53 protein-coding genes, 1 tRNA gene, 1 pseudogene and 1 riboswitch are annotated in these 55,920 nt (G+C 65.0%); of the genes and pseudogenes, 34 read left to right on the top strand and 21 right to left on the bottom strand.

All coding sequences use genetic code 11. The annotated features are described in order from the left end of the window. Window positions 1–27 precede the first annotated feature (27 nt). Entirely contained in the window at window positions 28–1,035 is a 1,008-nt protein-coding gene (locus CT676_RS20155; RefSeq protein ID WP_085399618.1) for an Hsp33 family molecular chaperone, read from the top strand. Between the two features lie 152 nt (window positions 1,036–1,187). On the opposite strand, the gene apaG is transcribed toward CT676_RS20155, so the two are convergent. Beyond that, on the bottom strand, window positions 1,188–1,580 hold the full coding sequence (gene apaG / locus CT676_RS20150) for a Co2+/Mg2+ efflux protein ApaG (RefSeq protein ID WP_014491305.1): 393 nt from the start codon (window positions 1,578–1,580) through the stop codon (window positions 1,188–1,190). Between the two features lie 180 nt (window positions 1,581–1,760). On the opposite strand from apaG, the gene CT676_RS20145 reads away from it, so the two are divergent. The 3 genes from CT676_RS20145 to CT676_RS20135 are packed head-to-tail and all read left to right on the top strand — an operon-like array spanning window position 1,761 to window position 4,807. Next, the gene (locus CT676_RS20145) at window positions 1,761–3,026 is read left to right on the top strand and encodes an OpgC domain-containing protein (RefSeq protein ID WP_028155148.1); all 1,266 of its coding nucleotides are present in this window, start codon (window positions 1,761–1,763) and stop codon (window positions 3,024–3,026) included. Then, entirely contained in the window at window positions 3,026–3,805 is a 780-nt protein-coding gene (locus tag CT676_RS20140) for a lipolytic enzyme (protein ID WP_063979875.1), read from the top strand. The genes CT676_RS20145 and CT676_RS20140 overlap by 1 nt, the downstream gene beginning before the upstream one ends. A 12-nt stretch (window positions 3,806–3,817) precedes the next feature. Beyond that, window positions 3,818–4,807, top strand: coding sequence for an SGNH/GDSL hydrolase family protein (locus CT676_RS20135; RefSeq protein WP_071909137.1), 990 nt, complete (start codon window positions 3,818–3,820; stop codon window positions 4,805–4,807). Window positions 4,808–4,966: 159 nt separating this feature from the next. Here the strand turns inward: CT676_RS20135 and CT676_RS20130 are convergent, their stop codons facing one another. After that, window positions 4,967–6,163: an O-succinylhomoserine sulfhydrylase gene (locus CT676_RS20130; RefSeq protein ID WP_085399619.1), complete on the bottom strand. Its 1,197-nt coding sequence runs from the start codon at window positions 6,161–6,163 to the stop codon at window positions 4,967–4,969. Between the two features lie 71 nt (window positions 6,164–6,234). Next, window positions 6,235–6,314: riboswitch (SAM riboswitch) on the bottom strand. Window positions 6,315–6,424: 110 nt separating this feature from the next. Between CT676_RS20130 and CT676_RS20125 the strand changes: the two genes are divergently transcribed. From CT676_RS20125 to CT676_RS20110, 4 genes are all read left to right on the top strand, one after another. Beyond that, window positions 6,425–7,531: a 2'-deoxycytidine 5'-triphosphate deaminase gene (locus CT676_RS20125; protein ID WP_071909138.1), complete on the top strand. Its 1,107-nt coding sequence runs from the start codon at window positions 6,425–6,427 to the stop codon at window positions 7,529–7,531. Window positions 7,532–7,648: 117 nt separating this feature from the next. Further along, complete coding sequence (locus tag CT676_RS20120; RefSeq protein ID WP_085399638.1) at window positions 7,649–8,062, top strand: PAS domain S-box protein; 414 nt, start codon at window positions 7,649–7,651, stop codon at window positions 8,060–8,062. Window positions 8,063–8,166: 104 nt separating this feature from the next. Then, complete coding sequence (locus tag CT676_RS20115) at window positions 8,167–9,219, top strand: hypothetical protein (RefSeq protein ID WP_085399620.1); 1,053 nt, start codon at window positions 8,167–8,169, stop codon at window positions 9,217–9,219. A 162-nt stretch (window positions 9,220–9,381) separates the two neighbouring features. Continuing rightward, window positions 9,382–10,827: an MATE family efflux transporter gene (locus CT676_RS20110; protein WP_085399621.1), complete on the top strand. Its 1,446-nt coding sequence runs from the start codon at window positions 9,382–9,384 to the stop codon at window positions 10,825–10,827. Here the strand turns inward: CT676_RS20110 and CT676_RS45290 are convergent. The 5 genes from CT676_RS45290 to CT676_RS20085 all read right to left on the bottom strand — a co-directional run bounded on the left by CT676_RS45290 (window position 10,824) and on the right by CT676_RS20085 (window position 13,998). Further along, entirely contained in the window at window positions 10,824–11,327 is a 504-nt protein-coding gene (locus tag CT676_RS45290) for a hypothetical protein (protein ID WP_085399622.1), read from the bottom strand. The two genes, CT676_RS20110 and CT676_RS45290, sit on opposite strands and share 4 nt — an antisense overlap. A 100-nt stretch (window positions 11,328–11,427) precedes the next feature. Then, window positions 11,428–11,829 carry an SRPBCC family protein gene (locus tag CT676_RS20100; protein ID WP_085399623.1) on the bottom strand — a complete coding sequence of 134 codons (402 nt, stop codon included), beginning with the start codon at window positions 11,827–11,829 and terminating at the stop codon, window positions 11,428–11,430. 243 nt (window positions 11,830–12,072) lie between these two features. Beyond that, window positions 12,073–12,432, bottom strand: a complete 360-nt coding sequence (locus CT676_RS20095) for a VOC family protein (protein WP_038933391.1) — start codon at window positions 12,430–12,432, stop codon at window positions 12,073–12,075. A 55-nt stretch (window positions 12,433–12,487) separates the two neighbouring features. Beyond that, the gene (locus CT676_RS20090; protein WP_135215224.1) at window positions 12,488–13,327 is read right to left on the bottom strand and encodes an AraC family transcriptional regulator; all 840 of its coding nucleotides are present in this window, start codon (window positions 13,325–13,327) and stop codon (window positions 12,488–12,490) included. Window positions 13,328–13,422: 95 nt separating this feature from the next. Further along, window positions 13,423–13,998 (bottom strand): methylated-DNA--[protein]-cysteine S-methyltransferase, encoded by a 576-nt coding sequence (locus CT676_RS20085; protein ID WP_063985926.1) that lies wholly within the window; start codon window positions 13,996–13,998, stop codon window positions 13,423–13,425. 173 nt (window positions 13,999–14,171) lie between these two features. On the opposite strand from CT676_RS20085, the gene CT676_RS20080 reads away from it, so the two are divergent. The 13 genes from CT676_RS20080 to CT676_RS20020 all read left to right on the top strand — a co-directional run bounded on the left by CT676_RS20080 (window position 14,172) and on the right by CT676_RS20020 (window position 28,363). Next, a tRNA-Gly gene (locus tag CT676_RS20080) sits at window positions 14,172–14,245 on the top strand. 509 nt (window positions 14,246–14,754) lie between these two features. Beyond that, window positions 14,755–17,808: a DPP IV N-terminal domain-containing protein gene (locus CT676_RS20075; RefSeq protein WP_135215211.1), complete on the top strand. Its 3,054-nt coding sequence runs from the start codon at window positions 14,755–14,757 to the stop codon at window positions 17,806–17,808. 191 nt (window positions 17,809–17,999) lie between these two features. Continuing rightward, a complete protein-coding gene (locus CT676_RS20070) occupies window positions 18,000–18,581 on the top strand; it encodes an XRE family transcriptional regulator (RefSeq protein ID WP_028160282.1) in 582 nt (193 codons plus the stop codon). Continuing rightward, window positions 18,581–19,093, top strand: coding sequence for a GNAT family N-acetyltransferase (locus CT676_RS20065; RefSeq protein WP_085399626.1), 513 nt, complete (start codon window positions 18,581–18,583; stop codon window positions 19,091–19,093). The genes CT676_RS20070 and CT676_RS20065 overlap by 1 nt, the downstream gene beginning before the upstream one ends. A 2-nt stretch (window positions 19,094–19,095) precedes the next feature. After that, window positions 19,096–19,560, top strand: a complete 465-nt coding sequence (locus CT676_RS20060) for a GNAT family N-acetyltransferase (protein WP_085399627.1) — start codon at window positions 19,096–19,098, stop codon at window positions 19,558–19,560. Between the two features lie 88 nt (window positions 19,561–19,648). Next, the gene (locus tag CT676_RS20055) at window positions 19,649–20,692 is read left to right on the top strand and encodes a LacI family DNA-binding transcriptional regulator (RefSeq protein WP_085399628.1); all 1,044 of its coding nucleotides are present in this window, start codon (window positions 19,649–19,651) and stop codon (window positions 20,690–20,692) included. An 83-nt stretch (window positions 20,693–20,775) separates the two neighbouring features. Further along, window positions 20,776–22,233, top strand: coding sequence for a xylulokinase (gene xylB, locus CT676_RS20050; RefSeq protein WP_085399629.1), 1,458 nt, complete (start codon window positions 20,776–20,778; stop codon window positions 22,231–22,233). Then, window positions 22,230–23,552, top strand: a complete 1,323-nt coding sequence (xylA, locus tag CT676_RS20045) for a xylose isomerase (RefSeq protein WP_135215210.1) — start codon at window positions 22,230–22,232, stop codon at window positions 23,550–23,552. Before xylB ends, xylA begins: the two co-directional genes overlap by 4 nt. 12 nt (window positions 23,553–23,564) lie before the next feature. Beyond that, window positions 23,565–24,323 (top strand): ATP-binding cassette domain-containing protein, encoded by a 759-nt coding sequence (locus tag CT676_RS20040; RefSeq protein ID WP_085399631.1) that lies wholly within the window; start codon window positions 23,565–23,567, stop codon window positions 24,321–24,323. Beyond that, a complete protein-coding gene (locus CT676_RS20035; RefSeq protein ID WP_085399632.1) occupies window positions 24,323–25,405 on the top strand; it encodes an ABC transporter permease in 1,083 nt (360 codons plus the stop codon). Before CT676_RS20040 ends, CT676_RS20035 begins: the two co-directional genes overlap by 1 nt. 94 nt (window positions 25,406–25,499) lie before the next feature. Continuing rightward, on the top strand, window positions 25,500–26,432 hold the full coding sequence (locus tag CT676_RS20030) for a sugar-binding protein (RefSeq protein WP_167768101.1): 933 nt from the start codon (window positions 25,500–25,502) through the stop codon (window positions 26,430–26,432). A 106-nt stretch (window positions 26,433–26,538) separates the two neighbouring features. Further along, the gene (locus CT676_RS20025; protein WP_085399639.1) at window positions 26,539–27,516 is read left to right on the top strand and encodes an aldo/keto reductase; all 978 of its coding nucleotides are present in this window, start codon (window positions 26,539–26,541) and stop codon (window positions 27,514–27,516) included. A 4-nt stretch (window positions 27,517–27,520) separates the two neighbouring features. Continuing rightward, complete coding sequence (locus CT676_RS20020) at window positions 27,521–28,363, top strand: amidohydrolase family protein (protein ID WP_085399633.1); 843 nt, start codon at window positions 27,521–27,523, stop codon at window positions 28,361–28,363. A 201-nt stretch (window positions 28,364–28,564) separates the two neighbouring features. On the opposite strand, the gene CT676_RS20015 is transcribed toward CT676_RS20020, so the two are convergent. The 4 genes and pseudogenes from CT676_RS20015 to CT676_RS20000 form a co-directional block, all read right to left on the bottom strand. Continuing rightward, window positions 28,565–28,930, bottom strand: coding sequence for a nuclear transport factor 2 family protein (locus CT676_RS20015; RefSeq protein ID WP_063979860.1), 366 nt, complete (start codon window positions 28,928–28,930; stop codon window positions 28,565–28,567). A gap of 154 nt (window positions 28,931–29,084) precedes the next feature. Continuing rightward, the gene (locus tag CT676_RS20010) at window positions 29,085–29,435 is read right to left on the bottom strand and encodes a RidA family protein (protein ID WP_014491332.1); all 351 of its coding nucleotides are present in this window, start codon (window positions 29,433–29,435) and stop codon (window positions 29,085–29,087) included. Window positions 29,436–29,552: 117 nt separating this feature from the next. Beyond that, window positions 29,553–30,470 (bottom strand): PHB depolymerase family esterase, encoded by a 918-nt coding sequence (locus CT676_RS20005; protein ID WP_094183948.1) that lies wholly within the window; start codon window positions 30,468–30,470, stop codon window positions 29,553–29,555. 3 nt (window positions 30,471–30,473) lie between these two features. After that, window positions 30,474–32,131 (bottom strand): annotated as a pseudogene (locus tag CT676_RS20000) (FAD-binding dehydrogenase). 250 nt (window positions 32,132–32,381) lie between these two features. Here CT676_RS20000 and CT676_RS19995 point away from each other — a divergent pair. The 5 genes from CT676_RS19995 (at window position 32,382) to CT676_RS19970 (ending at window position 36,833) form a co-directional block, all read left to right on the top strand. After that, on the top strand, window positions 32,382–32,903 hold the full coding sequence (locus CT676_RS19995) for a hypothetical protein (protein WP_085399635.1): 522 nt from the start codon (window positions 32,382–32,384) through the stop codon (window positions 32,901–32,903). Between the two features lie 120 nt (window positions 32,904–33,023). Then, window positions 33,024–33,218, top strand: a complete 195-nt coding sequence (locus CT676_RS19990) for a hypothetical protein (RefSeq protein WP_028160269.1) — start codon at window positions 33,024–33,026, stop codon at window positions 33,216–33,218. Between the two features lie 24 nt (window positions 33,219–33,242). Next, the gene (locus tag CT676_RS19985; RefSeq protein WP_014491337.1) at window positions 33,243–33,833 is read left to right on the top strand and encodes an SCO family protein; all 591 of its coding nucleotides are present in this window, start codon (window positions 33,243–33,245) and stop codon (window positions 33,831–33,833) included. Window positions 33,834–34,088: 255 nt separating this feature from the next. Continuing rightward, entirely contained in the window at window positions 34,089–35,030 is a 942-nt protein-coding gene (locus CT676_RS19980; protein ID WP_085398353.1) for a transporter substrate-binding domain-containing protein, read from the top strand. A gap of 159 nt (window positions 35,031–35,189) precedes the next feature. Next, window positions 35,190–36,833: a lysine--tRNA ligase gene (locus tag CT676_RS19970; RefSeq protein WP_085398354.1), complete on the top strand. Its 1,644-nt coding sequence runs from the start codon at window positions 35,190–35,192 to the stop codon at window positions 36,831–36,833. A 58-nt stretch (window positions 36,834–36,891) separates the two neighbouring features. Here the strand turns inward: CT676_RS19970 and CT676_RS19965 are convergent, their stop codons facing one another. Both CT676_RS19965 and CT676_RS19960 read right to left on the bottom strand, forming a co-directional pair. After that, window positions 36,892–37,644 carry a carbonic anhydrase family protein gene (locus CT676_RS19965; protein WP_085398359.1) on the bottom strand — a complete coding sequence of 251 codons (753 nt, stop codon included), beginning with the start codon at window positions 37,642–37,644 and terminating at the stop codon, window positions 36,892–36,894. A gap of 125 nt (window positions 37,645–37,769) precedes the next feature. Then, window positions 37,770–38,423 carry a helix-turn-helix transcriptional regulator gene (locus CT676_RS19960; RefSeq protein ID WP_085398355.1) on the bottom strand — a complete coding sequence of 218 codons (654 nt, stop codon included), beginning with the start codon at window positions 38,421–38,423 and terminating at the stop codon, window positions 37,770–37,772. Window positions 38,424–38,716: 293 nt separating this feature from the next. Here CT676_RS19960 and CT676_RS19950 point away from each other — a divergent pair, with 293 nt between their 5' ends. Both CT676_RS19950 and CT676_RS19945 read left to right on the top strand, forming a co-directional pair. Next, on the top strand, window positions 38,717–39,061 hold the full coding sequence (locus CT676_RS19950) for a DUF952 domain-containing protein (protein ID WP_071909157.1): 345 nt from the start codon (window positions 38,717–38,719) through the stop codon (window positions 39,059–39,061). Further along, window positions 39,058–40,155, top strand: coding sequence for a quinone-dependent dihydroorotate dehydrogenase (locus CT676_RS19945; RefSeq protein ID WP_063979852.1), 1,098 nt, complete (start codon window positions 39,058–39,060; stop codon window positions 40,153–40,155). Before CT676_RS19950 ends, CT676_RS19945 begins: the two co-directional genes overlap by 4 nt. A gap of 99 nt (window positions 40,156–40,254) precedes the next feature. Here the strand turns inward: CT676_RS19945 and CT676_RS19940 are convergent, their stop codons facing one another. The 5 genes from CT676_RS19940 to CT676_RS19920 all read right to left on the bottom strand — a co-directional run bounded on the left by CT676_RS19940 (window position 40,255) and on the right by CT676_RS19920 (window position 45,708). Further along, on the bottom strand, window positions 40,255–41,580 hold the full coding sequence (locus tag CT676_RS19940; protein ID WP_085398356.1) for an MATE family efflux transporter: 1,326 nt from the start codon (window positions 41,578–41,580) through the stop codon (window positions 40,255–40,257). A gap of 1 nt (window position 41,581) precedes the next feature. Then, window positions 41,582–42,316 (bottom strand): MBL fold metallo-hydrolase, encoded by a 735-nt coding sequence (locus CT676_RS19935; RefSeq protein ID WP_085398357.1) that lies wholly within the window; start codon window positions 42,314–42,316, stop codon window positions 41,582–41,584. A 21-nt stretch (window positions 42,317–42,337) separates the two neighbouring features. Beyond that, window positions 42,338–42,643 carry a DUF6460 domain-containing protein gene (locus CT676_RS19930; protein WP_063979849.1) on the bottom strand — a complete coding sequence of 102 codons (306 nt, stop codon included), beginning with the start codon at window positions 42,641–42,643 and terminating at the stop codon, window positions 42,338–42,340. Between the two features lie 72 nt (window positions 42,644–42,715). Continuing rightward, window positions 42,716–44,674, bottom strand: a complete 1,959-nt coding sequence (locus tag CT676_RS19925) for an ATP-dependent DNA ligase (protein WP_135215208.1) — start codon at window positions 44,672–44,674, stop codon at window positions 42,716–42,718. After that, entirely contained in the window at window positions 44,671–45,708 is a 1,038-nt protein-coding gene (locus CT676_RS19920) for a ligase-associated DNA damage response exonuclease (RefSeq protein ID WP_085398189.1), read from the bottom strand. Before CT676_RS19920 ends, CT676_RS19925 begins: the two co-directional genes overlap by 4 nt. Window positions 45,709–45,907: 199 nt before the next feature. Here CT676_RS19920 and CT676_RS19915 point away from each other — a divergent pair, with 199 nt between their 5' ends. From CT676_RS19915 to CT676_RS19895, 5 genes are all read left to right on the top strand, one after another. Then, window positions 45,908–46,834: a methyltransferase domain-containing protein gene (locus CT676_RS19915; RefSeq protein WP_085398187.1), complete on the top strand. Its 927-nt coding sequence runs from the start codon at window positions 45,908–45,910 to the stop codon at window positions 46,832–46,834. A 115-nt stretch (window positions 46,835–46,949) separates the two neighbouring features. Further along, entirely contained in the window at window positions 46,950–48,179 is a 1,230-nt protein-coding gene (locus CT676_RS19910) for an ABC transporter substrate-binding protein (RefSeq protein WP_085398188.1), read from the top strand. 169 nt (window positions 48,180–48,348) lie between these two features. Next, the gene (locus CT676_RS19905) at window positions 48,349–50,925 is read left to right on the top strand and encodes a ligase-associated DNA damage response DEXH box helicase (protein WP_135215207.1); all 2,577 of its coding nucleotides are present in this window, start codon (window positions 48,349–48,351) and stop codon (window positions 50,923–50,925) included. A 116-nt stretch (window positions 50,926–51,041) separates the two neighbouring features. Continuing rightward, window positions 51,042–51,740: a ligase-associated DNA damage response endonuclease PdeM gene (pdeM, locus tag CT676_RS19900; protein WP_085398435.1), complete on the top strand. Its 699-nt coding sequence runs from the start codon at window positions 51,042–51,044 to the stop codon at window positions 51,738–51,740. 320 nt (window positions 51,741–52,060) lie between these two features. Continuing rightward, window positions 52,061–52,492: a hypothetical protein gene (locus CT676_RS19895; protein WP_014491352.1), complete on the top strand. Its 432-nt coding sequence runs from the start codon at window positions 52,061–52,063 to the stop codon at window positions 52,490–52,492. A 111-nt stretch (window positions 52,493–52,603) separates the two neighbouring features. Here CT676_RS19895 and CT676_RS19890 read toward each other — a convergent pair whose 3' ends face one another. Next, window positions 52,604–53,386, bottom strand: coding sequence for a DUF2865 domain-containing protein (locus CT676_RS19890; protein WP_071909165.1), 783 nt, complete (start codon window positions 53,384–53,386; stop codon window positions 52,604–52,606). Between the two features lie 232 nt (window positions 53,387–53,618). Next, complete coding sequence (gene pyrE / locus CT676_RS19885; RefSeq protein WP_014491354.1) at window positions 53,619–54,182, bottom strand: orotate phosphoribosyltransferase; 564 nt, start codon at window positions 54,180–54,182, stop codon at window positions 53,619–53,621. A gap of 171 nt (window positions 54,183–54,353) precedes the next feature. Here pyrE and CT676_RS19880 point away from each other — a divergent pair, with 171 nt between their 5' ends. Then, complete coding sequence (locus CT676_RS19880) at window positions 54,354–54,980, top strand: glutathione S-transferase family protein (protein ID WP_038959906.1); 627 nt, start codon at window positions 54,354–54,356, stop codon at window positions 54,978–54,980. 256 nt (window positions 54,981–55,236) lie between these two features. Here the strand turns inward: CT676_RS19880 and CT676_RS19875 are convergent. Further along, window positions 55,237–55,920: IS5 family transposase (locus CT676_RS19875; RefSeq protein ID WP_135215206.1), on the bottom strand; the 684-nt coding region annotated here is incomplete at its 5' end.

Raw genomic sequence — 55,920 nt, 5'->3', positions numbered from 1 at the left:
TCCTCCATCGACCCCAGATAAAGCGCCATGGTTTCCCAATCCCCTGACATGAATACCGGGCCTGAAGGCCCGGTTCGCGCACCATCAGCGGTTCCCATCGATGACGCCGTGCTGCCTTACGAGGTCGACGCACTCGACGTGCGCGGCCGCCTCGTGCGGCTCGGTCCCGCGCTCGACGAGATCCTGACCAAGCACGATTATCCCGCTGCCGTGGGCAAGCTGCTCGGCGAGGCCATCGTGCTGACGACGCTGCTCGGCTCGGCGCTGAAGTTCGAGGGCCGCTTCATCCTCCAGGCCCAGACCGACGGTCCGGTGTCGTTCCTGGTCGTCGACTACATGGCGCCGGATCGCCTGCGCGCCTATGCGCGCTACGATGCCGAGCGCCTCGGCGAGACAAAAGATTCCGGCACGCTTCTCGGTAACGGTCATCTCGCCATGACCATCGACCAGGGTCCCGACATGAGCCGCTACCAGGGTCTGGTCGCGCTCGACGGCGGCAGCCTGGAAGATGCCGCCCACGAATATTTCCTGCGCTCCGAGCAGATCCCGACGCGCGTGCGTCTCGCGGTCGGCGAGGAGTGGCGCTCGAACGACGGCGGCAAGCATCGCTGGCGCGCCGGCGGCATGCTGATGCAGTTCCTGCCGAAGGCGCCCGAGCGCGCGCGGCAGGCCGATTTGCATCCCGGCGATGCGCCCGAAGGCGCGGAGGTGCATGCTGTCGCCGAAGACGACGCCTGGGTCGAGGCGCGTTCGCTGGTCGAGACCGTCGAGGACGTCGAGCTGATCGACCCCGAACTCTCCGGCGAGCGGCTGCTGTTCCGCCTGTTCCACGAGCGTGGCGTGCGCGTGTTCAATCCGCTGGTGCTGAAGGCGCAATGCTCCTGCTCGCGCGACGCGGTTGGTGCGATGTTGAAGAGCTTCTCGCCCGACGACCGCGCCGCCATGGTCAAGGACGACAAGGTCGTCGTGACCTGCGAGTTCTGCTCGTCGGTGTACCAGTTCACGCCGCACGAGGCCGGCGTGGAAGACGCGTAGGCGTCGCATCCTCCGTCGTTGCGCGCGCAGCGAAGCAATCCAGTCGTAGGGTGGGCAAAGCGCAGCGTGCCCACTATCTTATGCGCCACGTTTGGAATGGTGGGCACGGCGCTTTGCGCCTTTGCCCACCCTACGGCGCCTACGGCACCGGGCTAATTCAACACCCGCTTGTTGTCCGGGCTGTCCAGCGAGAACGTCGGCACGTCGATCTCGAAGCGTTCGCCGCTTTCACTGACCATCTGGTAGCGGCCGGTCATGAAGCCCGAGGCGGTCGCGAGCGGCACGCCGGAGGTGTATTCGAAGCGCTCGCCGGGAGCCAGGGTCGGCTGCTCGCCGACGACGCCCTCGCCCCTGACCTCCTGCTGGCGGCCGGTGGCGTCGGTGATGATCCAGTGCCGCGTCTTCAGCTGCACGGTTTCGTCGCCGGAATTGGTGATGACGATGGTGTAGGACCAGAAATAGCGGGAGCGGTCAGCCGACGACTGCTCCGGAACAAAGTTCGGCTCGACGGTCACTTCGATCTGGCGGGTCACGGCGCGATACATGGCGGCCATCATAACGAAAACCCGGCCGGGAACCAACGCCCGCAGGCGGTTTTGGTGACATCGTGCCGCCAGAATTGCCGAGGAAGTAGACCCAATGTGATCCGGCCGCTTTGCGAGACGACGGCCGGACCTGTACACTCCATGACACGTCGCGATTTGCGGAAGGGTTTCGAACCCCCGATGACCATTGCCGACCAAGTGACGGGATCGACGATCGCGGGAACCGGCAAGCCTGCGGAGGCCAGACCTGCGGAGGCGAAGCCGCGCTCCGCCGCGCCGGCCATCACGCTGCCCGCCATCGGCGAGCGCGAGCTCCGGCTCGACCTGTTCCGCGGGCTCGCGCTGTGGCTGATCTTCGTCGACCATCTGCCGCCGAGCCTTTTGACCTGGTTCACGATCCGCAATTACGGCTTCAGCGACGCCACCGAGATCTTCATCTTCATCTCCGGCTACACCGCGGCGTTCGTCTACGGTCGTGCCATGCTCGAAAGCGGCTTCGTCGTCGCCACCGCGCGCATCCTGCGGCGCGTCTGGCAGATCTATGTCGCCCACGTCTTTCTGTTCACGATCTTCCTCGCCGAAATCTCCTACGTTGCGACCAGGTTCGAGAACCCGCTCTACACCGAAGAGATGGGCATCATGGATTTCCTCAAGCAGCCCGATGTCACGATCGTGCAGGCGCTGCTGCTGCGCTTTCGTCCGGTCAACATGGACGTGCTGCCGCTCTATATCGTGCTGATGCTGGCGCTGCCCTTGATCTTGTGGCTGATGAAATGGCGGCCCGACGTGACGCTCGGCCTCTCGGTCGTGCTCTACGCGGTGACCTGGGAATACGACCTCTATCTGTCGGCCTATCCGAACGGCTTCTGGGCGTTCAATCCCTTCGCCTGGCAATTGCTTTTCGTATTCGGTGCATGGTGTGCGCTCGGAGGTGCGCGACGCATGTCGCGCATCCTGGCGTCCCGCGTCACGATGTGGATATCGATCGCCTATCTCGTCGCGGCGTTCTACGTGACGCTGACCTGGTATGTGCCGCAGCTCTCCCACTTCATGCCGAGGCGGCTCGAGCAGTGGATGTATCCGATCGACAAGGCCGATCTCGACGTGCTGCGCTTCACGCATTTCCTGGCGTTCGCCGCGCTCACCGTTCGCTTCCTGCCCCGGGAATGGCCGGGCCTGAAATCGCCCTGGCTGCGGCCGCTGATCCTCTGCGGCCAGCATTCCCTCGAGATCTTTTGTCTCGGCGTCTTCCTCGCCTTCGCCGGCCATTTCATCCTGGCCGAAGTCTCCGGCGGCGCAGCCATGCATGCGCTGATTAGTCTCTCCGGAATCCTGATCATGTGGGGCGTTGCATGGGTGATTTCGTGGTACAAGCGCGTGGCTGACAAGAGCGGTGCGAAAACCAAAAACGCCGTCGGCAACGCCGATCTGGCGGGAGGGGGCTGATGAAGGCGAAGGTTCTCCTGAGCCTGGTCCTGCTGTGCGGTAACCTCGCCGCGCCCCTGGCGCGCGCGGGCGATGCCGTGCCGGCTGCTCCGGCCGCGCCCCCGGCCTGCGAATTGCCATCCTATCTGCTCACCACTGAAAGCCAGCTTCCGAGGGTCGCCGATGCCATCAAGGCCGGCAAACCGCTCGAAATCCTCGTCATCGGCAGCCGTTCGACCACGATTCCGGCCTCGGAGGACAGCTCCTATCCGGCGCGCATGCAGGCCATCCTGCAGGACAGGCTGCTGCCGTCGGAGACCGTGCACGTCTCCGTAGAAATACAGAGCAAGAAGACGGCCGAGGAGGCGGCCGCCACCTTCGTTAAGCTGATGGAAGCAAAAAGGCCTACTTTGGTCATCTGGCAGACCGGGACTGTGGATGCTATCCGAGCGATTGATCCCGATGATTTTCGCGGGGCGGTAACCGAAGGGGTTTCCGCGCTGCAAAAAGCAGGGGCTGACGTCGTGTTGATGAACTTGCAGTACAGCCCGCGTACCGAAACCATGATCTCGGTGCCGCCCTATCTCGACAATATGCGGGTGGTGGCGCAGGAGCATGACATCCCGCTGTTCGACCGTTTCGCGATCATGCGGCAGTGGAATGATCAGGGTCAGTTCGACCTGTTCAGCCCGTCCCGCGGGCCAGAGCTGGCGAAACAGGTCCATGACTGCCTTGGCCGGGCGTTGGCACAGTTTGTGATCGACGCAGCCCATCTGGGGCCGGCCCAGCAGCAAAATTGAGGTCTAGCGTTAATGAGTTCTCTCCGCCCTTTTTGGTTGACTGCATGGCTGGCTGCGCCCGCGGCGGCTCTGCTGCTCCTGACGCCGGTGTCGCTGGCACCAGTGCAGGCGCAGGCCACGCAGGCAACGCCCGCGCCGCAGCAGGCCGCTAGTCCGGCTTCCGCTTCGCCTTCCCAGACCACCGTCGCCGCGACGTCCCACGAGCAGCGCGGCGTGACCGCCCGCGCCATCGACAAGGTGAAGCAGGTCGCGAAATCCGCCGGGGACATTTTCAGCCGCGTGCCCTGCCTCACGCCGAAGGGTGGCTCGAAGGCGATGGGCTCGCTGCCGCATGTCGCGGGCAAGCTCGTCGCCGGCAAACCCGTCGTGATCGTCGCGTTCGGCTCGTCGTCGACGGCAGGCTATGGCGCGAGCTCGCCCGATTTCAACTATCCGAACCGTCTCGCCGCGCAGCTCCGCCGGCAATATCCGACCGCCGACATCACCGTCATCAACGCCGGCGTCGGCGGCGAGGACGCGCCCGAGATGATGAAGCGCCTCCAGAAGGAGGTGATCGACGTGCATCCGGATCTCGTGATCTGGCAGGTCGGCACCAATGCGGTGCTGCGCAATCTCGATCCCGGTGACACCGCCAAGATGGTCGAGGACGGCATCTCCCGCATCCAGGCCGCTGGCGGCGCCGACATCGTGCTGGTCGATCCGCAATATTCGCCGGCCGTCAACCAGCGCAAGGAGAGCGCCGGCAAGATGGTGCACCTGCTCGGCAAGGTCGCCGAGCTCCGTCACGTCGGCATCTTCCCCCGCTTCGAGGTGATGCGCGACTGGCACGAGAATCAATCGATCCCGGTCGAGAGTTTCGTGATCGCCGACGGCCTGCATATGAACGATTGGGGCTATGCCTGCTTCGCGCAGATCCTCGGCGACGACATCATCCGCTCCGTCGGCCAGATCAAGCTCGGCGTCAACGTGCCCGCCGACGTGCGGACGTATCGGCCGATGTAGCTCGGTGCCGTAGGGTGGGCAAAGGCGCGCTCTTCGCGCGCCGTGCCCACCATCTATCGGCGATATGATCGTGAATGGTGGGCACGCTTCCGCCTTCGCTCTTCGAGCTACGGCGGACAAGTCGCTTTGCCCACCCTACGTTCCGAGCTCGTGAAGCCCTCACGCCTTCTCCAGCGCCGCAGTCAGATCCTCGATCAGATCATCCGCATGCTCGAGCCCCGCCGAGAAGCGGATGAAGCCCTCGCTGATTCCGAGCGCGGCGCGGTCTTCCGGCTTGAGGCGCTGATGCGTCGTGGTCGCCGGATGCGTGACGAGGCTCTTGGCATCGCCGAGATTGTTCGAGATTTTTGCAAGCTTGAGCTCGTTGAGCACGCGGAACGCACCCTGCTTGCCGCCCTTGACCTCGAAGCCGACCAGCGTCGAGCCGCCGCGCATCTGCTTCTTCACGAGAGCTGCCTGCGGATGATCGGCGCGGCCGGGATAGACCAGGCGCGAAATCTTCGGATGGCTCGCCAGCACGTCGGCGATGCGTCCCGCCGTCTCGGTCTGCGCGCGCACGCGTACGCCGAGCGTTTCCAGGCCCTTGAGCAGGACCCACGCGTTGAACGGCGAGATCGACGGGCCGGTCTGGCGCATGAAATTGTGGATGTGCTCGGCGATGAACGCTTCCGACGACAGGATGATGCCGCCGAGACAACGGCCCTGGCCGTCGATGTGCTTGGTCGCGGAATAGACCACGACGTCGGCCCCTAACGCGAGCGGGCTCTGCCAGATCGGCGTCGCGAACACGTTGTCGACGACGAGCCGCGCGCCGCCGCTGTGCGCGATCTCGGCGATCCCTGGAATGTCGAGCACGTCGAGCGTCGGGTTGGTCGGGCTCTCCAGGAAGAACGTCTTGGTGTTCGGCCGCAAGGCGCGCTGCCACTGGTCGAGATCGGCTCCGTCGACCAGCGTCGTCTCGATGCCGTAGCGCGGCAAGAGATCCTGAATGACGTAGAGACAGGAGCCGAACAGGGCGCGCGAGGCCACCACATGATCGCCGGCCTTCAGCGGCGCCAGGATCGCGGTCGTCACCGCGGCCATGCCGGTCGCGGCCGAGCGGGCGGCTTCGGCGCCTTCGAGCTCGATCATGCGGCGCTCGAACATCGAGATGGTCGGGTTGGAATAGCGCGAATAGATGAAGCCGGGGTCCTCGCCCTTGAACCGCGCCTCGCACTCCTCGGCGCTGTTGTAGACGTAGCCCTGGGTCAGGAACAGCGCCTCCGACGTCTCGCCATATTGCGAGCGCAGGGTGCCGGAATGGACCAGGCGGGTTTCGGGACGGTATTGCGTGGTGGACGCCGGGGACTTCGACATAGGACCTCCTCTGCGTGACCATCGAAAATGGTCACAAAAAAACCGGCCTGGATAACTTCCACGGGCCGGGATCACAGAGGTCCCCGGCCTGTTTAGCGACTTATTTAACGTGGCTGCAAGCCGGCCGGCTCAAATCACCACGGGATAAGTGATGCTCATATTCCGCAATGGCCTTTCCGTCAAGGCGTCCATCGGATAGCCGTAAAAGGCTGCTATTTCCCGCATGTCCGGATGCATTTGACCCCTGACGAGGACCCCCGGTTGAGCTTCACGGTTGCCGCCGACGCCAATGGTATCCTGCCCGACCGCATGATCGCGGCGATGGCGAAGGCGGGCCTCATCCTGCCCGCTTATGACTTCGTCGAAAGCCAGATCCAGCCGGCGAGCCTCGACCTTCGCCTCGGCGACATCGCCTATCGCGTTCGCGCCAGCTTCCTGCCGGGTCCCGGCGCGACCGTCGCCGAGCGCATCGACGAGTTAAAGCTGCACGAGTTCAGCCTCGCCGATGGCGCAGTGCTGGAGACCAACTGCGTCTACATCGTGCCGCTCTTGGAAAGCCTGGCGCTGCCGCCGGAGATCGTCGCCGCCGCGAACCCGAAAAGCTCGACCGGCCGGCTCGATGTCTTCACCCGTGTCATCGCCGACGGCACCCGACGCTTCGACATGATCGGCGCCGGCTATCACGGCCCGCTCTACGCCGAGATCAGCCCGAAGACGTTTCCGGTACTGGTCAGCGAGGGCTCGCGCCTGAGCCAGGTACGCTTCCGCACCGGAGATGCCATCCTCAACATCGACGAGCTCGAGGCGCTGCATGCGACCGAGCGTCTCGTCGATCTCGACGATGCCGATCTCACCGGCGGCGTTGCCGTCTCCGTCGACCTCTCCGGCGAGAAGGCCAACGGCTTCGTCGGCTATCGCGCCAAGCGCCACACCGGTGTCGTCGACGTCGACCGCCGCTCCGGCTATGCGGTGGAGGATTTCTGGGAACCGATCTCGGCGCGTCCCGACGGCAGCCTGATCCTCGACCCCGGCGAGTTCTACATCCTCGCCTCCAAGGAAGCCGTGCAGGTGCCGCCCGACTACGCCGCGGAGATGGTGCCGTTCGATCCCCTGGTCGGCGAGTTCCGCGTGCACTATGCCGGCTTCTTCGATCCCGGCTTCGGCTATGCCGGAGCTGGCGGGCAGGGATCGCGCGCCGTGCTCGAAGTGCGCTCGCGCGAGGTGCCGTTCATTCTCGAGCACGGCCAGATCGTCGGCCGTCTCGTCTACGAGAAAATGCTGGCGCGCCCCGACGCGATGTACGGCCAGCGCATCGGCTCGAACTACCAGGCGCAGGGCCTCAAACTATCGAAGCATTTTCGGGTGTAGCTCCACACTCTACTACTGTCATGCCCCGGCTTGACCGGGGCATCCAGTACGCCGCAGCCCCTCGATTGACTACTGCCGGGATGCAAGCTGAAATCCGGCTGCATGCGAGGTGGCGAGATGAGTGTTCAATCCGAACTCGACGCAAGAATCCTCGACGACGTCGCGGACGCGCTGATCTATTCGGATCGCTCTGGCACCATCACGCGCTGGAATCGTGCATCGACCGCCTTGTTCGGCTTCTCCGCCGACGAAGCGCTCGGCCAGAACCTCGATCTGATCATTCCCGAACATCTGCGCGCCGCGCACTGGAAGGGCTTCGAAGCTGCGCTTGCCACCGGGGCGATGAAGCTTGCGGGCAGGCCGACGCTGACCCGCGCGCTGCACCAGAGCGGACGCAAGCTCTACATCGAGATGACCTTCGCGCTGGTGCGCGATGCCGGTGGTGCCGTGGTCGGATCGGTCGCGATGGCGCGCGACGTCACCGAACGCGTCGAGCGCGAGCGTGGGGCCAGGCTTGCGCAAAATTCGTGATGCGGAATTGACGGGCTGGCGTGCAGGGCGCTCTGCCTGAGCGTCAGGTTGCCTCGTACAGGTCGCAGTGACACACTCGATCAAAACAACGATCGGGAGCGAACATGACCGCCGCAACAGACGCAGCACAAGAAGCGCAATGGAAGCGCTGGCGCGCGGTCGCCGACCTCTATCACGCCTATTTCACCGGACTCATCCTCACCGTCGTCACACGGCGCGGCACGGCGGATGCTGCCGAATTCGTCTTCCGCGTGTTTCGCCGCCAGCAGCAGGAGCGCTTCCTGCCGGGGCTCGAAAAGCTCGGTCTCAATCATCTGCCGCCGGCGGTGGCCGCCGCGCAATATCATTATCTCTCCAACTGGATCGGCGGCGTGCATGTCGAGTACATGTATGAGAGCGACCGCAAAGCCTGGATCCGCTATCCGCCGCCGCGCTGGATCTGGAAGGGCACCGCGATCTGCGGCGTGCCGGGTGAGGTCAGCCGCGCGATGCTGCGCGGCTGGCACGCCAACAATGGCGTCGCGCTCGGCGATACCAGGCTCGGCTTCGTCTGCACCAAGCAGAGCGTCGACGGTCAGGATGGGCTCGAAGGCTATTATTATCAGTACGACCACCAGCTCGGGCTGGATCAACGCCTGGTGTTCGCGCGCCATCTGGAAGCGCCGTTGTTCGACGCTAAAGCCGCGCCTGCCTTGCCCGTCGCGAGTTGGCCGAAGCCGCGGCTGGAAAAGGCCTACCGCAACTACGCGATGGAATATGTGCGCACCGCCGCGCCCGTCATGGTGCAATTGTTCGGCCCCGAAGACGCCGGCTATCTCCTGCACCTCACTGGCAAGCTGATCGGGATGCAGTATTTTGACGAGGTCGCCGCGGCGCTGTCTATGAGCCGTGGTGGCGCCAGCGAGTTCGCAGCGTTCCTGAACGCTCTGTTTGCCGCGCAGGATGACGCTGCCGAGACGACGGCATCAGAAGGCACGTTTGAATTTCGTCAGCAGAGCTGGAAGCTGATGGATGACGTCGCCGACTATCATCGCGTCTGCACCAGGGTGCTGGAAGGGTTGTTCGAGGGGCTCGCTGCCGGATGCGGGCGGCACATCGGCGTGCACCTGCGCCCGACAGCGGGCGGTCAGCCGCCGCTGGTGTGGACCATTGAGTAATTCCATCTGTTGAAATGCGCTGCCGCAGGGCACGCCTGCATCCGGCGCAGGAGGAATCGGCAATTGTCGTGCTAAGCCTGTCGCCGCGCCTTCCGCGCGAAGAAATTTATTGGCACACCTACGCATTGCCGCGCCGCGAATGGCCTGCGCCCGGGAGAGGACATGTCCGACATCGCCGAAATCCCGGTCGATGAACAAGAGCGTCCGTTGCCGCCGCCTCCGCGGCCGGTACGAAGCGCGCTGATGGACGGGCCGATTCTGCGCACGCTGCTCGGACTCGCCTGGCCGAACGTGGTCGCGCTGTCGGCCGGCACCTGTGTGGTGATAGCGGAGACCTCCTATATCGGCAGGCTCGGCGTCGAGGCGCTGGCGGCAATGGCGCTGGTGTTTCCGACAGTGATCCTGACCATGACGATGTCCGGCGGGGCAATGGGCGGCGCCGTGGCGTCGGCCATCGCGCGGGCGCTCGGCGCAGGCGACCGCGAGCGCGCCGGCACGCTCGCCGCGCATGCGCTCTTGATCGGCATCACCTTCGGCCTCGTCTTCATGCTGGGCATGCTGATCTTCGGGCCCAAGGTGCTGGAAATGCTTGGTGGCCGCGGGGATGTGCTGACGCATGCGGTCGCCTACACACAGGTGTTTTTTGGCGGGGCCGTGCTGCCGTGGCTGCTCAACACCATGGCCGGCGTGTTGCGCGGCACTGGCAACATGAAGCTGCCCTCGCTGTTGATGCTGAATTCCGCGGTCATGCAGGTCGTGCTTGGCGGCACGCTGGGCCTCGGGCTCGGGCCCGTGCCGCAGTTCGGCATGCGCGGCGTCGCGGCCGGCTCGCTGATCGCCTATTCCATGAACATCTGTGTGATGGGCTGGTACCTGTTCTCCGGCCGCGCCCGAATCGTACCGAAACTGCGCGGGCTGCGCGTTCAATGGGCGATGTTCTTCGATATCCTGAAGGTCGGCGCCATCGCCTGCTTCTCGCCGCTGCAATCGGTGCTGACGATCTCGATCTTCACCCACATGCTGGCAAAGTTCGGCACTGCGATCCTCGCCGGCTACGGCATCGGCGCGCGGCTGGAATTTTTGCTGACCTCGATCGCGTTCTCGTTCGGCATCGCTTCGGTGCCGATGATCGGCATGGCGATCGGCGCGGTGCGCATCGCGCGCGCCCGGCGCATCGCCTGGATCGCCGGTGCGAGCGCGTTCGTCGCCGTCGGCGCGCCGGCGTGCCTCGTCGCGCTGTTCCCAGATCTCTGGGTCAACATCTTCACCGACAGCGCCACCGTGCGCGCGACCAGCCATGAATATCTGTCGACGGTGGCGCCGTTCTACGCCTTCATCGGGCTCGCCTCGACAATGTATTTCTCGTCGCAGGGCGCGGCCAAGGTGATCGGGCCGGTGCTGGCGCAGACCGCGCGCCTGATCTACATCGCGGCGATCGGCTGGTGGCTGTCGACGCATGATGCCACCGCGCAGAGCTTCTTCTGGCTGGCCGCGAGCTCGATGGTCGTGCTCGGCCTGCTCTCGTGCTCCAGCGTGGTGCTGACACGCTGGGGGCCGCGCGAGACGAAACCTGCGATCAGGCCTGCGCTTTCGGGCGTTGCAGACTAGCGGTGTCTGTGGCGGCGATGGCCGCCACCGCCGCCGACATTGGCGAGCCGCATCAGCTGCGGAATCATCGCCATCATGTCGCCGCCGCCGGAACCACCCAGCATACCCATGATGTCGCCGCCACCCATGCCGCCCATTCCGGTCGGCATGTAGCCGCCTGCGCCCATCGGCGTGTAGTCGCCGTAGTTCGGCGCGCCGAAGCCACCGCCGAAATTGCCGCCACTCAGGCTGCCGCCGCCCCCCATCATGCCGCCGAGCCCGCCGCCGCCGTTCTCCATCATGCGGCTCATCATCGGACCCATGGTCTGCATCAGCATGGCGAAGCGGCGCTTGCCCATCTTCGCCTTCATCATCTCCAGCATCGGCGCCATCTGGGTCATCATGTCCTCGCCGCCGGCGCCTCCGCCGCCGAGGAACTGCGCCTTTGCCGGCGCGCTCGAGATCGAAAATAGCAGCAGCACGGCGGCCGCCTGGCAGATCACCTTATCCGCACCTCTCATGGCCTGCTCCTCGCGTGCGTGGCTCCGCCGGGAGAGCGGAGCCAACCGGACGCACGCGGCCATGGTTAGGGTCGGCGAGGGCAGGGCTCTGTGAGAAAGATCACGCAGCCACAGCCGGGAACGCCCGGTGTATCGCGGCGACGGCGTCCTTGGTCTGCCCCTGGACGTAAGCCGCAAGCTCGTTCGGCAGCATGTCGATGATCCAGACAAGGCGGCAGCTCGCCTCGCCCTCGGCGATCACCTGCACCGAGGCGCTGTAATGCCTGAGCCGCTCGTTGTTGATGGCGTAGACCAGCCGCTGTCGCGCATCGTCGCAATCGACCAGCACCTCGCGCGCCACTGATCCATTGGCGAAGGTGACGATGCGTGCATCACCGTCGAGCGTGCAGGCGGTGACGAAGCCCGGCGCCAGCCGCTGAGGCAGCGCGCCGAAATCGCGTACGGCGTCCCAGACGTCGCGGGCCGGGACGGGGAGGGAAATGTCGTTGTGGATGGAGGCCATGGTAGATTCCTATAATTTGGAGAAACAAGCGAGCCATCATCTCAGGCGTCATCGTCCGACTTGCCGCCTTCGCTAAGGCTTCGGCGGCCAAGTGAGTTCTTGGCCCGGCGAAGCCTTGGCGGAGACGGGATCGGGCGATCCAGTATTCCAGAGGCCGCTGTGATTGAATCGAGAAGCCGCGGCGTACTGGATGCCCCGGTCAAGCCGGGGCATGACAGCGTGTGAGGCGATGGCGGCCGACGCTCACACGCAAACCGCCTCGATGTTGTTGCCATCGGGATCGATCAGGAACGCCGCGTAGTAGGTCGGGCTATAGTCCTTGCGCGGGCCGGCGCCGCCATTGTCACGGCCGCCGCTCTTCAAGCCTTCGCTGTGGAATGCCTTGACCGCATCATGGTCCTTGGCGCGAAACGCGATATGCGCGCCGTCGGCCTTGCGTCCCTTGTTCAGGTGCAGCCAGAGCGCCGGCTCGCCCTTCGGCCCGAAGCCCGCATAGCCGTCGCCGCTCGAGCACAGGGCGTAGCCGAGCGGCGCAAGCACCGCGGTGTAGAAGCGCGTGGCGGCGTCGAGGTCGGCAACACGCAGTCCGATGTGGTCGTACATGATCGTCTCCATTGCAAAGCGCGCCGCGACTGGCGCGCGCCGGAGACGACCCTATTCAGTTGAGGGTAGCGCGCTCTTGGAGAATCTTGCGCTCGCCCTTCGACGCCTGCCGAAACTTCGTCGGCGACACGCCGGCGGCGCGATGGAAGGTGCGGACGAAATTGGAGAGATCGCCGAAGCCGACGTCATAGGCGACGTCGGTGACCGCGATGTCATCATCTGTCAGCAGCCGCGCCGCGTGGCGTAGCCGCGAGCGCACCAGATATTGATGCGGGGTGACGCCGAGCACGGCCGAGAACAGCCGCAGGAAATGGAACGGGCTGAGGCCCGCCTGCCGCGCCGCCTGTTCGAGGTCGACCTCGGCATGCGAGTTGGCGTCGATCCACACCGCGGCTTCGACTGCGCGGCGGCGGTCGCGTGCGGTGGGCGTGGCCGGCTTGCGCGCCTTGCCCGAGACGACATCGATGAAGCGGCCGGCGAGAATTTGACCGACCTCGTCGAGACCGAGGTCGCTGTTGCCATCTGCCGCCGTCTGGGCGAGCTCGCCCAGCACCATCAGCTCCGGCAGCGGCGGTGTCGCGCCGACCTGCCAGATCTCGCGTCGTCCCCCGAGGGCATCGACCAGGTCTTCGCTGAAGAAGAAGCCCAGGCAGACGTCGCCGCTGACATGCTCATGCGTGCAGGTGTATTCCTCGCGGGGAGCGCCGACCAGCATCGAGCCCGCCACCAGCTCGAAGAAGCCGGCGCGGCACTGGCAGCCGAAGCTGCCGGAGCGAACATACGCAATGGAATGGCCGGTGCGGCACTCCGCGAACGGCTTGTCGTCCGGTCCCGCATCGCAGCGAAACTCCGAGACCGTCATCGATTGCGTGGTCAGCAGCGTGGTCGCATCCATGCCACCCATCTAGGCATGATCCGGACAAGTGTGTAGCGGTTGTCCGACAAGATCATGCCCAAAAAACAAAGCTAAGGTGCGATTGCGATCGCGCCTTAGCTGGGCCTCGGTGGGGCAACGGGCAGCAGCACCTCGAACAGCGTCTTGCTCGCGACCGGATGGGCGCCCTCGAGCGCAAGCAGCCGCCGCTTGGAGATCACCCCGCCGTAAGGCGAGAGCCGGTCGGCGTAATTGCCGGCCTCCAGCACCCGGTGGCAGGGCACGATCAGCATGTAGGGATTTTTGGCGATCGCCTGCGCCACCGAATGCGCGGCGCCGGAGGCGCCCAGCGCCTTGGCGATCTCGTGATAGGTGCGCGTCTCCCCGCGCGGAATGGCGCAGGCGGCTTCATAAACGCGCCGGTGGAAGCCGGGGACGCCGCCGGCGTCCAGGCTGACCTCGGAAAAATCAGGGTCGCCGCCCTGCAGCAAGCCTGCGATGCCCTCGATCGCAAGCTCGGCATTCAGCGGAGGCTGCTGCTCGCGCGCCTCGGGATGGACCGCGAAAATCCGGCGGCGGGTATCGATCTCCCGCGCCTCCGGCAATTGCACGGCGACCACGCCGGTGCTGCTCCAGACGATGCCGCAGCGCCCTATGGCCGTGTTGAATATCGTGTAGCCACGCCCCAGCATGCACACGCCCCACTCAGTGCACGTCTCTCCCCAGACGCGCGATCATAACACCGCCACAATCCGGCGCACCCAAAATCTTGCCAGGACGTTAACAACCGTCCGGCCGGCCGCGCCAAAGCGCTTGGCGAGCGGCGCCGTCTCGGCTAATCAGGGTTGGCGTGAGATGCGCATTCGCGGGCGTAGTTCAATGGTAGAACGGCAGCTTCCCAAGCTGCATACGAGGGTTCGATTCCCTTCGCCCGCTCCATTCAAAAATTGATGGCCGCTGATTTGGCGTGTTGGATGTTTCTCCGACCCCTGGCCACGTTCATCTTGGCGTATCCGGAAGCATGAAGGGGCCGAAGATCCGCCAAATGGCGTCGGTCTCCCCAGCGTCGGTTAAAGTGGCCAATTTTTGGCGATGGCAATTCTTGGTGATGTAACGGATCACCGCTCGCGCTGCATTTCAGAAGGAGCGGCTTATTCATCCCGACGACACGAGATCACCCTGAGGGATGCTATGCGCTCTCGCAGTTCGGCGCGGCTGCGTATCGTGAAAGACTGCTGGCGCAGTTTTGATTGCCTGTCGTGCAGCGGCGCAGCCAACGACGCTCAATCTGATCCTTCATCTGATCCTTCGCGGCTGCATCAAGCGTTCGTCATCTAGGGCACTAAACTTGCCTTGGACAGCAGGGACTCATTGGTGCCGCGTTTCTGTTTCTGATTGTCGTGCAAAACATTCGGACCCGGCCTGTTGCCGGGCAAACGGAGGCATTGATGACGAATTCAGCACCTGTTTTCACCGCTGGCGGTGGCAGCGACGATGCGTTCACGCGCGTGTCGACCAGCGCAACCGGGGCGCAGGCGGATGGCGCGAGTGTCCAGGCAGCGTTCTCGCCCGACGGCACGAAAGTGGCGTTCGCATCCTATGCCGACAATCTGGTGCCCGGCGATACCAACGGTGCACCCGACGTCTTCGTGAAGGACCTTTCGACCGGGGCGATCACGCTCGTGTCGACCGATGCCAGCGGGGTTCAGCTGGGTGGCTACCAGCCGATTTTTTCGCCCGATGGCACCATGTTGGCGTTCGCAACGGGCGCCGACATCTTCGTGAAGGACCTGGCCACCGGTGCCCTCACGCGCGTATCGACGAGTGCCAGTGGGGAACAGGCGGACGGCTTATCGACCACCAACCCGATATTCTCGCCTGATGGCACCAAGGTTGCGTTCTATTCCGATGCCGACAATCTCGTGCCTGATGATACCGACCACGTGCGCGACATCTTCGTGAAGGACCTGACCACTGGCGCGATAACGCTCGTGGCGCCCAGTCCATACAACGGAGGACCCGGCGGCGGCGGGCTTGAGAATGGCTTTACCTTCCCCCCCTCGTTCTCACCCGATGGCACCAAAATCGTGTTCGGGTCGGCCACAGTGCGCGGCGACACCACCGAGATCTACATCAAGGACCTTTCCACCGGGGCCACCACACTGGTGTCGGAGAGCGCCAGCGGCGCTCGTGGGGATCGCGGCAGCTTCGACCCGGTGTTCTCGCCAGATGGCACCAAGGTGGCGTTCTATACCTTTGCCGACAATCTTGTGCCGGGTAGTTCTAACAACCTAATCGGCAACATCGTCATTAAGGATCTGACCACAGGCGCGGTCACGCTGGTATCGACCGATGCCGACGGAGTCCCGCAGAACAACGGCGAAGCCCAGAAACCCGTGTTCTCGCCTGATGGCACCAAGATTGCGTTCTATTCCAGTGCCACCAATCTCGTGCCGGGTGTCAATGCCGATCAGGTCGTCTATGTGAAGGACTTGGCCACGGGTGCCATCACGGCCGTCTCGACCAATGGGGGCAGGCCGTGGGAATTCGGGGGCGGCAGCCGGCTTCCCGTGTTCTCGCCTGATGGCACCAAGGTGGCATTCGAGTCTTTATCCAGCATTCTGGTGCCGGGCGATACCAACCATACCTACGACATCTTTGTAAGAGATCTTACTACGCGTTCCTTCACCGCAGCGAAGCTGACGGACAATGGCGCTGCCCATGTTTCGACATCGCAGGCGGGTTTCTTTGCCGGTGCCCACACGGTCGCGGTGGCACCGCAAGACGGCAATCTCGGCACACTCACGGCCACCATCGACGTTGCCGATGGCAAGGTGACGTGGAGCTATGATGTCTCTCATGCCAACATCGCTCCGCTCGCGGCCGGACAGACCCATACCGACATCTTCATCTTGGTCCTCGACGGCTTCTACGGGACACAGGGCATCACCGTGACGCTGACGGGAATCGATGATGCGCCCGTGATCAGCTCGGGCACGACGGCAAGCTTCGCGGAGAATGGCTCTGGCGTCGCCTACCACGTCGCGGCGACCGATGTGGACAGTCCCGCGCTGACCTATTCGCTGTCCGGCACTGACGCGGCTCTGTTCGACGTGTCGGCGACGGGCGATGTGACGTTCAAGTCCGCGCCCGACTTCGAGGCGCCGAAAGACGCGAACCACGACAACGTCTACGACGTCACCGTCGCGGTCAGCGACGGGACAGAGATCGCGACAAAGAACGTCGCGATCACGGTCACTGACGTGAATGACACCAGCGGCGGCGGTGGCGTTCTGACGGTCACCGGCTCGACCGGCTTCACGTCGATTGATCGGGCAACGATCAATATCAGCGTGACCGGCAATTTGCACGAGACCGGCCGCGCCGGTGTGATCAGCAACAGCACGATCAACAATCTCGGTTCACTGAGCGAAACCCAGGCGATGCTCGCCTTCGTGAACGATACGATCGCCGGCGGTTCCCTCGGTGCGATCGTCGCCAATGGCGGCACCATCACCTTCGACAACGTGCATCTGGACGGGACGTTGCTGGATGCGACATCAGGCGGACTCATCGAATCCGTTGCAGGCAGCGCCAACAGTTTCAACAATGTGACGCTCAAGGCCGGCGCCGTGTTTGACGTCAGTGCCGCAAGCGGTCTGTTTGTCAGCGGCACGCTGAACAACGGCGGCAAGATCGAGTTCTTCAATTTCGCGAAAGTCATCCTGACCGGCGACGCCACGATCATTGGCAATGGCGAGATCAAGCTCGATCCGGGCTCCTCGATCCTGAACAGCGGTGCGCATCACACGCTCGACCTTGACGGCGGCACGATCGACGGCGCCGGCACGATCGGAAACGGAGATCACAGCCTCACCTTGGATATCGGCTTCTCCGGCACGCTCGAGGCGAACGGGTCCCAGCCGCTTGCGGTCAACACCGGCAATTCCGTCACCAGCAGCGGCCTGATCGAAGCCGTGCATGCCTCGCTCGATTTCGACGACGCCGTTTTCAACACCTTTGGAACGATCACCGCCGATCAGGCCGGCACGATCGACTTCAAGAATGGATTGACCAATGGCGGTATCGTCAATGTGCACACCGGCAGTGAGGTGGATGTTTCGGGCAACCTCGTCAACAACGGCACTGTCCTGGATAGTGGCGTGCTCAAGGTCGATAATTTAAGCGGGACTGGCGCTGTCAACGTCAACAACGGGACATTGGTGGTCACTGGCAATCTAAGCAGCAATGTCGTTCTGACGGGTACGGACTCATTTGTCTTCGGACCCGATGCCAAACAAACATCCGGCGTCATCTCAAACTATACGCCAGGCACGACGCTGGTGCTGGATGGCTTCGACGCCAAGGTGAACGCGGCCTTCGACACTCAGACCAATATTTTGACGCTGACCGATGCGGATCATCATGCGATGACGCTTCACCTCGCGCCCGGATCCCTGATCCCGCAGGCCCACGGCGCGGCGCCGGATTTTCTGGTCTAGCGAATTTCCCCAAGGACACTTTGCCGAGCCCGCCATGTCCAGGCGGGCTGTGGCAATTCGCCAGGGAATTTGCCGCGCAAAAATTCTAATATATTAGCTCTTCGCATCCGGCATGCGCGCCCCGCCCGGCTTAAGCTTCTCCCGCCCTGATGGGTGCGGTCCTCCTGTCGGGCAATATTCGGATGAAAGCCATGGACCAGCAGAAACTCGACCGTGCGATCGGTCGTCGCTTGAAGACGTTGAGGACGCAGGCGGGCATGACGTTGAACGAACTCGCGACGCGCTCCGGTGTCAGCCGGGCCATGATCGGGAGGGTGGAGCGGGCGCAGAGCAGCGCCACCGCTGCGCTGCTCAACAAGCTCTGCGCGGCGCTCGATGTCACCCTCAGTGACGTCGTCGCGCTCGCCGAGAAACCGCCGGAGCGATTGATGCGGCTTGCCGACCAGCCGCTTTGGCGCGATCCCGACAGCGGCTACCGGCGGCGTCATGCCTCGCCGCCGGATGCGGCGAGCGGCATCGAGATCATCGTCGTCGACCTGCCGGCCGGAGCGCGCGTCTCCTACAGCCCCTGGGGCCGCAACGCGTTCACCCAGCAGCTGCTGATGCTGGAGGGTGCGGTCTGCGTGCATATCGACGCCAAGACCGTGCGGCTGCGCGACGGCGATTGTCTCGATTTCGACGTGATGCGGGCGGTGACCTTCGAGAACGAAACCAAACAGGATGCGCGCTACGTCATCATCACGCGGCGCGGCACATCGTACGGGAAAATGTGATGTCGCTAATCGTGCGGGATGCCACGCTGGAGGATGCCGAAGATATTTTGGCCATCTACAATTACGCCGCGATCAACACCACGGCGGTGTGGACCGACGGACCGGCCGATCTGGATTCGCGGCGCGAGTGGATGCGCGCACGGCAAGCGGCCGGCTATCCCGTGCTGGTTGCGATGAAAGGCAGGGACGTCGTCGGCTTCGCGTCATTCGGCGATTTCCGCCCCTGGCCCGGCTATCGCCACACCGTGGAGAATTCGGTCTATGTCGGCGTGCAACATCATCGGCTCGGCGTCGGCCGCAGCCTGATGGCCGCGCTGATTGAGCGCGCTACCGCGCTCAACAAGCACACGATGGTCGCCGCGATCGAGGCCTCGAATTCCGCCTCGACCGGGCTGCACGCGTCGTTCGGCTTTGCCGAGGTTGGCCGCATGCCAGAGGTCGGCTGCAAGTTTGGCCGCTGGCTCGATATGGTTCTCATGCAGAAGCGGCTTTCAAGCGGGGTGAGGCCGTGACGATGCAGGTCCGCACCGGCGACACCTTTGATCCCCGCGTCATTGCGCTGCTCGACCATCACGTCGCGGCTGCGCGGGCGCAGACCGCGCCGGGCAGCGCCCATGCGCTCGATCTCGCTGGGCTGCGCGCGAGCGACGTCGCGTTCTGGACCGGCTGGGACGGCGAGACGCTGGTCGCCACCGGCGTGCTGAAGATGCTCTCGGCCGACCATGGCGAGGTGAAGTCGATGCACACGCTGCAAACGACGCGGAGGCGCGGCTTCGGCGGCCAGATGCTCCGCCACATCATCGCTGAGGCCCGCGCGCGTGGCTCGCAGCGGCTCAGCCTCGAGACCGGCTCCTGGGATTATTTCAAGCCCGCGCATGCGCTCTACCAGGCGCACGGTTTTGTGCTCTGCGGCCCGTTCGAGGGCTATGTCGAGGATCCCAACAGCCTGTTCCTGACGCTCGACCTGACCGGCGGCTGAGGCCGCGCGGTGTAACCCGGGCCCGAAAACATCGCCCTGCGCCTCAAAATGAGTTGCGTACCTCAAAACACCTCGATAACCTTCAGCCATGGCCGATACTCTCACCGCGACCGCGCTGACGCTGAAGGACATCGCCCGCGAGGCGGGTGTCAGCCTTGCGACGGTCGACCGCGTCCTGCACAACCGCCCGGGCGTGCGGCCCGATACGGTCCGGCGCGTCAAGGCGGCGATCGAGCGCAACGCCTTCCAGCCGCACGTCGCCGCCGCCGAGCTCGCCCGCAGCCGTGCCCGCCGCTTTGCCTTCGTGATGCCGGCGGGGCCGAACCCCTTCATGCAGCAGATCGAGGCCTATCTCGGCGAGATGTCGGCCTGGCTCTCAGCCCGCCGCCTCGGCGTCGAGGTGGTCACCACGGATGTGTTCGACCCGTCCGTGCTCGCGGCCTCGCTGGAGGCGCTGTCCGGCGATTACGACGGCGTCGCCGTGGTGGCGCTGGACCATCCGGGGGTCCGCGCCGCGATCAACGATCTCGTCGACGCGGGGACCAGGGTCGTGACGCTGGTCTCGGACGTGCCGTCCTCGCGTCGCCACCATTATGTCGGCATCGACAACATCGCGGCGGGGCGCACCGCCGGCGCGCTGGTCGGTCGGCTGGTTGGCCAACGGTCCGGCAAGGTCGCGATCGTCGCGGGCTCGCAGGGCCTGCGCGACCATTCCGAACGCATCTTCGGCTTCAGCCAGGTGATGGCGTCGGAATTCCCCGATCTCAGCGTGCTGCCGGTGCTGGAAGGGCGCGACGAAGACGGCCGTTCGGAACAGGTTCTGGCGCAGCTGCTCGGCAGGCATGCTGACATTGTCGGCCTTTATAACGTCGGCGCCGGCACGCAAGGCGTCGCCAAAGCGTTGAGCGATGCCGGCCGCGGCAAGCAGGTGGTGTTCGTCGGACACGACGTCACCGCACTGACGCGCCGGCTGCTGTTGCAGGGCGTGATGGATGCCGCGATCTCGCAGAACCCCGGGCATGAAGCGCGCGCCGCCGTGCGCGTGCTGCTCGCGCTTGCGCGCGGCGAGCCGATCTTGCGCGAACAGGAGAAGATCAGGATCGACATCGTGATGCGGGACAATTTGCCCTAGGGGCAGGCGGATTTTCAGAACGGTCCGTTGTGGAAAGGGCGACTCTGAGATCGCGCACCGCAACAGGCGAAAGGGAGGATAGCGTGTATCTCGGTATCGACATCGGCACATCCGGTGTGAAAGCGGTGCTCGTGAGCGAAACCGGCGCGATTGTCGCGACGGCCGCGCGCGAGCTTGCGCTGTCGCATCCCGCGCCGCTGTGGTCCGAGCAGGATCCCGACGCCTGGGTCGACGCGGCGGTTGGCGCCGTCGACGATCTCGCCGCCCGCCATCCGCGCGAGGTCGCGCAGGTGCGCGGCATCGGGCTGTCCGGCCAGATGCATGGTGCGACGCTGCTGGACGAGGATGGACGGCCGCTGCGCCCCGCTATTCTGTGGAACGACGGCCGCTCGCACGCCGAATGCGTCGCGCTCGGGCGGCGCTGCCCGTCGCTGCACACGATCGCGGGCAATCTGGCGATGCCCGGCTTCACCGCGCCAAAGCTGCTCTGGGTCGCGCGGCACGAGCCGCAGATCTTCGAGCGCGTGGCAAAGGTGCTGCTGCCGAAGGCCTATGTGCGTTATCGTCTCACCGGCGAGATGGTCGAGGACATGTCCGACGCCGCCGGCACGCTGTGGCTCGATGTCGGTCTGCGCCGCTGGTCGGCGCTGCTGCTGCATGCCGTCGGGCTCGATCTCCACCACATGCCCCGCCTCGTCGAGGGCAGCGAGGTCAGTGCAGTGCTCGCGCCGGAATTCGCGCGGCGCTGGGGCACGGCGAATGATGTCGTGATCGCCGGCGGTGCCGGCGACAATGCCGCGAGCGCCATCGGGCTCGGCGCGATCGCGCCGGGCGATGCATTCCTGTCGCTCGGCACATCCGGCGTGGTGTTCCGCGTCACCGACCGGTTTGCACCGGCACCGGCTTCGGCCGTGCATGCGTTCTGCCATGCGCTGCCCGGCCTCTGGCATCAGATGGGCGTAATGCTGTCGGCCGCGGCTTCGCTGGCCTGGCTCGCGGGCGTGATGGAGACGCCGGCCGCCGCGCTCCTGGCGCCGCTCGGCGAGCGTGTCGACGGACCGAGCTCCATAAAATTCCTGCCCTATCTCGATGGCGAGCGCACGCCGCACAACGATGCCGCCGCCAGCGGCGCCTTCGTCGGCCTGCGCGGTGCGAGCGGGCGCAGCCAGATCGTGCAGGCCGTGCTGGAAGGCGTCGCCTTCGCCGCGCGCGACAACCTCGCGGCGCTGAGCGCGGCCAGCGGGCCAATCGCGGAGGTCGATCTCGTCGGCGGCGGCTCGCGCTCGCCGCTGTGGGCGCAAATCTGCGCCGATGTGCTCGGCATTCCCGTCCACCGCGTCGAGGAAGGCGAGGTCGGGGCCGCGCTCGGCGCCGCACGGCTCGGCCGGCTCGCCGCCACCGGCGAAGATCCCGCGGAAGTGTGCAAGCGCCCGCGGCGGCTCGCGAGCTTTGCGCCCCGCGCATCCGTCACTGCGGCCTATGACGACGCCTATCGGCGATGGCGCGAACTTTATCCTGCGTTGAAGGAGAGTCTTAAGTGAACGCACCAGCAAAATTCTTCGATGCAAGCGCCCCTGTCGCCTTCGGCGGCAAGGATGCGGGAAACACGCCCGCCTTCCGCTGGTACGACAAGGACCGGCTCGTGCATGGCCGCAGGCTCGAGGATCATCTGCGCTTTGCGGTCTGCTACTGGCATTCGTTCTGCTGGCCGGGCGGCGATCCCTTCGGCGGCGAGACCTTTCTGCGCCCCTGGCATCAAGGTGCTGATGCGATGGCGCAGGCACGCGCCAAGGCCGATGTCGCCTTCGAGCTGTTCCGCCTGCTGGACGTGCCCTTCTTCACCTTCCACGACGTCGATGCGGCGCCGGAAGGCACTTCGCTCAGCGAGTCCGTCGCCAATCGCAACGCGGTCGCCGATCTGTTCGAAGCGAAGATGGCCTCCGCAAAAGTCCGCTTGCTCTGGGGCACGGCCAATTTGTTCACGCATCGCCGCTACATGGCGGGTGCCGCGACCAATCCGGACCCCGAAATCTTCACCTATGCCGCCGGCCAGGTCCGCGCCGCGCTGGAGGTGACGCACCGGCTCGGCGGCCAGAACTACGTGCTGTGGGGCGGCCGCGAGGGCTACGAGACACTGCTCAACACCGATCTCAAGCGCGAGCTCGACCAGCTCGGCCGCTTCATCTCGCTGGTCGTCGAGCACAAGCACAAGATCGGCTTCAAGGGCCCGATCCTGATCGAGCCGAAGCCGAAGGAGCCGACCAAGCATCAATATGATTTCGACGTCGCCACCTGCTATGGCTTCCTGGAACGCTACGATCTCCTGAACGACGTCAAGCTCAACATCGAGCAGAACCACGCCATCCTTGCCGGCCACTCCTTCCATCACGAGGTCGCGCTCGCCGAGGCGCTCGGAATCTTCGGCTCGCTCGACGTCAATCGTGGCGACGATCTGCTCGGCTGGGACACCGACCAGTTCGCGATGAACGTGCCGGAGCTGGCTCTGGTGTTCCACGAGATCCTGAATCGCGGCGGCTTCACCTCGGGCGGGCTCAATTTCGACGCCAAGATCAGACGGCAGTCGATCGACCCCGACGATCTGATCCATGCCCATGTCGGCTCGATGGATGCCTGCGCGCGCGCGTTCCTCGCCGCCGCTGACATGCTCGATGCCGGCGCCCTCACCGCACCGCTCGCGCAGCGCTACGAGGGATGGGCGGGGCCCGAGGGCCGGGCCATTCTCGGCGGCCAGCGCTCGCTCGCCGAACTTGCCGACCGTGCGCTCAGCCCCGGCTTCGATCCGCAGCCGCGCTCGGGGCGGCAGGAATATCTGGAATCCCTGGTCAACCGCTACGTCTGAGGAACGCCGTCGATGACAAAGGCTGAAGCGACACCGGTCCTCGAGCTGACCGGCATCGGCAAGGAGTTCGGCGCAATCCGCGCTCTGCACGGCGTCGACCTGCAGGTCCAGCCGGGCGAGGTCGTCGGCCTGATGGGCGACAACGGCGCGGGCAAGTCCACGCTGGTCAAGATCATCGCCGGCAATTTCCGTCCCAGCCATGGCGAGATCCGCTTTGTTGGCAACGCGGTCCATTTCAACCGGCCCATCGATGCCCGCGCCGTTGGCATCGAGGTCGTCTACCAGGACCTCGCGCTCGCCGACAATCTGACGGCTGCTGCCAACGTCTTCCTCGGCCGCGAGCTGAAGCGCAGGTTCGGCCCGCTCGCACTGCTCGACCACAAGGCGATGGCGGCGCGTGCGCTGGAGCTGTTCGGCGAATTGCGCTCGGAGACGCGCCCCGACGATCTCGTCAAGCAGATGTCTGGCGGCCAGCGCCAGGCGGTTGCGATCGCGCGGACGCGGCTGTCCAACGCGCGGCTGGTCATGATGGACGAGCCGACCGCCGCGATCTCGGTACGCCAGGTCGAGCAGGTGCTCGGCCTGATCCACCGGCTGAAGGAGCAGGGCGTCGCCGTCATGCTGATCTCGCACCGTATGCCCGATGTGTTCGCGGTGTGCGACCGCGTGATCGTCATGCGTCGCGGCGAGAAGCGGGCCGACAAGCCGATCCACCAGACGTCGCCCGAGGAAGTCACCGCCCTGATCACTGGCGCGAAGGAGGCGGCGTGATGGCCATGCCCTTGGAATCTCCGATCAGCTTCACCAATGTCGGCCGGATCAGATGGTGGCAGCGCGGCATCTTCGCCTCCCAGACCGGCTATGTCCTGCTCGCGCTGGCGATGCTGCTGGTGGTGATGCATTTCGCCAGCCCCTATTTCTTCACCGAAGGCAACATGCAGAACGTGGCGAAGAATTTCTCCTTCATCGCCATCGCCACCCTCGGTGTCACCTTCGTGATCATCACCGGCGGCATCGATCTGTCGGTCGGTTCGATGATGTGCTTCTCGGCCATGATCACCTCCATGGTCATGACCGAGTTGTCGGCGCCCGGCTCGCCCGCGGGCTCGCTGTTTGTGCATATGGCCGCTGACGGCAAGACCGTGCTGGCCAACGTGCCGGGTCTGATCCTGCTGATCTCGATCCTCGCGGGGCTCGGCGTCGCGCTGATCGCGGGCCTCGTCAACGGCTTCTGTATCGCCGTGCTCGGCCTGTCGCCCTTCGTCACCACGCTCGGCATGCTCTCGATCGTGCGTGGGCTCGGCTACGTCGTCTCCAACGGCCGCGGCAGTTTTCCTGGCGGGCCGGACGCTGATTACTTCTACGCGCTCACCTCGGGCGATGTGCTCGGCGTGCCGGTGCCCTTCATCTACCTCGTGGTCCTCGCGCTGGCGATGGCCGTGGTCCTGCACCACAGTTCGTTCGGCCGCCACGTGTTCGCGCTCGGGGGCAACGAGAAGGCCGCCGAACTCACGGGCATACCGGTCGTGCGGGTGAAGATCGAGGTCTATGTGATCTGCGCGCTTGCCGCAGGGCTGCAAGGCATCATCATCTCCGGCTGGCTCGGATCGGCGCCCGCCAACATGGCGACGTCCTACGAGCTCAACGTGATCGCGGCGGCCGTCATCGGCGGTGCCAATCTCGCCGGCGGCATCGGCGGTCCGTTGGGGGCCATCGTCGGCTGCGTGCTGCTGGAAGTGATCCGCAACGGCCTCGTGCTGGCACAGGTCAGCTCCTACTGGCAGCAGACGCTGGTCGGCGTGATCATCATCCTGGCCGTGCTGGTCGACCGCATCCGCTCGCGGATGATCTGAAATGACGTCGTTCCGGGAGGGCAACGAAAATGTCGCCTGTCCGCTCCCCGGACGATCTTGAGAGGACGGGCGCCAAATAAGGGTGGAGGAAACAATGAGGAAACTTCTTCTTGCCGGCATCGCGGTCGCGATGATGGCGACGCCGGCGTTCGCCGCGAACTACCGTTTCGTGATCGTGCCCAAGGCGATGAACAATCCGTTCTTCGACTTCGCGCGCGACGGCTGCCTGAAGCGTGCCAAGGAGCTTGGCAACATCGAGTGCATCTACAAGGGGCCGGTGGAGCATGAGCCGACGACGCAGGCGCAGATCATCCAGGACTTCGTCACCCAGAAGGTCGACGGCCTCGCCATCTCGGTCGCCGACGTTGCGGCCATGACCAAGTCGATCGAGGCGGCGACCGCGGCCGGCATCCCCGTCATCACCTTCGATGCCGATGCGCCTGGCTCCAAGCGGATCGCCTATATCGGCACCAACAACAAGGAGTTCGGCGTCGCGCTCGGCAAGGAGCTCTTGAAGCTGCGGCCCGACGGCGGCAAATACGCGATGGTCTCGGGCGGTCCGGGCGCCAAGAATCTCGCCGAGCGCGTCGACGGCGTCCGCGAGGCGCTGAAGGGCTCGAAATGGACCGAGGTCGCGGGCTCGCCGACCTTCTGCAACGACGATCCGGCGCTGGCGGTCCAGCAGATGACGGATATGCGCACCGCAACGCCCGACCTCGCCTCGATCGTTCCCATCGGCGGCTGGCCGATGTTCGCCCCCGAAGGCTTCAAGGCCTTCGCCTCCAGGAACAAGAAAGACATCGACTCCGGCAAGTTCACGCTGGTCGTCGCCGATACGCTGAAGATGCAGCTCGAACTGCTGCGCGACGGTTACGCCAATGCGCTGGTCGGCCAGCGTCCGTTCGAGATGGGCGAGAAGGCGATGGATACGCTGCTCGCCATCAAGAAGGGCGAGAAGGTGCCGGAGATCGTCTATACCGGCCTCGATCTCGTGACCAAGGATAACGTTGCGCAGATGTTGAAGTAGGAGCGTCGCCAGCCCCGTGCTCCTGCGAGCCTCTCCCGCTTGCGGTTTCCGCAAGCGGGAGAGATGATTGGACGGTTGGAAGGAAGACTTTTGGAAGGCAATGGGAATGAAACGGTCGCGGCTCGGCTCCCTCGACGTCACCTCAATCGGTCTCGGTTCGGCCCCGCTCGGCGGATTGTTCACCGCCGTCAGCGATACCGATGCGTTCGCCACGATCGAGCGCGCCTGGTCGGCCGGCATCCGCTTCTACGATACCGCGCCGCTCTACGGCTTTGGCCTCGCCGAACGGCGGATCGGCGCTTTCCTGCGGCAGCAGCCGCGCGACTCCTACGTCATCTCGACCAAGGTCGGTCGTCTGCTGCGCGCGCCTGATGGCGCGGCCGCCGAGGACGCGCACTACAAGGGTACGTCGCGCGAGCGGCCGGTGTTCGACTTCTCCCATGACGGCGTGATGCGTTCGGTGGAGGAGAGCCTGACGCGCCTTGGGCTCGACCGCATCGATGTCCTGCTCGTGCATGACCCCGACGATCACTATGACGACGCCGTGGCCGGCGCCTTCCGCGCGCTCCAGCGCCTGCGCGCCGACGGCACGGTCAAGGCGATCGGTGCCGGCATGAACCAGTCGGAAATGTTGGTCCGTTTTGCCCAGGCCGTTGCGGTCGACTGCTTCCTGCTCGCCGGCCGCTACACGCTGCTCGACCAGGGCGCGCTGGATGCGCTATTTCCGGTCTGCCGCGAGAAGAACATCGGCATCCTGCTCGGCGGCATCTACAACAGCGGCATTCTGGCCAATCCGCATCCCGGCGCGAAGTTCAACTATCAGGACGCCGACGCGGCGCTGATCGCGCGTGCGCTCGAGCTCGACGAGCTCTGCCGCAAGCACGGGACCGAGCTGAAGGCCGCCGCGCTCCAGTTCTGCATGGCCCATCCGGCGGTCACAATTGCCGTGCTGGGCGCGCGCAACGCCGCGGAAGTTTCCGACAACATCGCGATGTCGGAGAAGGCGGTGCCACAAGCCTTCTGGCAGGAGCTGCGTGCGCGCAAACTCGTCGACGCACGCGCGCCGTTGCCGGGCGGAGCGTGAGGGCATGATCATCGACGGCCATCAGCATTTCTGGGATCCGACGCGCGCCGACTATCCCTGGATGGACGCGCCGGAATTGGCCTCGATCCGCCGCGCCTTCGGCCCCGCCGATCTCGCGCCGCTGTTGAAAGCAAACGGCATCGACGCGAGCATATTGGTGCAGTGCCGCTCCGCGCTGGAGGAGACCGAGGAATTCTTGCGGATCGCGCATGCGACGCCCTCGGTGATTGGCGTCGTCGGCTGGGCTGATCTGACGGACGGTGCGCTTGGCGACACGCTCGACCGCTTGCGCGCTTCGCCCGACGGCGACAAGCTGGTCGGCATTCGTCACCAGGTGCATGACGAGGCCGATTCGGACTGGTTGTTGCGCGAGGACGTTCAACGCGGCCTCACCGCAACGTTCGCCCGCGATCTCGCCTACGATTTTCTCGTCCGCACCCGCGAACTGCCCGCCGCGATCGCAACCGCGCAGGCCTTTCCGCAAGCGCGTTTCGTGCTCGACCACGCCGCAAAACCGCCGATCGCCGACGGCGGCAGCGCCGAATGGGCCGATCGCATCAAAGCTCTCGCGGCCTGCGGTAATGTCTGGTGCAAGATTTCGGGCCTGGCGACGGAAGCGGTGTGGAGTGACTGGGATGCGGAGCGGCTGTTTCCGTTCGTCGAACATGCCGCAACATGTTTTGGCGAGGATCGCCTGATCTTCGGCTCGGACTGGCCGGTGTGTCTGCTTGCCGGGAGTTATGGCGAGATCAAGGGGGCGCTGGAGGCGAGTTTGACGAGGCTCGGGCCGCAGGTTCGCGAGAAGGCGTTTGGTGTGAATGCGAAGGCTGCGTATCGGTTGGCTTGATTGCAGTCGATGCGCGCTTCTTTCTTCCTTCTCCCCTTGTGGGAGAAGGTGGCGCGAAGCGCCGGATGAGGGGTATGCCTCCGCGAACTCAACTCTCAAGATTCTCGCGCGGAGAGATACCCCTCACCCCAGTGAGCCTGCGTCTACGAGCGGAGATGCCCTCTCCCGCAAGGGGAGAGGGCACAGCAACGGGCAGTGTCGTCACGCGCCCGCGGGCACCTGGTCCAGAAATCCCGTGATGCTCCTGATGCGGCCGTCCTTCAGCACGGCGAAATCCGTCCCCTTGATCGGGCTGTCGACACCGTCGGGACCAAGGCCCCACGAAAAGCGGACATGCTCGCCGTAGCCGTTGGGCTCGCCGATCAGCGTGAACTTGAAGTCGGGAAAGCGCTGCTGCACGCCCGCGATCAGCGCGTCGATGCCGTCCCGGCCGTCGCCCTTCATCAGGGGATCGACATAGCTCGCATCCGCCGTCCAGTTCTCGCTGAGCAGTTCGCGACGGCGGCCTGCGGTGCGCTCGTTCCAGAGCTCGATGTAGCGGCGGGCGATGGTGACGGGGTCGGTCATGGTGTTCTCCTTCGATGGCGCCGTGTTCGGCTGTCTCGACTATCGAAGGTTCGCACGCGCAGATCGATTACCTCGGAGGTCATGCGCACGCAGAAAAGAAGCGCGATGATGCTCTCATCGCGCTTCGGACGTTCGCAACAATTTCAGCGCGAATTTACTTCGCCGCGGTGACCATGATCTCGACGGTGTACTGAGCCGCCGCGAGCTTGGCTTCGACAGTGGCGCGAGCCGGGGTGTTGCCGGGCGAGACCCAGGCGTCCCACACCGCGTTCATCTCGGCAAAGGTCTTCATGTCGGTGATGTAGATCGTGGCCGAGAGCAGCTTCGACTTGTCGGTGCCGGCCTTGGCGAGATGGCTGTCGATCGTCGCCAGGATGTCCTGGGTCTGCTTCGTGACGCTTTCACCGGCGGCCTTGTTGGCGACGACGCCGGCGAGATAGACGGTGTTGCCGTGCACGACGACCTGGCTCATGCGCGGGCCGGTTTCGAAACGCTGAATGCTCATTGGGGGATCTCCTGGTGGGAATGGCGGCCCTGTCTAACCCAGCGCCCCCAGCTCTGCCACCCCAGGCACGCATGCGTTGCCGGGCACGCATGCGTTGCCCGCTGATGCAAGCGTCGTTCACGGAAACTGACTGAAAAACGACCAGATCGTCTCGGCGCCGTCGATGTCGCGGTTCTGCGGCCCGAGCAGGCTGGTTGCAACCTTCGGGAAGCGGGCATCCGGAGCGAAGCCGGGCATGCGGTGGCCGCCATGGTTGATGCGATAGAGCACGACGTCGTGCCCTTTGGGACAGCGTGAGGAGATCCGTGTGACCGTAGACTGATCCGCGGGCGCCTTCTCGGGCAAATCGGTCACCTCGGCGTCGTCGGTCTCGCAACCATTGAGCTTGCGCCAGAAAGCCAGCGTCTCTTCGGTGGACCAGAACCCGTCTGCGGCATAATAGCTCGATCCCCGTCCTCCCTCGTAGGGGACCAGCGGGTCGGCCGTGCCGTTGATGAGCAGCATCGGCAACGGCCGCGATGGATGGCAGGTGACTGCGGCCTCATCCGTGAGATTCATGATCACGCTCGCGCCCGCCGCAAACAGATCGGCGCGCGCGCAAACCAGCGTCATCGCCATGGCGCCGCCATTGGAGATGCCGGCGACATAGACCCGCTTCGGGTCCGCCGTGCCGTTCGTCACCAGCGTCTCGACCAGCTTTGCGATGAAGGCGACGTCGTCGGTGCCCTCGGGCGGGCCACGCAGCGCCGGTCCAGCCTTCGTCCGCGCATCGGCCCAGGCATGGTTGAGGCCATCAGGAAAGACCACGGCAAAACCCTCGCGCTTCGCGACCTGCGGCCACGCCGTTCGCGCGACCATGTCAGCGCCGCGCTGGGTCTTGCCGTGCAGCACGACCACGAGCGGCACCAGCCGCTTCGCCGGCAGTTGCGCGGTGTAGGATCGCTTCACGCCGTTGACGTCGATCGTATCGGCGGATGCGGCCGAGGCTGCGGCCAATGCCGCAAGAAGCGCCCCGATCTGCATCCACCTCCGCATGATCTAGCCCACGGCCTTCGCCGCGGCGCGGCCGGCATTGCGGCCCGAGAACAGGCAGCCGCCGAGGAAGGTGCCTTCCAGCGAGCGATAGCCGTGCACGCCGCCGCCGCCGAAGCCTGCGGCTTCGCCGACCGCATAGAGGCCGGGAATGACGCTACCCTCGCTGCCGAACACGCGCGAGTCGAGATCGGTCTCGAAACCGCCCAACGTCTTGCGGGTGAGGATGTTGAGCTTGACCGCGATCAGCGGCCCCTGCGCGGGATCGAGGATGCGGTGCGGAGAGGCGGTGCGGATCAGCTTGTCGCCGATATAGCGCCGCGCATTGTGGATGTTCATCACCTGCGCATCCTTGACGTAGGGATTGGCGATCTCGCGGTCGCGCGCCTCGATTTGCATCCTGACGTGCTCGAGCTTGAGGAGGTCGCTGTCGGCGAGCTTGTTCATGGCCGCGACGAGATCCTCGATCTTGTCGCGTACGATGAAGTCGACACCATGGCTTTTGAATGCCTCCACCGGCGCCGGCGCGCCCTTGTTGGTGGCGCGGCGCAGGGTCATCCGCCAGCTCTTGGCTGTCAGATCGGGATTCTGCTCTGAGCCCGACAGCGCAAATTCCTTCTTGATGATGCTCTGGGTCAGGATGAACCAGGAATAATCATAGCCGGTGGACATGATGTACTGGAGCTGGCCGAGCGTGTCGGAGCCGGGAAACAACGGCGCCGGCAGCCGCGTGCCTGTTGCGTCGAACCACATCGAGGACGGGCCGGGCAGGATGCGGATGCCGTGGCGCGGCCAGATTGGATTCCAGTTCTGGATGCCTTCGACATAATGCCACATGCGGTCGCGGTTGATCAGCCGCGCGCCCGATTTCTCGGTGATGCCGATCATGCGGCCGTCGACATGCTCCGGCACGCCGGAGATCATGAACTTCGGCGGCTCGCCAAGCCGCTTCGGCCAGTTCTGCCGCACCAGCTCATGATTGCCGCCGATGCCGCCGGACGCCACGATCACGGCCTGCGCCTTCAGCGCGAACTCGCCGACCACGTTGCGCGACGAGCTCCTGCCACGCTCGACATTGTCAGGGGCGAGCACGGCGCCGCTGATGCCGTCCACCGTGCCATTGGTGATGGAGAGCGCATCGACGCGATGGCGGAACCTGAAAGTCAGCCGGCCGCTCTTCATGGCCTCGCGCGCGCGGCGCTCGAACGGCTCGACGATGCCGGGGCCGGTTCCCCAGGTGACGTGGAAGCGCGCACCGAATTGCCGTGGCCCATCGCGTCATAGCCGCCGCGCTCGGCCCAGCCGACCACCGGGAAGATGCGATGCCCCATCGCGCGCAGCCAATCGCGTTTCTCGCCCGCCGCAAACGCCACATAGGCCTCGGCCCACTGGCGCGGCCAGAAATCCTCGTCGCGGTCGAAGCCGGCGGTGCCGATCCAGTCCTGCATGGCAAGGTCGAAGGAGTCCTTGATGCCGAGCCGGCGCTGCTCCGGCGAATTGACCAGGAACAAGCCGCCGAACGACCAGAATGCCTGGCCGCCGATCGACTGCTCGCCCTCCTGGTCGACCACGATCACGCGCTTGCCCGCGTCGGCAATCTCGGTTGCGGCCACCAGTCCCGATAGTCCCGCACCGACGACGATGACGTCTGTCTCTTCAGCCATAGGTTCCCCCCTGTAGTTACCCGGGATTGAAGCCAGCGGTTGCAGCTGAGATCAAGGGTGTGGCGCATAAGGCATCGTTAACTTGTTCCGCTTTGGGATTAGGGCCGTCCGACTGCAGCGCGGGCGCAACACTGGATTTGAATTTGTTTTGAGCCAGCCGGCGTGCCTAGACAAAACCACGGTTAGGACGGACGCTAGCAACGCATCACCACCTGACACGCAGATTCGAATTCGACTGGGGCGGGGGACAATGAAGTTTCTGACGGGGTTGCTCGCGGCGGTTCTCCTGATCGCGGGCATGGGGGCTTCTCACGCAGTGGTTCGGATTGCGGATGACCGCGGTGGCCGGATCGGAACCTACGTCGACAGGTACCAGGATCTGCGCCAGTCAGGCGACACCGTCATCATCGACGGCCTCTGTGCCTCGGCCTGCACCATCGTCCTCGGCGCCATTCCGCGCGACCGCATCTGTGTGACCTCGCACGCGACCCTCGGCTTCCACGCCGCCTGGGATTTTGGCGCCAACGGCCGTGCGGTGACCAACTCCGAAGCGACCCAGATGCTCTATGCGATGTATCCCTCGCAGGTGAAGCGCTGGATCAACCAGCGCGGCGGCCTCACCCCGCACATGCTCTTCCTGAGGGGCAAGCAGCTCCAGGCCATGTACAAGCCCTGCTACCTCGACGCGCAGGCCTCGACCAACCGACCCCTGCGCCGGGCTCTCCCGCAAGCGGAAGAGCTGGAGTCCGCTCGGGGCCAGCTGCTTCGCTGACGTCATCGGCGCGATCTGACTCCGGGAAGTATTCCTTGGAACACCCGCGGCGCTTGCCCGGGCCCGGGCCAACACCTATTTGAATGGCAGGGAACCGGGGCCTTCGCCCCGATCGTTGTCATGGCTCAACCACTGCACCCGGCCCAACCGCTACAGGACAATTCGCCCACTGCCGGCCGGCTGCCGTTCGTGCTGCTGTTGGCTGGCGCGGGGATCGGCGGTCTGGTCGTGCTCGGCGCGCTGGCGCTCTGGTTCCACTACGGCAGCCAGGTATTCTTCGAAATGATCAGGACCGGCTTTGCCGCCTGCTTCTGACCTGCGACAGGAAGTTTTCCGCTCATGAGCTCCACTGCCCGTCCGCTGGTGATCGCGACCGCCTTCGCTGCAAGCCTCGTCGTCGGACTGCTGATCGTGTTCTGGGCGATGGGCGGGGTCAGCAAGGTGGCGCAGCCCGCCGCGATCGGCGGCCCGTTCCAGCTCACCGACCAGCACGGCAAGGCCGTCACCGACAAGAACCTGAAGGGCAAGCCGACCCTGATCTTCTTCGGCTATACTCATTGCCCCGACGTCTGCCCGACCTCGTTGTTCGAGATCTCGGAGGTGCTGCGCGCGATGGGCAAGGATGCCGACAAGGTCAATGCCGTCTTCATCTCGGTCGATCCCGAGCGCGATACGCCGGCGACGATGAAGGACTATCTGTCGAGCTTCGACCCGCACCTCGAAGGGCTCAGCGGCGACCCCGCCGAGACCGCCAAGGTGATCACCTCCTACCGGGTCTATGCCAAGAAGGTCCCGACCAAGGACGGTGACTACACCATGGACCACACCGCGCTGATCTACCTGATGGACCGCGACGGGCGGTTCGTATCGCCGTTCAACATGAAGCGGACGCCGGAAGAGGCCGCGGCCGATTTGAAGCGGTATCTCTGAGGGCCCTTTCGGGCGCAGTCCTCTCCACATCGTCATGGCCGGGCTTGTCCCGGCCATCCACGTTCTTCGGGGGGTGCTAATGTTCGTGGATGCCCGGGCCTTCGCCTCGCCGGATGGGCTTCGGCCCCGCAGGCGGGACAAGCCCGGGCATGACGGCTGAGAGACCTTTACCCATCCCGCAATCGGCGCTCGCGTTCCCGGCGGGATGGTCTATAACGCCTTCCGATCCCAACGAAATTCGTTCATTTCCCGCCGATGGCCCCGTCGCGACAGGCAAAATCGTCCAAAACCGTGCGCCGCGTCCTGACCGGGCTGGTCGCCTGCGCATGTCTGCTCGTAGGCCTGCCCGCCGCAAAGGCGCAGGCCCCGGCCCCGGCCAAGCAGCCTCCGGCAGCGCCCCAGGCCACGCCGCAGGTCGCGCCTCAGGCGGCCCCGCAGGCTGTGCCCGGCTTCTGGGACCCGCGGCGGCGGCCGGAGCGGCCCGACCTGTCGCGCCTGACCGTGATCCGCTTCCTGACCGAGACCGACTATCCGCCGTTCAACTACACCGGCGCCGACGGCAATCCGGCCGGCTTCAACGTCGATCTCGCCCGCGCGCTGTGCGAGGAGATCAAGGTCACCTGCACGGTGCAGATGCGCCGCTTCGAGACCCTGGTCGACGCGCTCTCCTCCAACCGGGGCGATGCCATCATCGCCTCGATGGCGGTGAGTCCGCAGCTCCGCGTCCGCGTTGATTTCACCGATCCCTATTACCGCGTGCCGGCGCGCTTCGCCTCGCGCAAGGACGCAGTGATGCCGGAGATCCGGCCCGAATATCTCGAAGGCAAGAAAGTCGGCGTCATCGCCGGCTCCGCGCACGAAGCGTACCTCAAGGCGATGTTCACCGACGCCGAGCTGCACCCCTATCCCAACGACGATGCGATGCGCGCGGCGTTGCGCAAGGGCGAGGTCGATTTCATCTTCGGCGACGCCATCTCGCTGGCGTTCTGGATCAACGGCACGGATTCCGGCGATTGCTGCGCCTTCTCCGGCGGCCCCTTTGTCGAGAGCCGTTTCTTCGGCGAGGGCATCGGCATCGCCGTCCGCAAGGGCAACGACGTGCTGCGCCAGGCCCTGAACTGGGCCCTGTTCCGCGTCTGGGAGAAAGGCCGCTACACCGATCTGTGGCTGCGGTATTTTTCGGTGAGCCCGTTTTAGTGCCGTAGGGTGGGCAAAGGCGCGCTAGCGCCGTGCCCACCGTCTTTGGCAGTGGTGGGCACGCTTCGCTTTGCCCACCCTACGATTCCACGATAAAGGCGCTGCTACTTTTGCATTCTGCCCGGAAATCGCTATTTTCCGCGGCCTGGAGGCCCCTGAATGTCTGTCATCGATCTTGCCGCGAACCCGAGCGATCTGCGTGCGCTCGCCGAACAATCCAACGCCTGGCCGTTCGAGCAGGCGAAGGCCATTGTCGCGCGGCTGAAGAAAAGCCCGAAGGACGAGGTGCTGTTCGAGACCGGTTACGGCCCGTCCGGCCTGCCGCATATCGGCACGTTCGGTGAGGTCGCGCGCACCTCGATGGTGCGCCATGCCTTTCGCGTGCTCACCGAGGACAAGATCAAGACGCGCCTGCTGGCGTTCTCCGACGACATGGACGGGTTTCGGAAAGTGCCCGACAACGTCCCCAACAAGGAGATGCTGGCCGCGCATCTCGGCAAGCCGCTGACGCGGGTGCCGGATCCGTTCTCCAACGAGTACCCGTCGTTCGGGCACCACAACAACGCGCGCCTGCGCGCCTTCCTCGATCATTTCGGCTTCGACTACGAGTTCGCGAGCTCGACCGACTATTATACGTCCGGCCGCTTCGACGCGACGTTGCTGAAGATGTTAGCTGCCTACGACAAGGTGATGGCGATCATCCTGCCGACGCTCGGCCCCGATCGCCGCGCCACCTATTCGCCGTTCCTGCCGATCAGTAAGACCACCGGTGTCGTGCTCCAGGTGCCGATGATCCGGCGCGACGTCGCGGCCGGTACCGTGACCTATGTCGATCCGGACACGAACCAGGAAGTCGAGACGCCGGTGACGGGCGGCAACGTCAAGTGCCAGTGGAAGGCCGACTGGGCGATGCGCTGGGTCGCGCTCGGCGTCGACTACGAGATGGCCGGCAAGGACCTGATCGACTCCGTGAAGTTGTCCGGTGCGATCGCCAAGGCGCTCGGCGCCACGCCGCCCGAAGGTTTCAACTACGAGCTCTTCCTCGACGAGAAGGGCCAGAAGATCTCGAAGTCGAAGGGCAACGGCCTGACCATCGACGAATGGCTGCGCTATGCGTCGCCGGAATCGCTGTCGCTGTTCATGTATCGCGAGCCGAAGGCGGCCAAGCGGCTGTATTTCGATGTCATCCCGCGCAACGTCGACGACTACCAGCAGTTCATCGACGGCTTTGCGAAGCAGGATGGCAAGCAGCAGCTCGGCAATCCGGTCTGGCACGTCCACAACGGCCATCCGCCGAAGGGCGACATGCCCGTCACGTTCCAGCTCCTCTTGACGCTGGTGTCGTCGTCGAATGCGGAGAATGCCGAGACGCTGTGGGGCTTCATCGGTCGCTATCGTCCCGGCGTGAGCCCGCAAACGCATCCGAAGCTCGATGCGATGGTCGGCTATGCCATCAACTATTATCGTGACTTCGTGGCGCCGACGAAGCAGTTCCGCGAGCCGACCGAGGTTGAGCGCGCCGCGTTGCAGGATCTGCGCGATGCGCTGTCGCAGCTTCCGCAGGAATCCTCGGCCGAGGACATCCAGAACGTCGTCTACGAGATCGGCCGCCGCGAGCCGTTCCTCGACCAGGTCAAGAAGGGCAAGGACGGCCGTCCGGGCGTGACGCTCGACTGGTTCAACATGCTCTACCAGGTGCTGCTCGGCCAGGAGAAGGGCCCGCGCTTCGGCTCCTTCGTTGCGGTCTACGGCGTGCAGAACGCGGTGAACATGATCGACGGCGCGCTGGCGCGAAGTGCGTAATAGATGCCGTAGCCCGGATGTCGCTACGCTCATCCGGGCTACAGATTTGAAGCGCGCCTCAGATCGAGCGCAGCACGAAGCGCCGGTTGTCCTTCTGCACCGGGCGCGCGTTCATCGGATAGAGCTTTGCGAACGCAGCGACGTCGGGGGCTGACACCTGGATCGGGTCGGTCAGCAGCAGCCATTCGACGACCTCCGAACAGGGCGGGGTCGTCAGCGAGCCGGAGTAGCGGAAATAGCTCAGCCTGTGCGGCAGCATGGCGTGGGGATCGATCGCTGCATCGGCCTTCACCGCGGGGCCTTCCGCCGCCGGCATGGTCTTGACGATCTTGCCGAAGGCCGTGTTCGGCTTGCCTTCCGCCATCAGCACGCCGACCACGGCGAGCCCGCCGGCATCGTTGCGATGCACGAAGTGCGCTTCCATCGGAAAGTTCTTGCCGCCGATCATGTGCTCGCTCGGCCGGTGGAAGTGCACCTGGAGCAGCTTGTATTTGATATCGCCGAGCGTGAGCGTGCTGCCTTCGGCGAAGTTGAGCTGGATCGTGTGCCCGTTGTTGACGATGGTGTCGGCGCTCTTGCCCCAGTTCAGCTTCAGAACAGGCAATTGCGACTTGATCGTCCCCTCGATGTCGATCGGCGATTGCTGCAAGCCGACCGCGCAGGCCTTGTTCGCCGCGTCGATATCGCCCCATTTGGCCGGGCCGCCGGCGCCCTCGTAGCTCCAATGCGTGCCTTCGGCGGCAAAGGCCGGCTTGCACAGCGGACAGAGTGCGAGACCCGCCAGGGCCTTCAATGCGTGACGGCGATTCATCATATCCCCCTGCGATGAATTTGATCGGCAAAATCGGCCGCAACCTATGCGAGAGGGATGGTGAGTCGCAAGGTCGCCGGGGCGAGAAGCGGCGCGGCCGGCGTCATGGTGCGGTCACGACGCAATCACTGGCTCGCCCACACGATTCGCGCGATCCAGCCGACGTCGCTCGGCGCCATCGTATGCTCGGCCTGCGATGCATCGAGCGGCTGCAATTCCAGTGCCTTTGCCGTGCGGCGCTTCAGCGTCGCGACCGTCACGTCGCCCGCCTTGGTCTTCACCACCACTCGATCGCCTCTGCGGATCGGCGCGCGGGGCGAGATCAGGATGACGTCGCCGTCGCGATAGGCCGGGGCAAGCGCATCGCCGGAAATCTCCAGCGCAAAGGCGCGACTGTCCTCGGCGGTGGGAAGCGCAAGTTCGGTCCAGCCCTTGCCGGATGGAAAGCCGGACTCGTCGAAAGCTCCGCTCGCGCCGGCTAGCGCGAGGCCGAGCAGCGGCACCGATCGGCCGTCGCTGGCGTCGTCACCGGTCAACCCGGCAAAGGTGTCCATCGAGGAGCCGGCCGCCGCCAGCGCTTTCGCGATCGATTCGGTGGATGGCCAGCGCTCGCGCCCGTCGGGGGTGACACGCTTGGACTTGTTGAAGGTGGTGGGATCGAGCCCGGCCCGCTTGGCGAGGCCGGACGGCGACAGGCCGGCACGCTCCGCCAGCCGATCCAGCGCTCCCCAGATCTGGTCGTGAGTCAGTATCCTCTGCGCTTTGGCCTGTCTGACCATGGAAGGTCCAGCCCGTCGCAACTCAGGAAAACTGTCCTCAAATCAACCGGTTTTCCGTTTTTCGCGCAAGGGGTGGCGGGAGAAGCATTTTCAAGCGAAGCGGATACCGGTTCGCGTCAAGAAAACGCGTCAAAACAAGAATTTAAAGCCCCGTTCCGATTTCATCGGAACGGAAATGGCTCTAAGCCTTGAGTTCGGAGGGGGCGGCCATTACGGTCGCGCCCGGGTTTTGAGGACCCGCACGAGACGAAAAAACCCAAAAGACTCAAAGAGCAAACAGGGCTGCGTGAGCGGTGGTCAAGATCTACAAAATCTGTCCGGCCTCGGCCTGGCGCGAGGCGGAACGGCAGGGCGTCTACCGGGGCAGCGCGGACGATTCGCGCGACGGTTTCATCCATTTTTCGACCGCGCCCCAGGTTCCCGAGACCTTGCGCAAGCACTATTTCGGGCAGCGCGCGCTGTTCCTGGTCGAGGTCGACGGCGACGCGCTCGGCAGCGCATTGCGCTGGGAGCGCTCGCGCAATGAGGAGCTGTTTCCGCACCTCTATGGCGAGCTCGATCTCGGCGCGGTGCTGTCGGTGATGAACCTCAACATGCGCTCCGATGGCGGCCACGACGTTCCGGAGCTTATCCCGTGATCCGCGCTTTCGACGCCTTTTCGCTGCCGGTGCTGCGCTGGCTCGATCCGGAGGATGCGCATCGCCTCGCGATCCAGGGCCTGCGCTTCCTGCCGCCGGTCAAGCCGCGGCCTGACGATCCCAAGCTCGCCGTGCGCGCCTTCGGGCTCAACTTCCCCAATCCGATCGGCATGGCCGCGGGCTTCGACAAGAGCGCCGAGGTGCCGGATGCGCTGCTGCGGCTCGGCTTCGGCTTCGTCGAGATCGGTTCGGTGACGCCGAAGCCGCAAAGCGGCAATCCGCGGCCGCGGCTGTTTCGCCTGGAGCGCGACGAGGCCGTGATCAACCGCATGGGCTTCAACAATGACGGCGCTGAAGTCGCGCTGCGTAGGCTCGCGGCGCGTGCGCAGCACGGCGGCATCGTCGGGGTCAATGTCGGCGCCAACAAGGATTCGCCGGATCGCGTCGGCGATTACGTCAAGCTGATCGAGACTTTTGCGCCGGTCGCGAGCTATTTCACCGTCAACGTCTCCTCGCCGAACACGCCGGGCCTGCGCAATTTGCAGGAAGGCGCGCTGCTGGACGATCTCCTCGCCAGGGTGATCGACGCGCGCGAGCGGGTGCGCCAGAAGGCCGGCGACACGCCGGTGCTGCTCAAGATCGCGCCTGATTTGAGCCTCGCCCAGCTCGACGACGTCGTGCAGGTGGCGCGCTCGCGCCGGGTCGACGGCATGATCGTGGCGAACACGACGATCGCGCGGCCGAGCACGCTGCGCGAGGAAATGCGCGCCAAGGAGCAGGGTGGTCTGTCCGGCCGGCCGCTGTTCCGCCTGTCGACGCGCATGGTCGCGGAGACCTATGTGCGCGTCGAGGGCGCCTTCCCCTTGATCGGCGTCGGCGGCGTGGATTCCGGCGGCGCCGCGCTGACGAAGATCCGCGCCGGCGCGAGCCTGATCCAGCTCTATTCGTCGCTGGTCTACAAGGGCCTCGGCCTCGTCGACGAGATCAAACGCGATCTCACCTCGACGCTGCTGCGGACAGGGCGGGATTCGCTGTCCGAAATCGTCGGCGCCGACGCGGCGACACTCACGGCGGAAGACTGGCCGGGGATGTAGCCACCGTCCAGTAGCCCGGATGGAGCGCAGCGCAATCCGGGATTCTTTCCGCGAGCACGAAGACCCCGGATTTCGCTGCGCTCCATCCGGGCTACGAATCTACGATTTCGGAAACGTCACCCGATACAACGCAGGATACCTTGCGCCCTGCAAGCCGCCGCGCGCGACGTAGAACGCGATCAGCGCGCTCCACAGCCCGGCATTGCCGAACGATTGCAGCGCCCACCAGGCGCCGATAAAGATCGTGAACGATAACAGCATTAGATTGCGCATCTCGCGCGCCCAGGTCGCGCCGACATAGATGCCGTCGAAGCCGAAGGCGAACACGCCGGGGATCGGCGCGAGCACGATGAACGGCAGGAATTCGCGCGCGGCGCGGCGGACGTCCTCGCTCGCTGTCATGACATTGATCAGGTTCGGCCCGAACAGCGCGAACAGCACCGCGACGACCAGCGCGAAGCCGAGGCCCCACAGCAGCACCAGCCGGGTCGAGTCCGCAAAGCCCCTGGAATCACGCGCGCCAAACGTGCGCCCGCAGAGCTGCTGGGCTGCGTTCGCAAGACCGTCGAGGAAGAAGGCGCTGACCAGCAGGAAATTGTTCAGCACGGAATTCGCCGCCAGCGTGACGTCGCCGGCGCGTGCGCCCTTGGCGGTGAAGAACAGGAACACGGCGATCAGCGCCGCGGTACGGATCATGATGTCGGAGTTCACCGCCAGCAGCCGCATCAGTTTTGCCCGGTCGAGCAGCGTGGCAAGGGGCACCGCAAAGCCGCCATCCGCATAGCGCCGGCAGACGATCACGCCGAGCACGAAGCCAATCGTCTCCGAGAGCAGTGCGGCGATCGCCGCGCCCGCGATGCCGGTGTCGTAGACCAGCACCAGCAAGATCGTCGCCGCCATGTTGATGAGGTTGATGACGACCTGCAGCAGCAGCGCCGGATTGGCGCGCGCCTGCCCCACCAGCCAGCCGAGAACGACGTAGTTGGCGAAGGCGAACGGCGACGACCAGATCCGGATCATGAAATAGGTCTTTGCCGCGCGCGTGACGCCTTCGCTGCCGCCCATCAGGTCGAACAGCCCGGCGGCCAGCGGCAGTTGCAGCACGATCAGCGCGGCGCCGATCAGGCCCGCGACAATGAAGCCGCGCACCAGGATCACGGTCTGCTCGCGTGTCTCGCCCGCGCCGAGCGCCTGCGCCGTGAAGGCGAGCGTGCTCATGCGCAGGAAGCCGAACAGCCAGAACAGGCAGTCGAAGATGACGGAGGCCATCGCGACGCCGCCAAGCAGCGCGGCATCGTCGAGCCGCCCGATCGCGGTGGTCGAGACTACGCCGATCAGCGGCGTGGTGAGGTTCGCGACCATCGCGGGACCGGCGATGGTGAAGACCTGGCGGGAACCGATCCTGGGATGAACGGGCGCGTGCATGTCAGAACACGACCACCATGCCGTCTTCGGCGGCGAGATGCGGTACGTCGTCCAGGCGCGACAGCACGTCGTCGCTCATATGGGTGAGGACAAGCCGCTTGGCGCCGATGGCGGGGAGGTGCTGTTCCAAGGTCTTCAGGCTGAGATGGTTCTTGACCACCTTCTCGTACATATAGGCTTCCGCAATGAAAAGGTCCGCGCCATGCGCCAGCGGAATGAGCGCCTCCGTCCATTCGGTATCGGCGCTGTAGGCGAGCGTGCGATCTTCAACCTCGACGCGGTAGGCCAAGAACGGCCCGCCGGATTCGCCGTGCACGACCGGGTAGGGCGTCACATTCACCCCGCCAAAGGTTTGGCTTCGCCCGGGCGCGAGTTCGATGAGGTTCAGCTCGAAGCGCTGCTTGGTCTTCGAGGAGTGCTCGAACAGCGCCTCCATCACTTGGCCGAGCCGCGTCTCGAGGCCTTGCGGGCCCGCGATCGTCAGCGGCCGGGTCCGCCGCGAGAATTGCGCATCGAGCAGGACAAACGGCAGCCCGGCAAAATGGTCGCCGTGGAAATGCGTGATGAGAATGAGGTCGATCTCGTTGCGGTCGATCTCGAGTCGCTTCAACGACGGCAGAGCCGACGCGCCGCAATCGATCAGGAAGTTGGCCGCGCGCCCTGAGATGTGGAAGCAGGTGTTGAGCCTGCCGCCCGAGCCGAAGGCGTCGCCGCAGCCGACAAAGCGCAATTGCATCGGCTGCGGGCTCCCAAATCCTTACCTGTTGCGCGGCGCGCCGAAGACGCGCGAGAGCAGCCAGATCGGAACCACGATGACGGCGCCGAGCAGGAAGTAGCGCCACAGCCAGTTCACCGCGTCGAAGCCGAGATCCCACAGACGCTGGAACAGCAAGCGGATGCTGTAGATGATATTCCAGGGATCGAAGCCGATCGCGGCGAGCACGACGCCGACCAGGATCGAGAGCAGGACCAGGCGAAACGCGACCGCCAGCGGCGAGCCGCCGAGAAAGCGGTTCAGCCCATCGCTGCGGCCGGCCGGCAAATCTCTGACGTCTTGGACCATCTCAAACTCCTCGCGGGGATTCGACCCCATTATAGGTCACGGCGGGGCACATGGGGAACCCGCATTCCCTCGTCAATGGCTGTCGGCGGAAGCCGCAACCTTAATTGTTGGTAGGGATTCGTCAGCCTTCAGCATCTTTTCCAGCGTTTCCAGCCGGTCAGCCTCGCGCGGCGGCTTGTCCCAGCGCAGCCGGCTGATTCGGGGAAAGCGCATGGCGACGCCGGATTTGTGCCGCGGGGAACGCTGCAGCCCCTCGAACGCCACCTCCAGCACCAGCCCCTTGTCGCGCTCGTGCACGACGTGGCGCACGGGGCCGAATTTCTCGGTGGTGTTGCGGCGGACGAAACGGTCGATCTGCAAGAGCTCCTCGTCGGTGAAGCCGAAATAGGCTTTTCCGACCGGCACCAGCTCGTCGCCGGCTTCGCCCTCGGTCCAGACGCCGAAGGTGTAATCGGAGTAATAGGACGAGCGCTTGCCGTGGCCGCGCTGCGCATACATCAGCACGGCGTCGATGATGTGCGGATCGCGCTTCCACTTCCACCACTGGCCTTTTGGCCGCCCCGGCAGGTAAGGCGCATCGCGCCGCTTCAGCATGACGCCTTCGACGGCATCGGCATCTTCGCCCGCGCCGGCACTCGCGGGATCGGCGCGCGCCGCGGTCAGCGCCTGCCAGCTTGCGAACGGCACGGTGGGCGACAGGTCGATGCGGGGATCGTCGAGCTTGCCGATGAACGTCTCCAGCCGTTCGCGCCGCTCCGCGAAGGGCAGCTCGCGCAGATCGTTCTCGTCGTCGCCGAGCAGATCATAGGCGCGCAAATGGATCGGAAACTCCTTGATCAGCTTCGGCGAAACGACCTTGCGGTTGAGGCGCTGTTGCAGAACATTGAAACTCTGCACGCGGCCTTCGCGCAGAATCAGAAGCTCGCCGTCGATTGCGCCTGCGAGCCGCAGCGACGGCACGAGGTCCGGAAAGCTCCCCGTGATGTCCTCGCCGGTGCGCGAATAGAGCCGCGCCGTGATCTGCCCGTGCTCATCGCGGCCCGCCACCGCCTGCACGCGGATGCCGTCCCATTTCCATTCGGCGATGTAGTCGGCGGGATCGAGCGCGGCGAAATCCGTGTCCTCGATCGCGTGCGCGAGCATCACCGGGCGGAACGGCGCGGGATCGCGATTGACCGGCTTTTCGCCGCGGCCTTCCAGCCAGGCGAACAGGTCGAGATAGGGAGGGCTGAGCCCCGGCCAGATCAGCTCGACCTCATGCGGGTCCTTGTCGCCGAGCGCCGCGGCCGCGGTCTTCGCCAGCCGCGCGGAGATGCCGATGCGCAGCGCGCCGGTGACGAGCTTCAGCAGCGCCCAACGGCCGGTCTCGTCAAGCTCGTCGAGCCAGCGTTCGAGCTGCTTTGGCAGCTCGGTCTTGCCGAGCGTGCGCAGCGTGGTGACGACTTCGGTGAGGGTGGGGGGCGGTGGGTTGTTGTGGTTGCTTGGATGTGTGGACTCATGAGCATCCCGCCCGCGGTACCCCTCTCCCTGCCCCTCCCCCGCATCCGCCTTCGCTCTTCGAGCTACGGCGGACAAGAGGGGGGAGGAAGTATGTTCCTGATGCGAAATTGACTCGCCCGCGTTTATCGGCGTCTTGCTTGTCGATTGCTCCGCGCTCTGTCCCTCCCCCCTCTTGTCCGCCGAAGCTTTAGCGAAGGCGGATGCGGGGGAGGGCGGGGGAGAGGGGTGGCCCGGAAAAGACTTTCCGTTGCCGGGCACCCGCCGCGGCCACATCAGCGCCACGGTCTCCGAGAGATCGCCGACGTAGTCGTAGGACAACCCGAACAGCACCTCATCCGTGCGCGCCGCGATCAAATCGCGGATCAGCGCGGGCTTGGCATGCTTGAAGCTCAGCGCGCCGGTCAGCGCGGCCAGGGCGTAGCCGCGGTCGGGATCACCGACCTCGCGGAAATAGCCGGTGATCAGCCGCAGCTTGTTGTTGCGGCCGGGCTCGTAGGCGAGGCGATCCAGCAGTTCGGCGAAGCGGTTCATGCTTCGGCCTCATCTTGAAGCGGCGTCTCGCTCTCCTCCTCCTCGCCATAGCCGACGAGATCGAGCGGCTGCGCGCGAAGACCTTGCGACTTGCACCAATGCACCAGCGCATCTTCCTGGCCGTGCGTCACCCAGATCTCGCCGGCGCCGGTCGCGGCGATGGTCGCGGTGAGGCCGTCCCAATCGGCGTGGTCGGAGATCACCAGCGGCAGCTCGATGCCGCGCTGCCGTGCGCGGGCACGCACCCGCATCCACCCCGAGGCAAAGGCGGTGACGGGGTCGGGAAAGCGCCGCGTCCAGAGGTCCGAGGTGGCCGACGGCGGCGCCAGCGTGATGGTGCCGGCGAGCGCCGCCTTCTTGACGCCCATCACCGGCTTGAGCTCGCCGAGATTGACCCCTCGGCTCTGATAGTACTCGGTGATCTTCTCCATCGCGCCATGCAGGTAGATCGGTGCGTCATAGCCGGCCTGTCGCAACAGCGCGATCACGCGCTGCGCCTTGCCGAGCGAATAGGCTCCGACCAGATGCGCGCGCTCGGGAAACAATGCAACGGAGGCCAGCAGCTTCCTCACCTCGTCGGCGGCGTCGCCATGGCGAAACACCGGCAGGCCGAAGGTGGCTTCAGTGATGAAGACGTCGCAGGGCACGAGTTCGAACGGCGTGCAGGTCGGGTCGGGCGCATCCTTGTAGTCGCCGGAGGCGACGATGCAGGTGTCCTTGCAGGTCACAGCGATCTGCGCCGAGCCCAGCACATGACCGGCCGGGTGAAACGTCACACGGACGTCGCCGAGCCCGATCTCCTCGCCATAGCGGATCGCTTGCGTCGAGCCGGCAAAGTTCTCGCCATAGCGCAGCCGCATCATGTCCAGCGTTTCCTGCGTTGCCAGCACCGCGCCATGGCCGGCGCGGGCGTGGTCGGAATGGCCGTGGGTGATCACGGCCCGCTCGACCGGGCGGACAGGGTCGATGTGGAAGGTGCCGGGCTTGCAGCACAGGCCGTCAGCAGTTGGCAGCAGGATGTCTTGCGGACGCATGTGCGTCATATAGGGAGCGGCCACCCCAAATGAACCCGTCTTCGCGGGCTTGCCGTCTCCGCTAGGCTTCGCCGGCCCGGCGGTGTAAAAGCCCGCCGAAGCCAATTGGCGGAGGCGGGACCCGCGCCTCCATCCTTTTAAACAGTTCGCTTTTTGATGGATTGCCGGCTCGAGCCCGGCAATGACGAGCCGAGTTCCTATGCCCCTGCGCCTGTTCCACTCCTCCGGCGATCTCATGGCCGACCGCCGTTTCGAGTTCGCGCGCGACCTCCAGCTCAAGGGCGATCTGCCCGCCGCCGCCGACCTCATCGAGCAGGCGCTCGAACTCGCGCCCGACTTCACTTCGGCCTGGTTCACGCTCGGCGAGATCCGTCAGCAGCTCGGCGAGGGCGACAAGGCGATCGCGGCGTTCCGGAAAGCATGCGACTGCGACCCCGAGGACCAGCACGGCGCCGGCCTGCATCTGATGCGGCTCGGCGACGCGCAGATGGCGGAGATGCCCAAGGCCTACGTGCAGGCGCTGTTCGACCAGTACGCGCCGCGCTTCGAGCACACACTGATCAACGATCTCGACTATCGCGCACCGTCGCTGATCTTCAAGGCGGTGGTGGCCGCGCGCGTCGCCGCGAAGAAGCCGGCCTTGTTCAAGCGCACCATCGATCTCGGCTGCGGCACCGGGCTTGCGGCGGCTGCCTTTGCAAAGCAGGTCGATCATTTCATCGGCATCGATCTGTCGCCCGGCATGATCAAGGAGGCGCGCGCCACCGAGCTCTATGCCGAGCTCGAGGTCGCCGACATGATCGAAGGCCTGCGCACCAAGGGCGATACGAGCGCGAACCTCGTCGTCGCCGCAGATGCGTTCGTCTATCTCTCCGATCTCGCGCCGGTGCTCACGGAAGCGCAGCGCGTGCTCGTATCCGGCGGCGTACTCGCTTTCACGCTGGAGACGCATGACGGCAGCGGCATCGTGCTCGGCGAAGGCCTGCGCTATGCCCATTCGGCGGAATATGTGCGTGACGCGATGGCGAAGGCCGGGCTCAAGCTGCTGACATTGGAGCCGGCATCGCCACGCATCGAGAACAACGAGCCGGTGCGCGGCCTCGTCGTCGTCGCCGAGAAAACTTGAGTTTAGGCGCTAAAAACCCCGCGATTTAAGCGTCATTGCGTCGCAAAGCGGCGTCTTCCTACTTGCGAGCCGTGCTGCGTTGCCAGCACAATGCGCGCACTAGGGAGAAACAAAAATGACCAAGAATCCATCGCGGCGCGATTTCAGCGCCGGTGCGCTCGCCACCATCGCTGCATCCACCTTGCCTGCGCCGTATGTCTGGGCCGCGGAGAAGAAATACGATGCGGGCGCCAGCGACACCGAGATCAAGATCGGCCAGACCGTGCCGCATTCCGGGCCCGGCTCGCTGTACGGCGTGCTCGGCCGCATCGGCGAAGCCTATTTCCAGATGCTGAACGAGAAGGGCGGCATCAACGGCCGCAAGGTCAAGTTCCTCACCATGGACGACGCCTACAGCGCGCCGAAATGTGTCGAGGCGACGCGGCGTCTGGTCGAGCAGGAGGAAGTGCTCGCGCTCTACGGCTCGCTCGGCACCGCGCCGCAGACCTCCGTGCACAAATATCTCAATTCCAAGGGCGTGCCGCAACTGCTGCTCAACACCGGCGCGTCCAAGTGGAACAATCCGAAAGAGTTCAAATGGACGATGGCGGGCCTGCCGCTCTATCCGACCGAGGCGCGCATCCTGGCGCGGCACGTCCTCAGCGTGAAGCCGAATGCCAAGGTCGGCATTCTCTACCAGAACGACGATTTCGGCCGTGACTTCCTCGGTCCGTTCAAGAAGGTGCTGGCGGATGCCGGGGGCACCGCGCAGGTGATCATGGAGCAGACCTACGATCTGACCGATCCGACCGTCGATTCCCAGCTCATCAATCTCTCGAAATCGGGCGCCGACGTCTTCTACAACATTTCCACCGGCAAGGCGTCGTCGCAGTCGATCCGCAAAGTGGCCGAGCTCGGCTGGAAGCCGCTGCAATTGTTGTCAGCCGGTTCGACCGGTCGTTCGATCCTCAACGCAGCAGGCCTCGAGAACGCCACCGGCATCGTCGCCATCCGCTACAACAAGGAAGTCGGCCTGCCCAAATGGGAGAAGGACCCGGACGTGATGGCGTTCGAGGAGCTGCGCAAGAAGTACACGCCGGCGATCGATCAAGACAACACCATCGCCTTTGCCGGCTACGGCCAGGCCGTCACCATGGGCGAGATCCTGCGCCGCTGCGGCGACGATCTCACCCGCGCCAACGTGCTGAAGCAGGCGTCCACGCTCGCAGGCTTCCACTCGCCCTATTTCCTCGACGGTGTCGCCTACAGCTACACGCCCGAGGACTACACGCCGATGAAGACGCTCTTCATCTCGACCTTCAGCGGCAAGGACTGGGACATCTCCGACAAGCCGATGTCGGAGTAGGTGCGGGCAGGGTGCCGTAGGGTGGGCAAAGGCGCACTCGCGCCGTGCCCATCATCTCTCCGAACACCTCGGTGCGAATGGTGGGCACGCTTCGCTTTGCCCACCCTACGAGACCTATTCACATCCCCACCCCTCGACGAACCCACCCCCACGGCTTACCTGTGATGCCGTGCCGCCCCGCATCCTCAAAATCCCGGCCGAGCCGGCCACGCTGCTGCCCGACCGCTTCCAGGCGTGGTTCGCGGCCCGCGGCTGGTCGCCGCGTGAGCATCAGCTCGCGCTGCTGGACGAGGCGCGCGAGGATCGTTCCGCACTGCTGATCGCACCCACCGGCGCGGGCAAGACGCTGGCGGGATTTCTGCCGACGCTGGTGGAGCTCTCGACGCAGCCGGTCGAACGGGACGGAAGGGCGAAGCAAAGCCTCATCTCCACCGGTCGCGATGTTCACCGCAGCGATGGCCTGCACACGCTCTACATTTCGCCGCTGAAAGCGCTCGCCGTCGACATCGCCCGCAATCTCGAGCGGCCGATTGCGGAGATGGGGCTGCCGATCAAGGTCGAGACCCGCACCGGCGACACGCCGGTGTCGCGGCGGCAGCGCCAGCGGCGCTATCCGCCCGATATCCTGCTGACGACGCCCGAGCAGGTCGCGCTGCTGCTCTCCTCCGACGACGCGCCGTTCCTGTTCTCCTCCTTGAAGCGCATCGTGCTCGACGAGCTCCACGCGCTGGTGACGTCCAAGCGCGGCGATCTGCTTTCGCTGGGTCTGGCGCGGCTCTGGCGGCTGGCGCCGGAGCTGCGCGCGATCGGCCTGTCGGCGACCGTGGCCGAGCCGGACCAGCTTGCGCGCTTCCTGGCGCCGCAGCCCGGCGGGAAGGAGGCGGCCGCCGACATTGTCGTCGCCGGCGGTGCCGCGCCGCCGCTGGTCGAGATGCTGGATACCCGCGAGCGCCTGCCCTGGGCCGGCCACAGCGCGCGCCACGCGCTTCCCGAAATCTACGAGCTGATCAAGGCCAACAGGACCACGCTCGTCTTCGTCAACACCCGCAGCCAGGCCGAGATGCTGTTCCAGAATCTCTGGAGCATGAACGACGACAACCTCGCGATCGCGCTGCATCACGGCTCGCTCGACGTCGCCCAGCGCCGCAAGGTCGAGGACGCGATGTCGGCGGGCAGATTGCGCGGCGTGGTCTGCACCTCCTCGCTCGACCTCGGCGTCGACTGGGGCGATGTCGATCTCGTCGTCAATATCGGCGCGCCCAAGGGCGCCTCGCGCCTGATGCAGCGGATCGGCCGCGCCAATCACCGTCTCGACGAAGCCTCGCGCGCCGTGCTGGTGCCGGCCAACCGTTTCGAGGTGCTGGAGTGCCGCGCCGCGATCGATGCGATCGCCGAGAATGCGCAGGATACGCCACCCTTGCGCACCGGCGCACTCGACGTGCTGGCCCAGCACGTGCTCGGCCGCGCCTGCGGCGAGCCGTTTCTGAGCGATGATCTCTACGGCGAGGTGCTCACGGCCGCGCCTTACTCAGATCTCGCCCGGCAGGATTTCGACGACGTCGTCGATTTCGTCGCCTCCGGCGGCTACGCGCTGAAGACCTATGAGCGCTTCGCCCGCATCAAGCAGGACAAGCAGGGGCGCTGGCGTGTCGCCAATCCAAAGGTGCGGCAGAGCTATCGTCTCAATGTCGGCACCATCGTCGAGGAGCCGATGCTGAAGGTGCGGCTCGTTCGTGGGCGCTCCACCGGCAGCGGCTCGACCGGCGTCATCGCGCGCGGCGGCCGCGTGCTCGGCGAAATCGAGGAATATTTTATCGAGGGCTTGATCGCCGGCGACACCTTTGTGTTCGGCGGCGAAGTTGTGCGCTATGAGGCGTTGGCCGAGGATCAGGTCTATGTCTCCCGCGCCAACGACAAGGACCCGAAAGTGCCGTCCTATATGGGCGGCAAATTTCCGCTCTCGACCTATCTTGCCGAGCGCGTGCGGCGCCTGCTCGACGACCGCCGTGCATGGAATGGTTTGCCCGAGCAGGTGCGCGACTGGCTGTCGTTGCAGAAAGACGTCTCACGTGTGCCCGGCGTGCGCGAGCTGCTGGTCGAGACCTTTCCACGCGGCAACAAGCATTATCTCATTTGCTATCCCTTCGAGGGCAGGCTCGCGCACCAGACGCTGGGCATGCTGCTGACGCGGCGGCTGGAGCGGATGCGCGCCCGGCCGCTCGGCTTCGTCGCCAATGAATATGCGGTGGCGATCTGGGGGCTTGGCGATGCCTCCTTCATGATCCGCAACGGCGAGCTTAATCTCGACGCGCTGTTCAACCCGGACATGCTCGGGGACGATCTCGAAGCCTGGCTCGCGGAATCCGCGCTGATGAAGCGCACCTTCCGCAATTGCGCGCTGATCTCCGGCCTGATCGAGCGGCGCTTCACCAGCGAGGACAAGAGCCGCCGCCAAGTGCTGTTCTCGACCGATCTCGTCTACGACGTCCTGCGCAAGCACCAGGCAGATCACGTGTTGCTGCGCGCCGCCCGTGCCGATGCCGCCACCGGGCTGCTCGACCTGCGCCGTCTCGGCGCCATGCTTGCCCGCATCCAGGGTCGTATCACGCATCGGGAACTCGATCACGTCTCGCCGCTCGCCGTCCCCGTGATGCTGGAAATCGGCCGCGAGTCAGTCTATGGCGAAGCTGGTGACGAGCTCCTGGCGGAAGCCGCCGACGAGCTGGTCAAAGAGGCGATGTCGTAGAGAATTTTACCAGTGGTGCGCGCAACTCCATCCACATCGTCATGCCCGGGCTTGACCCGGGCATCCACGTCTTTGCTTCCGCGGCAAGAACGTGGATGGCCGGGACGAGCCCGGCCATGACGGAGCAAGTGGCACTATCAATCACTTCAACGCTTGCACTGGATATCGCCGGTGTGACCTTCGCAACCGATCTCTCCGGTGCGCTGTTCTGGGAAGAGCAACGCCTGCTCGTCGTCTCCGATCTGCATCTGGAAAAAGGGTCCAGCTTCGCCACGCGCGGTGTGCTGCTGCCGCCTTACGATACGTTGGCAACGCTGAGCCGTCTCGCTGCTGTCATCTCCCGCCATAATCCCCGAACGGTTGTCGCGCTCGGCGACAGTTTTCACGACCGAACCGCGCATGAGCGGTTGTCGTCCGACGATCGCGATGCTGTTGCCGCACTCCAGACCGGCCGCGATTGGATCTGGATCTCGGGCAATCACGATCCGATGCTGCCGCGCGATCTGGGCGGGACCGTCGCCGACGAAGTCGCGATCGGCCCAATCACCTTCCGTCATGAGCCGACAGGTGCGCGCGGCGAGATCGCCGGCCATCTGCATCCGAAGGCGCGCGTCTCCGCACGCGGCCGCTCGATGGAACGCCGCTGTTTCGCCAGTGACGGGATGCGCGCGGTGATGCCCGCCTTCGGCGCCTATGCCGGCGGTCTCAGCATCCGCGATGCCGCGTTCGCAAAGATCTTTCCCAGTAATGGCTTTGTCGCCCATCTGCTCGGTGACCGCCGCGTCCACGCTATTGCGGCCTCGCGCTGTTATTGAGATCCCGGCCTCGCGCGAACCCGGATCCATCGGGCTCGTCAACGGAAAATAGGACAGGACTACGTCCAGTACTTATCCGGAATCGCCTAAGTCCATAGGTACCTCTAACTTGCCAATTGCCGGGGCTGGATTTCATCCCGAACACGATTGCAACCGGCAAAGGGGTCGCTGCGAGGCGGCCCCTTTCGATTCCGCCAGTCGGACTTTGTCCCCAGATCCGGAACAAATTAAGAACACTTTAGCAAGTCTTTGATATATCATTGTGATTCGGCGCGTTGCCGACACAATATCTAGCGTCCGTCAGACTTTGCGAGGACTACATGTCCACCATCGCCTTCGATCAATTTGCCCTCACCCGGATCGCCGATTTCGCGCGCTCGCTGTCGCGGCTGCATCAGGCCGCGCGGCGCTACGCGGTCGATGACGACCAGTTCGACCGCGAGTTCAACGCGGTGTGCCAGTCGATCTGGGGCTACACCATCGACGACGTCAGCGACGATCTGTTCTCGACCGAGGATCATCTGTTCCTCGACACGCTGGACGAAGCGCATGCGCGCATCTTCGCAGCCGAGCAGGGTTACGATCTCATCGGCGAGGCGGGCATGCTCACCGACTGGTGGGGCTTCTGCTGGATGATCCTGGCCGAGAAGCGCGGCCTGCTGACTCAGGAAAACCGCGCCGCCGCGCGCGCGGCGATCGAGGAGAAATATCTGGCGGCCCCGAACGTGATCGGGGTGATCATCGGGAGATGACGCAGCACTCTCCGTCACTGCGAGCGTAGCGAAGCAATCCATAATCTGTTCGCGGTGACAGACTGGATTGCTTCGCTGCGCTCGCAATGACGACTTTGATTCAGTTGGGGCTTAGTCCAGCCCCGCCCGCTTCGCCGGCTTCTGTGCTGGGGTCTTCGGCACCGTCACGTCAGGCAGCGCCTCGCGCACGATCTCGACTGAGGCCGGCGCATCCGCCGCGACCGTCTCCGCGCGCACCGGTGCCACCTTCATCTCGCCGAGCCGCGCGCGGACCTGCGCGGTGAGGCCCGGGTAGGAGGCAACCGGCGTGAAGTCCGCAGCCTGGTCATTGCCGACGCGGATGCCGGTATAGGCGACGAGGCCGTCGCTGGTCGCGATCACGTCGCCGGCTTTCAGCGAGGAATCCAGCGCGAGATCGACCGGGGCGAGGCCGACCGGCTCGCGGCCGTTGCAGGTGCAGTCGGCACGCAGCGCCTTGCGATAGGCGAACGCGTTTTCGCTGTCGGCGTAGCGCTCGCCGGTCTGCGAAGCGGCGCCGTCGATCGAAGAGCCGAAATAGACCTTTGTCGTGGTGGCAGGACAGAACGCCTGACACATCTGGGCGGGCGAGGCGAGGCCGCGCATCAGCGGGAAATATTTGCCGTCGCAGGTGCGCACGCAGAAGGCCGGGCCCGAGCCGCCGGCCGCCGCCGCGCGTGTCGGTGGCACATATTGCGGGTTTGCGGGATTCTGCTGGCTGGCGAAGGGATCGGCAAAGGAGTTCGACTGCTGCGGAACCTCACGCTGCGGCCGGGGCCGCTGCATTCCGCCGAAGAAGAAGTCGAACAGGCCTTCGGCCGAAGCCGGGGCTGGAGCCGCAAGCAGCGGGGCCGCCAGGCTGGCGGCCACAAGCATCGCGCGACGCGCATGGGACAAGGCTGTACGCAATGCTCACTCCGACGCTACTGAACCGGCCGGAACCTTCCGAGGTCTCGGCACATGATTCACCATAGTGCTGGATGGTAAATGAGCAGTTGAGCGGAGGCGATTTCAAGTCGAGGCCGTGACCTCTTCAAGGCCGGGCACAGCTTCCGGCGGATGGTTGCTTCCGGGCAACGCCCGGGCATGGACGGACTGTCTCGCGGCCTTAAGCCTTCAGGAACTCCGACGCCTTGTACAGCGAGCGGAACGGCAGGCCGGCCGCGCCAAACGTATCGGTGGCCCCTTCCTCGCGGTCGACCATGGTCAGCACCAGCACCACCTCGGCGCCGGTCTCGCGCACCGATTCCACCGCCTTCATCGCCGAGCCGCCGGTGGTGGTGACGTCCTCGACGATCACGACGCGCTTGCCTTCGAGCGTCTCGCCCTTGGGCAGACCTTCGATCGCGAGCTTCGCGCCGTGCTCCTTCGGTTTCTTGCGCACGAAGAACGCTGCGATCGGATGGCCCTTGATCCAGGAGATCTGCGCCAGCGCGCCGGCCAGCGGCACCGCGCCCATCTCGAGCCCGCCGATGAAGTCGAGCTGGTCGTCCTTCAGCGCCTCATAGGTCAGCTCGGCGAGCAGCGTCGCGCCCTCGGGGTCGAGCATGGTCGGCTTGAGGTTGAAGTAGAAATCGCTCTTGCGGCCCGACGCGAGCGTGACGTCACCGCGGCCGAAGGAGCGCCGGCGGATGATTTCGAACAGGCGGGCGCGGGAGGCAGATTTCGACACGGCGGTCCCTCGGGGCTTTTTGGAGGTGGCGGAATTTATCCGCGACGGCCGCGACATTCCAGAGGGGACCGGTCGAGTCAACAGGGATCGGCCATCCCGGTCCGCCAGTTGTGGGGGTGCAACCTTCTGGAGTAGTTGCATGCCAGATATCTCGGGGAAGGAAATGCCTGAATGACCATCGAGCTGCACACCTGGAACACGCCGAACGGCCGCAAGATCTCGGTCGCATTGGAGGAAATGGGGCTGCCTTACAAGGTGGTGCCGGTGAACATCACCAAGGGCGAGCAGATGGCGCCGGGCTTCCTGAAGCTCAGCCCCAACAACAAGATCCCCGCGATCGTCGACCCCGAGGGGCCGGACGGCAAGCCCGTCAGCATCTTCGAGTCCGGTGCGATCCTGCTCTATCTCGGCGAAAAGACCGGCAAATTCCTGCCGAAATCGCTCGCCGGGCGCATCCCCGTCTATGAATGGCTGATGTGGCAGATGGGCGGCTTCGGCCCGATGCCCGGCCAGGTGCACCATTTCATCGCGCTCGAGAACGAGCAGGATCGCGCCTATGGCCTGAAGCGCTACATGGCGGAGACGCGCCGGCTCTACGGCGTGCTGGACCGCCGGTTGGAGGCCCACGACTTCGTCGCTGGCGACCTCTCGGTTGCCGATTTTGCCATCCTGGGCTGGGCCTGGCGCCACCCTCGCCACAAGGTTGAGCTGGCCGATTTTCCCAACGTCAAGCGCTGGTATGAGGCGCTGATGGCCCGTCCCGCGGTGAAGCGGGGCATGGACGCGAAGCTGGATTGAGGGGCCTTTTTCCCTCCCCCCTTGTGGGGGAGGGTGGCTCGCCGCGCAGCGGCGAGACGGGTGAGGGGTCTGTCTCCGCGAGTCCAGCTGTCTTCGAATGCGCGGAGAAAGACCCCTCATCCGGCGCTTCGCGCCACCTTCTCCCACAAGGGGCCTGTTGCGTTATCGGCTCTTGAGGCTGAAGACGTCAGGAGCGAGTGCCCTGGTCCCGGCAATTGCCTGGCAAGATCTGTAGTTGTCGCCCTGAGCGGGCAGCTCACGCGGCGATCGTGGCCCACCGCCTCATGTTGAAGGCGATCGAGGCGAGCAGGACTTGCCCGGTCGCCTTGATCAGACCGACGTAGCGGATGCAGGTCAGCCGCATGCGGCGTTTGAGAGTAGCGAAGGTGGTCTCGACCTGGGCTCGTCGACGCGCGATGAGGAGGTTGTAGCGTTTGAGCCTGGGCGGCAGTTCCGGGTGATGTCTGTTGGGCCGACGAGCGATGCGGGGCTTCTTGCCTTCCGCCTTCAGCCGGGCCCGTCGGGCATGGGTGTCGTAAGCCGCATCGGCCCAGACCACGGCTTCATCGCCGCGGATCAAAGCGTCCGCCGGTGTCGTATCGTTGACGTTAGCGGGTGTGGTCAACACCGCGCGGATCAAGCCGGATCCTTCGTCGACACCGACATGGGCCTTGTAGCCGAAGGTCGAGCCGCTTTTGCCCTGCCGTTTGGCAAACCGGGCATCAGGATCGTTTGAGGGGCGATCCTCCTTGGGCGGAGCCGAGACTGCCTGGATCAAGGTCGCATCCAGCATCGTGCCGCGCTTGAGGATCACGCCGGCATTCTCAAGCTGACGATCCAGTTCGCCAAACAGCTTCTCCAGCAGGCCTTGTTCAACGAGCTGGTTCCGGAAGCGGTTCAGGACCGTGTGGTCGGGCGTCGCATCCTCAAGGCTCAAACC

Origin of the sequence: Bradyrhizobium sp. MOS001, from assembly GCF_004634465.1 — a bacterium.
In the GTDB taxonomy this organism is placed as follows: domain Bacteria; phylum Pseudomonadota; class Alphaproteobacteria; order Rhizobiales; family Xanthobacteraceae; genus Bradyrhizobium; species Bradyrhizobium barranii.
Note: the sequence above shows the minus strand (reverse complement) of the source record. Positions and strands in the feature narration are given on the sequence as shown.

What these genes read in the sequence shown, in the direction of transcription:
- CT676_RS20155 (WP_085399618.1), top strand. Translation starts at nt 28, where the DNA reads ATGGTTTCCCAATCCCCTGACATGAATACCGGGCCTGAAGGCCCGGTT.
- apaG (WP_014491305.1), bottom strand. Translation starts at nt 1,580, where the DNA reads ATGTATCGCGCCGTGACCCGCCAGATCGAAGTGACCGTCGAGCCGAAC.
- CT676_RS20145 (WP_028155148.1), top strand. Translation starts at nt 1,761, where the DNA reads ATGACCATTGCCGACCAAGTGACGGGATCGACGATCGCGGGAACCGGC.
- CT676_RS20140 (WP_063979875.1), top strand. Translation starts at nt 3,026, where the DNA reads ATGAAGGCGAAGGTTCTCCTGAGCCTGGTCCTGCTGTGCGGTAACCTC.
- CT676_RS20135 (WP_071909137.1), top strand. Translation starts at nt 3,818, where the DNA reads ATGAGTTCTCTCCGCCCTTTTTGGTTGACTGCATGGCTGGCTGCGCCC.
- CT676_RS20130 (WP_085399619.1), bottom strand. Translation starts at nt 6,163, where the DNA reads ATGTCGAAGTCCCCGGCGTCCACCACGCAATACCGTCCCGAAACCCGC.
- CT676_RS20120 (WP_085399638.1), top strand. Translation starts at nt 7,649, where the DNA reads ATGAGTGTTCAATCCGAACTCGACGCAAGAATCCTCGACGACGTCGCG.
- CT676_RS20115 (WP_085399620.1), top strand. Translation starts at nt 8,167, where the DNA reads ATGACCGCCGCAACAGACGCAGCACAAGAAGCGCAATGGAAGCGCTGG.
- CT676_RS20110 (WP_085399621.1), top strand. Translation starts at nt 9,382, where the DNA reads ATGTCCGACATCGCCGAAATCCCGGTCGATGAACAAGAGCGTCCGTTG.
- CT676_RS45290 (WP_085399622.1), bottom strand. Translation starts at nt 11,327, where the DNA reads ATGAGAGGTGCGGATAAGGTGATCTGCCAGGCGGCCGCCGTGCTGCTG.
- CT676_RS20100 (WP_085399623.1), bottom strand. Translation starts at nt 11,829, where the DNA reads ATGGCCTCCATCCACAACGACATTTCCCTCCCCGTCCCGGCCCGCGAC.
- CT676_RS20095 (WP_038933391.1), bottom strand. Translation starts at nt 12,432, where the DNA reads ATGTACGACCACATCGGACTGCGTGTTGCCGACCTCGACGCCGCCACG.
- CT676_RS20090 (WP_135215224.1), bottom strand. Translation starts at nt 13,327, where the DNA reads ATGGATGCGACCACGCTGCTGACCACGCAATCGATGACGGTCTCGGAG.
- CT676_RS20085 (WP_063985926.1), bottom strand. Translation starts at nt 13,998, where the DNA reads ATGCTGGGGCGTGGCTACACGATATTCAACACGGCCATAGGGCGCTGC.
- CT676_RS20075 (WP_135215211.1), top strand. Translation starts at nt 14,755, where the DNA reads ATGACGAATTCAGCACCTGTTTTCACCGCTGGCGGTGGCAGCGACGAT.
- CT676_RS20070 (WP_028160282.1), top strand. Translation starts at nt 18,000, where the DNA reads ATGGACCAGCAGAAACTCGACCGTGCGATCGGTCGTCGCTTGAAGACG.
- CT676_RS20065 (WP_085399626.1), top strand. Translation starts at nt 18,581, where the DNA reads ATGTCGCTAATCGTGCGGGATGCCACGCTGGAGGATGCCGAAGATATT.
- CT676_RS20060 (WP_085399627.1), top strand. Translation starts at nt 19,096, where the DNA reads ATGCAGGTCCGCACCGGCGACACCTTTGATCCCCGCGTCATTGCGCTG.
- CT676_RS20055 (WP_085399628.1), top strand. Translation starts at nt 19,649, where the DNA reads ATGGCCGATACTCTCACCGCGACCGCGCTGACGCTGAAGGACATCGCC.
- CT676_RS20040 (WP_085399631.1), top strand. Translation starts at nt 23,565, where the DNA reads ATGACAAAGGCTGAAGCGACACCGGTCCTCGAGCTGACCGGCATCGGC.
- CT676_RS20035 (WP_085399632.1), top strand. Translation starts at nt 24,323, where the DNA reads ATGGCCATGCCCTTGGAATCTCCGATCAGCTTCACCAATGTCGGCCGG.
- CT676_RS20030 (WP_167768101.1), top strand. Translation starts at nt 25,500, where the DNA reads ATGAGGAAACTTCTTCTTGCCGGCATCGCGGTCGCGATGATGGCGACG.
- CT676_RS20025 (WP_085399639.1), top strand. Translation starts at nt 26,539, where the DNA reads ATGAAACGGTCGCGGCTCGGCTCCCTCGACGTCACCTCAATCGGTCTC.
- CT676_RS20020 (WP_085399633.1), top strand. Translation starts at nt 27,521, where the DNA reads ATGATCATCGACGGCCATCAGCATTTCTGGGATCCGACGCGCGCCGAC.
- CT676_RS20015 (WP_063979860.1), bottom strand. Translation starts at nt 28,930, where the DNA reads ATGACCGACCCCGTCACCATCGCCCGCCGCTACATCGAGCTCTGGAAC.
- CT676_RS20010 (WP_014491332.1), bottom strand. Translation starts at nt 29,435, where the DNA reads ATGAGCATTCAGCGTTTCGAAACCGGCCCGCGCATGAGCCAGGTCGTC.
- CT676_RS20005 (WP_094183948.1), bottom strand. Translation starts at nt 30,470, where the DNA reads ATGCGGAGGTGGATGCAGATCGGGGCGCTTCTTGCGGCATTGGCCGCA.
- CT676_RS19995 (WP_085399635.1), top strand. Translation starts at nt 32,382, where the DNA reads ATGAAGTTTCTGACGGGGTTGCTCGCGGCGGTTCTCCTGATCGCGGGC.
- CT676_RS19990 (WP_028160269.1), top strand. Translation starts at nt 33,024, where the DNA reads ATGGCTCAACCACTGCACCCGGCCCAACCGCTACAGGACAATTCGCCC.
- CT676_RS19985 (WP_014491337.1), top strand. Translation starts at nt 33,243, where the DNA reads ATGAGCTCCACTGCCCGTCCGCTGGTGATCGCGACCGCCTTCGCTGCA.
- CT676_RS19980 (WP_085398353.1), top strand. Translation starts at nt 34,089, where the DNA reads ATGGCCCCGTCGCGACAGGCAAAATCGTCCAAAACCGTGCGCCGCGTC.
- CT676_RS19970 (WP_085398354.1), top strand. Translation starts at nt 35,190, where the DNA reads ATGTCTGTCATCGATCTTGCCGCGAACCCGAGCGATCTGCGTGCGCTC.
- CT676_RS19965 (WP_085398359.1), bottom strand. Translation starts at nt 37,644, where the DNA reads ATGAATCGCCGTCACGCATTGAAGGCCCTGGCGGGTCTCGCACTCTGT.
- CT676_RS19960 (WP_085398355.1), bottom strand. Translation starts at nt 38,423, where the DNA reads ATGGTCAGACAGGCCAAAGCGCAGAGGATACTGACTCACGACCAGATC.
- CT676_RS19940 (WP_085398356.1), bottom strand. Translation starts at nt 41,580, where the DNA reads ATGCACGCGCCCGTTCATCCCAGGATCGGTTCCCGCCAGGTCTTCACC.
- CT676_RS19935 (WP_085398357.1), bottom strand. Translation starts at nt 42,316, where the DNA reads ATGCAATTGCGCTTTGTCGGCTGCGGCGACGCCTTCGGCTCGGGCGGC.
- CT676_RS19930 (WP_063979849.1), bottom strand. Translation starts at nt 42,643, where the DNA reads ATGGTCCAAGACGTCAGAGATTTGCCGGCCGGCCGCAGCGATGGGCTG.
- CT676_RS19925 (WP_135215208.1), bottom strand. Translation starts at nt 44,674, where the DNA reads ATGAACCGCTTCGCCGAACTGCTGGATCGCCTCGCCTACGAGCCCGGC.
- CT676_RS19920 (WP_085398189.1), bottom strand. Translation starts at nt 45,708, where the DNA reads ATGCGTCCGCAAGACATCCTGCTGCCAACTGCTGACGGCCTGTGCTGC.
- CT676_RS19915 (WP_085398187.1), top strand. Translation starts at nt 45,908, where the DNA reads ATGCCCCTGCGCCTGTTCCACTCCTCCGGCGATCTCATGGCCGACCGC.
- CT676_RS19910 (WP_085398188.1), top strand. Translation starts at nt 46,950, where the DNA reads ATGACCAAGAATCCATCGCGGCGCGATTTCAGCGCCGGTGCGCTCGCC.
- pdeM (WP_085398435.1), top strand. Translation starts at nt 51,042, where the DNA reads ATGACGGAGCAAGTGGCACTATCAATCACTTCAACGCTTGCACTGGAT.
- CT676_RS19895 (WP_014491352.1), top strand. Translation starts at nt 52,061, where the DNA reads ATGTCCACCATCGCCTTCGATCAATTTGCCCTCACCCGGATCGCCGAT.
- CT676_RS19890 (WP_071909165.1), bottom strand. Translation starts at nt 53,386, where the DNA reads ATGCTTGTGGCCGCCAGCCTGGCGGCCCCGCTGCTTGCGGCTCCAGCC.
- CT676_RS19880 (WP_038959906.1), top strand. Translation starts at nt 54,354, where the DNA reads ATGACCATCGAGCTGCACACCTGGAACACGCCGAACGGCCGCAAGATC.